This window comes from Agromyces sp. NSFZ, from assembly GCF_056156205.1.
The window spans coordinates 2589714-2646467 of record NZ_CM149585.1; the positions used below are offsets into that span (position 1 = coordinate 2589714).

The 56754-nt window shown below is 71.8% G+C and carries 54 protein-coding genes (2 of these 54 running past the window's edge); 16 read left to right on the forward strand and 38 right to left on the reverse strand.

Annotation, left to right across the window (positions count from 1 at the left end; all coding sequences use genetic code 11):
- The 8 genes from dprA to ACVFI9_RS12200 form a co-directional block, all read right to left on the reverse strand.
- Positions 1 to 94, reverse strand: the beginning of a protein-coding gene (dprA, locus tag ACVFI9_RS12165) for a DNA-processing protein DprA (protein WP_474762484.1). 1184 nt of this gene lie to the left of the window's left edge; the window shows 94 of its 1278 coding nt (coding positions 1-94); its start codon is at positions 92 to 94; its stop codon lies beyond the left edge, outside the window.
- Complete coding sequence (locus ACVFI9_RS12170) at positions 91 to 1632, reverse strand: YifB family Mg chelatase-like AAA ATPase (RefSeq protein WP_474762485.1); 1542 nt, start codon at positions 1630 to 1632, stop codon at positions 91 to 93. The genes dprA and ACVFI9_RS12170 overlap by 4 nt, the downstream gene beginning before the upstream one ends.
- A complete protein-coding gene (locus ACVFI9_RS12175; protein WP_474762486.1) occupies positions 1632 to 1988 on the reverse strand; it encodes a YraN family protein in 357 nt (118 codons plus the stop codon). The genes ACVFI9_RS12170 and ACVFI9_RS12175 overlap by 1 nt, the downstream gene beginning before the upstream one ends.
- Before the next feature lie 125 nt (positions 1989 to 2113).
- Complete coding sequence (locus ACVFI9_RS12180; protein WP_130352672.1) at positions 2114 to 2437, reverse strand: DUF2469 family protein; 324 nt, start codon at positions 2435 to 2437, stop codon at positions 2114 to 2116.
- 6 nt (positions 2438 to 2443) lie between these two features.
- Positions 2444 to 3130, reverse strand: coding sequence for a ribonuclease HII (locus ACVFI9_RS12185; protein WP_474762487.1), 687 nt, complete (start codon positions 3128 to 3130; stop codon positions 2444 to 2446).
- A 4-nt stretch (positions 3131 to 3134) separates the two neighbouring features.
- Positions 3135 to 3854, reverse strand: a complete 720-nt coding sequence (gene lepB / locus ACVFI9_RS12190; RefSeq protein WP_474762488.1) for a signal peptidase I — start codon at positions 3852 to 3854, stop codon at positions 3135 to 3137.
- Positions 3855 to 3970: 116 nt separating this feature from the next.
- On the reverse strand, positions 3971 to 4318 hold the full coding sequence (rplS, locus tag ACVFI9_RS12195; protein WP_136709401.1) for a 50S ribosomal protein L19: 348 nt from the start codon (positions 4316 to 4318) through the stop codon (positions 3971 to 3973).
- A 207-nt stretch (positions 4319 to 4525) separates the two neighbouring features.
- Complete coding sequence (locus ACVFI9_RS12200) at positions 4526 to 5056, reverse strand: hypothetical protein (RefSeq protein WP_474762489.1); 531 nt, start codon at positions 5054 to 5056, stop codon at positions 4526 to 4528.
- 86 nt (positions 5057 to 5142) lie between these two features.
- Between ACVFI9_RS12200 and map the strand changes: the two genes are divergently transcribed.
- Positions 5143 to 5910, forward strand: coding sequence for a type I methionyl aminopeptidase (gene map, locus ACVFI9_RS12205; RefSeq protein WP_474766248.1), 768 nt, complete (start codon positions 5143 to 5145; stop codon positions 5908 to 5910).
- Positions 5911 to 5950: 40 nt separating this feature from the next.
- Here the strand turns inward: map and nirD are convergent, their stop codons facing one another.
- Positions 5951 to 6301 carry a nitrite reductase small subunit NirD gene (nirD, locus tag ACVFI9_RS12210; RefSeq protein WP_474762490.1) on the reverse strand — a complete coding sequence of 117 codons (351 nt, stop codon included), beginning with the start codon at positions 6299 to 6301 and terminating at the stop codon, positions 5951 to 5953.
- A 204-nt stretch (positions 6302 to 6505) separates the two neighbouring features.
- Here nirD and nirB point away from each other — a divergent pair, with 204 nt between their 5' ends.
- From nirB to ACVFI9_RS12240, 6 genes are all read left to right on the forward strand, one after another.
- Positions 6506 to 9121: a nitrite reductase large subunit NirB gene (gene nirB, locus ACVFI9_RS12215; RefSeq protein ID WP_474762491.1), complete on the forward strand. Its 2616-nt coding sequence runs from the start codon at positions 6506 to 6508 to the stop codon at positions 9119 to 9121.
- Positions 9118 to 9909, forward strand: coding sequence for a uroporphyrinogen-III C-methyltransferase (gene cobA / locus ACVFI9_RS12220; protein ID WP_474762492.1), 792 nt, complete (start codon positions 9118 to 9120; stop codon positions 9907 to 9909). The genes nirB and cobA overlap by 4 nt, the downstream gene beginning before the upstream one ends.
- Positions 9906 to 11030 (forward strand): uroporphyrinogen-III synthase, encoded by a 1125-nt coding sequence (locus ACVFI9_RS12225; RefSeq protein WP_474762493.1) that lies wholly within the window; start codon positions 9906 to 9908, stop codon positions 11028 to 11030. Before cobA ends, ACVFI9_RS12225 begins: the two co-directional genes overlap by 4 nt.
- Positions 11031 to 11166: 136 nt before the next feature.
- Positions 11167 to 12579, forward strand: coding sequence for an MFS transporter (locus tag ACVFI9_RS12230; RefSeq protein ID WP_474762494.1), 1413 nt, complete (start codon positions 11167 to 11169; stop codon positions 12577 to 12579).
- A gap of 10 nt (positions 12580 to 12589) precedes the next feature.
- Entirely contained in the window at positions 12590 to 14755 is a 2166-nt protein-coding gene (locus ACVFI9_RS12235; RefSeq protein WP_474762495.1) for a molybdopterin oxidoreductase family protein, read from the forward strand.
- Positions 14752 to 16359, forward strand: coding sequence for an FAD-dependent oxidoreductase (locus tag ACVFI9_RS12240; RefSeq protein ID WP_474762496.1), 1608 nt, complete (start codon positions 14752 to 14754; stop codon positions 16357 to 16359). Before ACVFI9_RS12235 ends, ACVFI9_RS12240 begins: the two co-directional genes overlap by 4 nt.
- A gap of 57 nt (positions 16360 to 16416) precedes the next feature.
- Here the strand turns inward: ACVFI9_RS12240 and ACVFI9_RS12245 are convergent, their stop codons facing one another.
- From ACVFI9_RS12245 to rpsP, 5 genes are all read right to left on the reverse strand, one after another.
- Positions 16417 to 17178 (reverse strand): sirohydrochlorin chelatase, encoded by a 762-nt coding sequence (locus ACVFI9_RS12245; protein WP_474762497.1) that lies wholly within the window; start codon positions 17176 to 17178, stop codon positions 16417 to 16419.
- A gap of 110 nt (positions 17179 to 17288) precedes the next feature.
- Positions 17289 to 17999 carry a tRNA (guanosine(37)-N1)-methyltransferase TrmD gene (trmD, locus tag ACVFI9_RS12250; protein ID WP_474762498.1) on the reverse strand — a complete coding sequence of 237 codons (711 nt, stop codon included), beginning with the start codon at positions 17997 to 17999 and terminating at the stop codon, positions 17289 to 17291.
- A 9-nt stretch (positions 18000 to 18008) separates the two neighbouring features.
- Positions 18009 to 18626, reverse strand: a complete 618-nt coding sequence (rimM, locus tag ACVFI9_RS12255; RefSeq protein ID WP_474762499.1) for a ribosome maturation factor RimM — start codon at positions 18624 to 18626, stop codon at positions 18009 to 18011.
- 1 nt (position 18627) lies between these two features.
- Positions 18628 to 18864 (reverse strand): RNA-binding protein, encoded by a 237-nt coding sequence (locus ACVFI9_RS12260; RefSeq protein WP_136709415.1) that lies wholly within the window; start codon positions 18862 to 18864, stop codon positions 18628 to 18630.
- Between the two features lie 3 nt (positions 18865 to 18867).
- Positions 18868 to 19287, reverse strand: coding sequence for a 30S ribosomal protein S16 (rpsP, locus tag ACVFI9_RS12265; RefSeq protein WP_474762500.1), 420 nt, complete (start codon positions 19285 to 19287; stop codon positions 18868 to 18870).
- Between the two features lie 221 nt (positions 19288 to 19508).
- Between rpsP and ACVFI9_RS12270 the strand changes: the two genes are divergently transcribed.
- A complete protein-coding gene (locus tag ACVFI9_RS12270) occupies positions 19509 to 20669 on the forward strand; it encodes a glutamate--cysteine ligase (protein WP_474762501.1) in 1161 nt (386 codons plus the stop codon).
- Here the strand turns inward: ACVFI9_RS12270 and ACVFI9_RS12275 are convergent.
- Together ACVFI9_RS12275 and ACVFI9_RS12280 are read right to left on the reverse strand one after the other, a co-directional pair.
- Positions 20641 to 22074, reverse strand: coding sequence for a GH1 family beta-glucosidase (locus tag ACVFI9_RS12275; RefSeq protein ID WP_474762502.1), 1434 nt, complete (start codon positions 22072 to 22074; stop codon positions 20641 to 20643). The two genes, ACVFI9_RS12270 and ACVFI9_RS12275, sit on opposite strands and share 29 nt — an antisense overlap.
- 93 nt (positions 22075 to 22167) lie before the next feature.
- The gene (locus tag ACVFI9_RS12280) at positions 22168 to 23190 is read right to left on the reverse strand and encodes a lipid II:glycine glycyltransferase FemX (protein WP_474762503.1); all 1023 of its coding nucleotides are present in this window, start codon (positions 23188 to 23190) and stop codon (positions 22168 to 22170) included.
- 166 nt (positions 23191 to 23356) lie between these two features.
- Between ACVFI9_RS12280 and ACVFI9_RS12285 the strand changes: the two genes are divergently transcribed.
- From ACVFI9_RS12285 to ACVFI9_RS12295, 3 genes are read left to right on the forward strand one after another with little or no spacing between them, the layout of a single operon-like run.
- On the forward strand, positions 23357 to 24169 hold the full coding sequence (locus ACVFI9_RS12285) for a spermidine synthase (RefSeq protein ID WP_474762504.1): 813 nt from the start codon (positions 23357 to 23359) through the stop codon (positions 24167 to 24169).
- A gap of 4 nt (positions 24170 to 24173) precedes the next feature.
- Positions 24174 to 26039, forward strand: a complete 1866-nt coding sequence (locus tag ACVFI9_RS12290) for an LVIVD repeat-containing protein (RefSeq protein WP_474762505.1) — start codon at positions 24174 to 24176, stop codon at positions 26037 to 26039.
- On the forward strand, positions 26036 to 26713 hold the full coding sequence (locus ACVFI9_RS12295; RefSeq protein ID WP_474762506.1) for a DUF305 domain-containing protein: 678 nt from the start codon (positions 26036 to 26038) through the stop codon (positions 26711 to 26713). Before ACVFI9_RS12290 ends, ACVFI9_RS12295 begins: the two co-directional genes overlap by 4 nt.
- Here ACVFI9_RS12295 and ffh read toward each other — a convergent pair whose 3' ends face one another.
- From ffh to ftsY, 3 genes are read right to left on the reverse strand one after another with little or no spacing between them, the layout of a single operon-like run.
- Positions 26714 to 28297: a signal recognition particle protein gene (ffh, locus tag ACVFI9_RS12300; protein WP_474762507.1), complete on the reverse strand. Its 1584-nt coding sequence runs from the start codon at positions 28295 to 28297 to the stop codon at positions 26714 to 26716. It lies immediately after the preceding gene.
- 34 nt (positions 28298 to 28331) lie between these two features.
- Positions 28332 to 28814, reverse strand: coding sequence for a DUF2004 domain-containing protein (locus tag ACVFI9_RS12305; RefSeq protein ID WP_474762508.1), 483 nt, complete (start codon positions 28812 to 28814; stop codon positions 28332 to 28334).
- A 10-nt stretch (positions 28815 to 28824) separates the two neighbouring features.
- Positions 28825 to 29700 (reverse strand): signal recognition particle-docking protein FtsY, encoded by an 876-nt coding sequence (gene ftsY, locus ACVFI9_RS12310; RefSeq protein ID WP_474762509.1) that lies wholly within the window; start codon positions 29698 to 29700, stop codon positions 28825 to 28827.
- Positions 29701 to 29775: 75 nt separating this feature from the next.
- Between ftsY and ACVFI9_RS12315 the strand changes: the two genes are divergently transcribed.
- Complete coding sequence (locus tag ACVFI9_RS12315) at positions 29776 to 30744, forward strand: TIGR03885 family FMN-dependent LLM class oxidoreductase (RefSeq protein ID WP_474762510.1); 969 nt, start codon at positions 29776 to 29778, stop codon at positions 30742 to 30744.
- Positions 30741 to 32405 (forward strand): alpha-amylase family protein, encoded by a 1665-nt coding sequence (locus ACVFI9_RS12320; RefSeq protein ID WP_474762511.1) that lies wholly within the window; start codon positions 30741 to 30743, stop codon positions 32403 to 32405. The genes ACVFI9_RS12315 and ACVFI9_RS12320 overlap by 4 nt, the downstream gene beginning before the upstream one ends.
- A gap of 202 nt (positions 32406 to 32607) precedes the next feature.
- Here the strand turns inward: ACVFI9_RS12320 and smc are convergent, their stop codons facing one another.
- Positions 32608 to 36126: a chromosome segregation protein SMC gene (smc, locus tag ACVFI9_RS12325; RefSeq protein ID WP_474762512.1), complete on the reverse strand. Its 3519-nt coding sequence runs from the start codon at positions 36124 to 36126 to the stop codon at positions 32608 to 32610.
- Between the two features lie 166 nt (positions 36127 to 36292).
- Here smc and ACVFI9_RS12330 point away from each other — a divergent pair, with 166 nt between their 5' ends.
- Complete coding sequence (locus tag ACVFI9_RS12330; RefSeq protein WP_474762513.1) at positions 36293 to 37429, forward strand: GNAT family N-acetyltransferase; 1137 nt, start codon at positions 36293 to 36295, stop codon at positions 37427 to 37429.
- Here ACVFI9_RS12330 and mutM read toward each other — a convergent pair.
- Genes mutM through ACVFI9_RS12380 form a run of 10 tightly spaced genes read right to left on the reverse strand, consistent with a single transcriptional unit; the run spans position 37311 to position 48071 of the window.
- On the reverse strand, positions 37311 to 38288 hold the full coding sequence (gene mutM / locus ACVFI9_RS12335) for a bifunctional DNA-formamidopyrimidine glycosylase/DNA-(apurinic or apyrimidinic site) lyase (RefSeq protein ID WP_474766249.1): 978 nt from the start codon (positions 38286 to 38288) through the stop codon (positions 37311 to 37313). The two genes, ACVFI9_RS12330 and mutM, sit on opposite strands and share 119 nt — an antisense overlap.
- Positions 38289 to 38290: 2 nt before the next feature.
- Complete coding sequence (gene rnc / locus ACVFI9_RS12340) at positions 38291 to 39001, reverse strand: ribonuclease III (protein WP_474762514.1); 711 nt, start codon at positions 38999 to 39001, stop codon at positions 38291 to 38293.
- Positions 39002 to 39029: 28 nt separating this feature from the next.
- Positions 39030 to 39233, reverse strand: coding sequence for a 50S ribosomal protein L32 (gene rpmF, locus ACVFI9_RS12345; protein ID WP_022887809.1), 204 nt, complete (start codon positions 39231 to 39233; stop codon positions 39030 to 39032).
- Positions 39234 to 39242: 9 nt separating this feature from the next.
- Positions 39243 to 39806: a YceD family protein gene (locus tag ACVFI9_RS12350; RefSeq protein WP_474762515.1), complete on the reverse strand. Its 564-nt coding sequence runs from the start codon at positions 39804 to 39806 to the stop codon at positions 39243 to 39245.
- An 11-nt stretch (positions 39807 to 39817) separates the two neighbouring features.
- Positions 39818 to 42154 carry a transglutaminase TgpA family protein gene (locus ACVFI9_RS12355; RefSeq protein ID WP_474762516.1) on the reverse strand — a complete coding sequence of 779 codons (2337 nt, stop codon included), beginning with the start codon at positions 42152 to 42154 and terminating at the stop codon, positions 39818 to 39820.
- Positions 42144 to 43478, reverse strand: coding sequence for a DUF58 domain-containing protein (locus ACVFI9_RS12360; protein ID WP_474762517.1), 1335 nt, complete (start codon positions 43476 to 43478; stop codon positions 42144 to 42146). The genes ACVFI9_RS12355 and ACVFI9_RS12360 overlap by 11 nt, the downstream gene beginning before the upstream one ends.
- 2 nt (positions 43479 to 43480) lie before the next feature.
- Positions 43481 to 44515 (reverse strand): AAA family ATPase, encoded by a 1035-nt coding sequence (locus ACVFI9_RS12365; RefSeq protein WP_474762518.1) that lies wholly within the window; start codon positions 44513 to 44515, stop codon positions 43481 to 43483.
- Entirely contained in the window at positions 44512 to 45003 is a 492-nt protein-coding gene (coaD, locus tag ACVFI9_RS12370) for a pantetheine-phosphate adenylyltransferase (protein WP_474762519.1), read from the reverse strand. The genes ACVFI9_RS12365 and coaD overlap by 4 nt, the downstream gene beginning before the upstream one ends.
- 51 nt (positions 45004 to 45054) lie before the next feature.
- A complete protein-coding gene (locus tag ACVFI9_RS12375; RefSeq protein ID WP_474762520.1) occupies positions 45055 to 47262 on the reverse strand; it encodes an ATP-dependent DNA helicase RecG in 2208 nt (735 codons plus the stop codon).
- Positions 47259 to 48071, reverse strand: a complete 813-nt coding sequence (locus ACVFI9_RS12380) for a hypothetical protein (protein WP_474762521.1) — start codon at positions 48069 to 48071, stop codon at positions 47259 to 47261. Before ACVFI9_RS12380 ends, ACVFI9_RS12375 begins: the two co-directional genes overlap by 4 nt.
- A gap of 78 nt (positions 48072 to 48149) precedes the next feature.
- Between ACVFI9_RS12380 and rsmD the strand changes: the two genes are divergently transcribed.
- Positions 48150 to 48737: a 16S rRNA (guanine(966)-N(2))-methyltransferase RsmD gene (gene rsmD, locus ACVFI9_RS12385; protein WP_474762522.1), complete on the forward strand. Its 588-nt coding sequence runs from the start codon at positions 48150 to 48152 to the stop codon at positions 48735 to 48737.
- Here rsmD and thiL read toward each other — a convergent pair.
- The gene (gene thiL / locus ACVFI9_RS12390) at positions 48707 to 49705 is read right to left on the reverse strand and encodes a thiamine-phosphate kinase (protein ID WP_474762523.1); all 999 of its coding nucleotides are present in this window, start codon (positions 49703 to 49705) and stop codon (positions 48707 to 48709) included. The genes rsmD and thiL overlap by 31 nt on opposite strands.
- Positions 49706 to 49729: 24 nt before the next feature.
- Here thiL and ACVFI9_RS12395 point away from each other — a divergent pair, with 24 nt between their 5' ends.
- Positions 49730 to 50233: a DUF3515 domain-containing protein gene (locus tag ACVFI9_RS12395; RefSeq protein WP_474762524.1), complete on the forward strand. Its 504-nt coding sequence runs from the start codon at positions 49730 to 49732 to the stop codon at positions 50231 to 50233.
- A gap of 9 nt (positions 50234 to 50242) precedes the next feature.
- Here ACVFI9_RS12395 and ACVFI9_RS12400 read toward each other — a convergent pair whose 3' ends face one another.
- The 7 genes in view from ACVFI9_RS12400 to leuC are tightly spaced (at most 32 nt apart) and all read right to left on the reverse strand, a layout consistent with a single transcriptional unit that may run on beyond the window.
- On the reverse strand, positions 50243 to 50833 hold the full coding sequence (locus ACVFI9_RS12400; protein ID WP_474762525.1) for a hypothetical protein: 591 nt from the start codon (positions 50831 to 50833) through the stop codon (positions 50243 to 50245).
- A gap of 32 nt (positions 50834 to 50865) precedes the next feature.
- Entirely contained in the window at positions 50866 to 51957 is a 1092-nt protein-coding gene (locus ACVFI9_RS12405) for a D-alanine--D-alanine ligase family protein (protein WP_474762526.1), read from the reverse strand.
- A complete protein-coding gene (locus tag ACVFI9_RS12410) occupies positions 51857 to 52996 on the reverse strand; it encodes an NAD(P)H-dependent glycerol-3-phosphate dehydrogenase (RefSeq protein ID WP_474762527.1) in 1140 nt (379 codons plus the stop codon). The genes ACVFI9_RS12405 and ACVFI9_RS12410 overlap by 101 nt, the downstream gene beginning before the upstream one ends.
- Positions 52986 to 53762: a lysophospholipid acyltransferase family protein gene (locus tag ACVFI9_RS12415; RefSeq protein WP_474762528.1), complete on the reverse strand. Its 777-nt coding sequence runs from the start codon at positions 53760 to 53762 to the stop codon at positions 52986 to 52988. The genes ACVFI9_RS12410 and ACVFI9_RS12415 overlap by 11 nt, the downstream gene beginning before the upstream one ends.
- Positions 53763 to 53769: 7 nt before the next feature.
- On the reverse strand, positions 53770 to 55140 hold the full coding sequence (gene murA / locus ACVFI9_RS12420; RefSeq protein WP_474762529.1) for a UDP-N-acetylglucosamine 1-carboxyvinyltransferase: 1371 nt from the start codon (positions 55138 to 55140) through the stop codon (positions 53770 to 53772).
- Positions 55137 to 55757 carry a 3-isopropylmalate dehydratase small subunit gene (gene leuD, locus ACVFI9_RS12425; protein ID WP_474762530.1) on the reverse strand — a complete coding sequence of 207 codons (621 nt, stop codon included), beginning with the start codon at positions 55755 to 55757 and terminating at the stop codon, positions 55137 to 55139. The genes murA and leuD overlap by 4 nt, the downstream gene beginning before the upstream one ends.
- 1 nt (position 55758) lies before the next feature.
- On the reverse strand, positions 55759 to 56754 hold the 3' portion of the coding sequence (gene leuC, locus ACVFI9_RS12430; protein WP_474762531.1) for a 3-isopropylmalate dehydratase large subunit. Its footprint extends 453 nt past the window's final position; only the last 996 of its 1449 coding nucleotides appear in the window; its start codon lies off the right edge, out of view; it ends in the stop codon at positions 55759 to 55761.

The following is a 56754-nucleotide window of genomic DNA, read 5'->3' on the forward strand; positions in this document are numbered from 1 at the left end:
CATCGATCGCCCGGGTCCCGGGGGCCGGTCGTCGCCTTCGTACGGCGGCGAACTCGGCGCGCCACTGCTCGGCCGTCTTCTCGATCGCGTTCATTGCGTGATCCCCTTCCGGAAGAGCAGTGCGCGGCCGACGTGCGCGGCGTCGGGCGTGGGTGCACCGTCGAGGTCGGCGAGGGTCCACGCGGTCTTCAGTACGCGGTCGTAGCCGCGCATGGTGATACCCCCGCGTTCGAGGGCGTAGTCGAGCGCAGCCGTGGCTCGACCGCCGGGATGCAGCCTTCCGGCTCCTCGCAGCCACGGACCCGGCATCTCGGCGTTCGTGCGCCACGGGGTGCCATGGAGCCGCTCACCCGCGACCGCCCGCGCCTCGACGACCCTGCGCCGCGCCTCGGCGCTCGTCAGCCCCGGCTGCTCGCTCGCCATCCGCAGAGCGGCCGCCGTGATGCGGGGCACCGGAATCTGCAGGTCGATGCGGTCGAGGAGCGGGCCCGAGATGCGGGCGAGGTAGCGCCGCCGCATCACGGGCGTGCACGTGCAGGCGGAGTCCTTCACGCCGGCGTTGCCGCACGGGCACGGGTTCGCGGCGATCACGAGCTGGAACCGCGCCGGGAACGACGCGACCGCGTTCGCCCGGTGGATGGCGATCGATCCGGACTCGAGCGGCTGACGCAGCACGTCGAGCACCGACGAGGCGAACTCGGGGGCCTCGTCGAGGAACAGCACGCCGTGCGACGCGCGCACCGCCGCACCCGGTCGGATGACCCTGCTCCCGCCGCCGACCATCGCCGCCGCCGAGGCCGTGTGATGCGGCGCCTCGAACGGCGGACGATTCGACAGGGCGCCGCCGAGCGGGAGGCCCGAGAGCGACCTGATCGACGCAACCTCGAGGGCTGCGGCCGGGTCGAGGTCGGGCAGGATGCCGGGCAGCCGCGACGCGAGCATCGTCTTGCCCGCACCAGGCGGCCCGAGCAGGAAGAGGTGGTGTCCGCCGGCGGCGGCGGTCAGCAGGGCATCGATGGCCTCGTGGTTGCCCGCGACATCCGCGAGATCGCCGACGGGGACCTGACCCGGGTTGGCCCGCACGAGCGCCGGCACCGGATCCACCGGCCGCTTCTCGAACCGGCCGCCGTGACGGATGGCGGCCTCGAGGAGTGACGCGACGCCGATCACCTCGACGCCCGGCACGAGCGCCGCCTCGGCCGCGTTCGCCTCTGGCACCATGACGGTGTCGTGTCCGGCCCGCACCGCGGCGAGCACGGCAGGCAGGATGCCATCGATCGGGCGAAGCCGACCGTCGAGACCGAGCTCCCCGAGATGCACGACCCGGTCGATCGACTCCGCCGAGACGTCATCGGATGCCGCGAGGCAGGCGAGCGCGATGGCCAGGTCGAATCCCGAGCCGTGCTTGGGCAGTGCCGCCGGCGAGAGGTTCACCGTGAGCTTGCGCTGCGGCAGCGGGCATCCCGCGTTCATCGCGGCGGACCTGACGCGCTCACGCGCCTCGCCGAGCGCCGCGTCGGGCAGGCCGATGATCACGAACCCCGGCAACTGCGAGGACAGGTCGGCCTCGACCTCCACGATCGAGCCCGTGAGCCCCAGCAGGGCGACCGAGCGCGTACGGGCGACCGGCATCAGCTGATCCCCTCGAGGTGCTCGATGAGGGCGGGAGCCTCGGTGGGCGCGAGCACGGCCACGGCGTCGATCCGGATGCGTGCGACCGCCGCCTCGGTGGCCTCGCACCACGCGATCGCGAGGCGCCGCAGGCGTGCGAGCTTCACCGGCGTGATGGCCTCGAACGGATGCCCGTAGTCATGCGACGTGCGCGTCTTCACCTCGATGAAGACCGTGTCCCGACCGTCTTGCGCGACGATGTCGATCTCGCCGAGCCGGCACCGCCAGTTGCGGTCGAGCACCGTCATGCCGCGACCGATCAGGTGGTCGACGGCGAGCTGTTCGCCGTGCCGACCGAGTTCCGCGTTGTGCGTCATGCGCACCACCTCCGCGAACAGCGTGGCGGTGCACCGCGCCGCGGGACGACGAGATGCGGCGAAGCCCTACGGATCGGCCGTCAACAGTCGGCTCGCGGGGAAGTCAGCGGGCGAGCATGCCCGCGTCACTCGTCGAGCGCGAGCTCCTTGGGCAGCTCGAACTCGCGCGTCGCGAGCTCCTCGACATTGACGTCCTTGAAGGTGAGCACGCGCACGGACTTCACGAACCGGTCGGCGCGGTAGACGTCCCAGACCCAGACGTCCTTCATGTTGAGCTCGAAGTAGAAGTCGTGCTCGGTGTCGCGACGCACGAGTTCCACCTCGTTCGCGAGGTAGAAGCGACGCTCGGTCTCGACCACGTATTGGAACTGCGACACGATGTCGCGGTACTCGCGGTACAGGGCCAGCTCGACCTCGCGGTCGTAGTCTTCGAACTCGTCCTCATCCATCGGAACTCATCCTACGCCGAGGTCGAAGAGCGTCGGCGCCTCGGCCGGACGCTCGTGCAGCCAGGTGGCGCGATGCAGGGCGCTCGGACCGTGCTCGTCGAGGGCGGCGAAGTGGGCGGGGGTGGAGTAGCCCTTGTTCTCGTTCCAGCCGTAGACCGGGAAATCCTCGTGGGCCCGGCGCATGCCGCCGTCGCGGTGCACCTTGGCGATGACCGATGCCGCCGCGACCGACGCGCAGTCGCGGTCGGCCTTGATGCGCGTCGTGACCTGCACGCGGCGCTCGATCGAGGCGCTCAGCCAGTCGTAGTTGCCGTCGAGGAGGAGCGGCGCGTCGGCGGCGACCTCGACCGCGGCGGTGAGGGCCTGGAATGCGCGGGCTCCCGCGAGGCCGAGGCAGGCCATGATGCCGTGCTCGTCGATCTCGGCGGCGGATGCCTCGCCCACGGCCCAGGCGCTGACCCAGGAGGCCGCGCGAGGCGCCATCGCCTCGCGCCTCGGCTCGGGCATGAGCTTCGAGTCGCGCAGCCCGGCCGGCATGCGACGCACGGCCGGATCGATGAGCACGATGCCCACGCTGACCGGGCCGGCGAGCGCGCCGCGACCCACTTCGTCACAGGCGAGCACCATGGACGCCCCCGAGCCGAACAACTCGCGCTCGAGCTTCAACGAGGGAATCGGGACGGGCGGGGTCACCGGTTCAGCCCGTTCCCTCGTCGACCCCGGCGAACGTCTCGGGGTAGTTGCCGAGCCACGTCCAGTGGTCGATCGGCCAGCTCACCACGAAGGCCCGGCCGACCACGTTCTCCATGGGCACGAAGCCCTCGAGCGGTGTCGAGCCGTTGTACCGGGAGTCCTTGGAGTTGTACCGGTTGTCGCCCATGACCCAGAGCGCGTCCTCCGGCACGACCTCGTCGAAGTCGTCGCGGGAGACCTTGGTCTCGCCTGGCGGAAGCGCCACGTACGGCTCGTCGAGCGGCACGCCGTTGACGCTCAGCTGTCCGAGCGCGTTGCAGCACACCACGTGGTCGCCCGGCAGCCCGATCACGCGCTTCACGAGGTGGTCGTTCGAATCCGGCGCCGACAGACCCACGAACGCGAGGAACCAGTCGACCGCGGCGATGAGCGGCGGCTGCTCGGTCTCGGCGCGGGCAGGGAGCCATCCGCCGGGATCCTTGAAGACGACGACGTCTCCTCGTGAGACCGGGGTGACCTCGGGCACCAGCTGGTTCACGATGATGCGGTCATCCTGCACGAGCGTCTGCTCCATCGACTGCGATGGGATGAAGAACGACCTGATGAGGAAGGTCTTGATGAGGAACGAGACCAGCACCGCCACCATGAAGATGACGAGCAGGTCCCTGAGGAAGAGCAGCGTGCCCTTCTTCCGGCGTGCCGACGCCGAGCCCGCGCGATCCATCCGCGTGGTGCTTGATTCTTCTGTCATTTAACCGCCCGAGCTCCCCACCCAGTGTACGGGTGAGGAGCTCGTGACGATGACGTGCCGCTCGCGACGCGCGGGCGGAGGTCGGCGGATCAGCTCTCGCGCTTCTCCTTGATCTTCGCCTTCTTGCCGCGGAGCTTGCGCAGGTAGTAGAGCTTCGCGCGACGGACGTCACCGCGGGTGACGACCTCGATGTGGTCGATGACCGGCGAGTGCACCGGGAACTTGCGCTCGACGCCGACTTGGAAGCTGACCTTGCGGACCGTGAAGGTCTCGCGCACGCCCTCGCCCGAGCGGCCGATGACGACGCCCTGGAAGACCTGGATGCGCGAGCGCGTGCCTTCGACGATGTTGACGTGCACCTTGACGGTGTCGCCGGGGCGGAAGTCGGGGATGTCCGACCTCAGGCTCGCGGCGTCGACGTGGTCGAGGATGTGCATGATGGTTCGCTCTCTGCGCCCGCCACCGGTCGAACGCGGATCATTGATGGAAGTGTCTGGTGCCGCCTGCGCGATCACTCGCGCTGTGCGTGCTCCCCGGAGGCAGAGCCATGCGGCGGCACAATCGTCTATTGTGCCATGCCGCGGCCCGGCGCACCAAAGCGTCGAGGGTTCGGGCCGAGGGATGCCCCGTCGCGACGCCCGCGGTCACTCCTCGCGGTCGGCGCGCTCCGTGCGCTGCGTGCGCTCCTCGATGACGATGATCTCCTCATCGCGGCGGATGAACGGGCGGGACGAGGCATCCGGCCCGCTGCCCTGGCCGTTCTGCTGTGCGGCGAGCCGCTCGAACTCGACCATGGTGGCCTGCATGCGCTTCGCGCCGTCGGTGACGAGCTGCCACACCGAGACCCAGAACGCCGCCATCGCGAGGAGGATGGCCATGACGCCGAAGAACGCGCCGGTCTCGCGGTAGAAGCCGATGCCGATGACGGCGGCGTGCAGCGCGCCGACGACGCCGACGTCGATCCACGAGGCCGCGCGCTCGGCGCGCACGGTGGGCCGGATGCGGACGAGCAGGGCGATGGCACCGAGGGTGATGAACGCGATGGGCACCGTGACGAGCAGGCCCAGCGTGCCCCATCCGCCCTGCCCGAAGGCGATCCAGCCGACGCCGAGCCAGATCGGCAGCACGACGGCTGCGGCCATCAGCCACCACAGGAATCCGCGCCGGATGAGCATGGCCACAGCGTAACCCGGGCACGCTTCGTGCGGGCCGGGTGTTCACTCAGGGCGGAGCCGACAGAATGGAGGCGGAGAGGATGAGCGTGATCGAACTGAGGACCCCTGCCGAGATCGAGGAGATGCGGCCCGCCGGCCGATTCGTGGCGAGCGTGCTGGAGGCGACGTCGAAGGCCGCGGCCGTCGGCGTGAACCTGCTCGAGCTCGACGAGCTCGCGCACGAGATGATCCGCAAGGCCGGCGCGGAGAGCTGCTACATCGACTACCACCCGTCGTTCGGCGCGAGCCCCTTCGGCAAGGTCATCTGCACGTCGGTGAACGACGCCGTGCTGCACGGGCTCCCCCACGACTACCGGCTCCGCGACGGCGACCTGCTGAACCTCGACTTCGCGGCGTCGGTGAACGGCTGGGTCGCCGACTCGGCGATCACGGTGGTCGTCGGCACGCCGCGCCCCGAGGACCTGCGCCTCATCGCCACCACCGAGCGCGCCCTCCAGGCCGGCATCGCCGCGGCTCGTCCGGGCAACCGCATCGGCGACATCTCCAGGGCGATCGCGGATGTCGCGAAGGCCGAGGGCTACTCGATCAACACGGACTTCGGCGGGCACGGCGTGGGCCGCACGATGCACGGCGACCCGCACATCCCGAACAACGGCCGCCCGGGTCGCGGGCTCCCGTTGAAGCCCGGGCTCGTCGTCGCGATCGAGCCGTGGTTCCTCGAGACCACCGACCGCATCTTCACCGACCCCGACGGGTGGACGCTGCGCAGCGCCGACGGGTCGCGCGGCGCGCACTCCGAGCACACGATCGCCGTCACCGACGGCGATCCGATCGTGCTCACGCAGCGCGGCTGAGCGCGGCGCGGGCGCGCCGGGATCGGCCGACCCGCCCGGGTCATCCGTCGAGCTCGACCTCGATCATGCCGCCGACCACGCGCGTGCGATACGTGCGCAGGGCGAGCGACGCATCGCTGAAGCACTCGCCCGTGCCGAGGTCGTAGACCTCCTTGTGCAGCGGCGAGGCGATCGTGGGCCGGTCGCCGCGCGAGCCGACGATGCCCCGCGCCATGACGGGCGCGCCCGTGTGCGGGTCGTGATGGTCGACGGCGTACACCTCCTCGTCGCCGAGCCGCACGATCGCGACCTGGCGGTCGCCGAGCAGGGCGGCCTCGCCCCATCCGGGTTCGAGGTCGTCGAGTCGGCACGTGCGTTCCCAGGTGGTCGTCAGCTCCATCGTCGGCGTCATCCCGGCTCCTCTCGTCGTCGTGGCTGCGACGCTACGGGCGGTCTGTTACCGCGGCCGGCGGTCCCGTGTTTCACCGAGGTGAAACCGTGCTCACATCGCCGGACCGCTGCCGTGCGGTCGAGGGAGCACGAGGTTACGTCGTCGTAACAGCGCCGAAACCGCCCGGTCCTACGCTCGCCTCCAACCGAGCCCCCGGAGGCAGCCATGACCGAGATCCACCACGCCGCGACCCGCGTGCGCGACGTCGTCATCGTCGGCGGCGGGCCCGCGGCGCATCGACTCGCCGACAGCCTGCACGCCCGCGACACCGGACGGAGCCTGCGGGTCACCGTCGTCGGCGAGGAGGTGCACGAACCCTACGACCGGGTCGCCCTCAGCACGAGGCTCGCGGATGGCGCGGCCGACCTCACCCTGCAGCCCTCCTCGATGTGGGCCGACGGGCACATCCGGCTCCTCACGGGCGAGCGCGTCGTCGGCATCGACCGGGACGCCCGCACCGCGACGACCTCGACCGGCCGCGCGCTGCACTGGGACGAGCTCGTGCTCGCCACGGGGTCGAGTGCCCCGGTGCCGGACATCCCGGGCCGCGAGCACGCCCGCGTCTACCGCACCATCGACGACGTCGATGCGCTCGTCGCCGAGACCCGCGCACTGGCGACGCGCCTCGGCCGGCCGGCGCAGGTCGTGGTCGCGGGCGGCGGGCTCCTCGGTCTCGAGGCCGCCGGCGGGCTCGCGAAGCTCGGCGCGCACACCGCCGTGGTGCACTCGGGCGGCTGGCTCATGTCGGCACAGCTCGACGAGGGCGCGGGTCGCGCGCTCGGCCGCATCATCGCAGGGCAGGGCATCGGCCTGCACCTCGGCACCCGTCCGGCCGAGGTCGTCGTGGAGGACGACGCCGTCGTGGCCGTCCAGCTCACGAACGGCCGCCTCATCGCCTGCGATCTCATCGTCTTCGCGATCGGGATCTCACCACGCGACGAGCTCGCGCGCGACCTCGGGCTCGAGCTCGGCCCGCGCGGCGGCGTCGCCATCGACACGTCGTGCGCGGCATCCGCCCCGCACATCTGGGCCATCGGCGAGGTCGCGAGCTTCGAGGGCCGCTGCACGGGTCTCGTCGCGCCGGCCAATGCGATGGCCGAGGTCGTCGCCGACCGCCTGCTCGGCGGTGCGGCGGAGTTCACCACCGTCGACGACGCGACGAAGCTCAAGCTCTCGGGCGTCGACGTGGCGAGCTTCGGCGACGCGCTCGCGCGCACCGAGCAGGCGCTCGAGATCGTGTACGCCGACCCGGCGCGCGGCCTCTACCAGAAGCTCGTCGTCACCGACGACGCGACGACGCTGCTCGGCGGCATCTTCGTGGGCGACGCGTCGCCGTATGCGTCGCTGCGACCGCTCCTCGGCACGCAGCTCTCGGCCGAGCCCGCCGCCTACCTGTCGGCGTCGGGCATGGAGGCACCCGCTGGGGACGAGCTGCCCGCGGCGGCACTCGTCTGCGCGTGCAACAACGTGGCGGCCGGCACGATCCGCGACGCCGTGAACGGCCCGCACGGTGCGCACGACGAGGGCTGCACCGAACTCGGCGCGGTGAAGGCGTGCACGCGCGCCGGCACCCAGTGCGGCTCCTGTGTGCCGCTCGTGAAGAAGCTGCTCGAGTCCGAGCTGAAGAAGGCGGGCGTCACGCCGTCGCGGGCCCTCTGCGAGCACTTCGCCATCTCCCGGCAGGAGCTGTTCGAGTCGATCCGCGTGCTCGAGCTGACCTCCTTCGACGACATCATCGCCCGCCTCGGCACGGGTCGCGGCTGCGACGTGTGCAAGCCCGTCATCGGGTCGATCCTCGCGACCCAGCAGGGCTCCTACATCCTCGACGGCGGCCGCGGCGGCCTGCAGGACACCAACGACCGGGCCATGGCGAACATGCAGAAGGACGGCACCTACTCGGTCGTCCCGCGCATCCCGGCGGGCGAGATCACGCCGCAGAAGCTGGCGGTGATCGCCGAGGTCGCCACCGACTTCGGCCTGTACACGAAGATCACGGGCGGCCAGCGCATCGACCTGTTCGGCGCCCGCCTCGACCAGCTCCCCGAGATCTGGCGGCGGCTCGTCGAGGCCGGCTTCGAGTCGGGGCAGGCGTACGGCAAGGCCCTCCGCAACGTGAAGAGCTGCGTCGGCTCCACGTGGTGCCGGTACGGCGTGCAGGACTCGGTCGCGATGGCCGTGCAGCTCGAGCTGCGCTACCGGGGCCTGCGTTCGCCGCACAAGCTGAAGTTCGGCGTCTCGGGGTGCGCGCGCGAGTGCGCCGAGGCCCGCGGCAAGGACGTCGGCGTCATTGCGACCGAGCAGGGCTGGAACCTCTACGTCGGCGGCAACGGCGGCTTCCAGCCGGCGCACGCCCAACTCCTCGCGAGCGACCTCGACGACGAGACCCTGCTCCGCTACATCGACCGCTACCTCATGTACTACATCCGCACGGCCGACCGCCTGCAGCGCACCGCGCGCTGGATGGAGGATCTCGAGGGCGGCCTCGACCACGTGCGCGACGTCGTCGTGCACGACTCGCTCGGCCTCGCCGAGGAGCTCGAGCAGGCCGTGGCCCGGCACGTCGACACCTACGAGGACGAGTGGACGGCGACCCTCGCCGACCCCGAGCGACTGCGCCGCTTCCGATCGTTCGTGAACGCCCCGAACGCGCCCGACCCGTCGATCGCGCGAGTGCCCGACCGACGCGGGCAGTTCCGGCCGGCGACCCCCGAGGAACGCGCACGCGGCGAGGCGGTGCTCGTCGCCGGCCCGTCGATCCCCGTGCGGGGAGCCGACGCATGACGGGCCGGGCGAACCGGGGCCGGGTCGCACTCGTGGGCGGCGGCCCGGGCCGCGAGGACCTCCTGACGGTCGCCGCCGTGCGTGCGCTCGCCGAGGCCGACGTGGTGCTCTACGACCGCCTCGCCCCGCACGACCGGCTGGCCGAGCTCGCGCCCGGCGCCGAACTCGTCGACGTGGGCAAGCGCCCCGGCCACCACGCGGTGCCGCAGTCGGAGATCGAGGCGCTCCTCGTCGAGCACGCCCTCGCCGGGCGGCACGTCGTGCGCCTGAAGGGCGGCGACCCGTACGTGCTCGGCCGAGGCAGCGAGGAGGTGCTCGCCTGCCACGCCGCGGGCGTGCCGGTCGAGGTGATCCCCGGCGTCACGAGCGCGGTGGCCGTGCCTGGCGCCGCCGGCATCCCGCTCACGCATCGGGGTGTCAGCCACCTGTTCACGGTCGTCTCGGGCCACGCACCGCTCACCGAGGACGAGCTCGCGCACCTCGCCGGACTCGGCGGCACCATCGTCGTGCTCATGGGCGTGAACTCGCTCCCGCAGCTCACGGCGGGACTCGCCCGCCACGGCATGCGCGCCCACATGCCGGTCGCGATCGTCGAGCGCGGCTTCAGCGCGGGCCAGCGCACGACGGTCGGCGACCTCGCCGGCATCGTCGTCGTCGCCGGCCGCGCCCGCGTCTCCTCGCCCGCCGTCGTGGTGGTCGGCGAGGTCGTGCGACTCGCCCACGACGGTGACGCGAGCGCCGCCGACCTCATGGCGCGCGCCGCCGGATTCGCGGCGGTGACCACGTGACCGACGTGCTCGAGTGCCCGCCCGGCTTCCGCCCCGACCAGCTCGAGGGCTTCCGCATCGGGGTCACGAGCGACCGGCGCTCCGCCGACCTCATCGACGCGCTCGCCCGACGGGGCGCCCAGGTGCTGCACGCACCCACGCTGCGCATGGCGAACGCCGTCTCCGACGACCCGGTGATCGCCGACACCCGCGCCATCATCGAGGCACGTCCCGACGTGCTCCTCGCGACGACCGCCTACGGCGTCCGCCGGTGGTTCGAGGTGGCGGATGCCGCGGGGCTCGGCGAGGACCTCGTCGACGCGCTCGCCGACACCGCGATCCTCGTGCGCGGGCCGAAGGCCCGCGGAGGCATCCGCGCGGCCGGCCTCACCGACGTCGGCATGAGCGCCGAGGAGACGACCGAGTCGCTCATCGACGAGGTGCTCGCGAGCTACCCGCCCGGCCTCACCGTGGCCGTGCAGCTGCACGGCTTCCTGAACCCGTGGCAGCTCGACCGGCTGCACGAGGCGCACGCCAGGGTGCTCACGGTCGAACCGTACCGCTGGATCGAGACCGACGACGACCGGGTCGACCGGCTCATCGACGCCGCATGCTCCGGCGGCCTCGACGCCGTCACGTTCACGAGCGCCCCCGCCGTGCACGCGCTGTTCAGCGCGGCCGAGGCGCGGGGGCGCTACGACGACCTCGTCGACGCCATGTGCGGCCAGGTGGTCGCAGCGGCCGTGGGCCCCGTGACGGCGGCCCCGCTCCTCGCGGCCGGCATCGAGCCGATCCAGCCGGAGCGGTACCGCATGGGCGCGCTCATCCGCCTGGTGTGCGAGCACCTCGAGTCGACGCGGATCATCCGCCTCGACACCCGGCATGGCCCGCTCGCCCTGCGCGGTTCGGTGGTCGACGTCGACGACCGGCGGGTCGCGCTGGCACCAGTGGCCCTCACGATCCTGCGCACGCTCGTGCAGGCGCGGGGGTCGGTGGTCGGCCGCGACCGGCTCGCCGCCTCGCTCCCCGGCACGAACGACCAGCACGCCCTCGAGGTGGCGCTGAGCCGTCTGCGGCAGACGCTCGGCGTGCCCGGGCTCATCGCCACGGTCGTGAAGCGCGGCTACCGGATCGATGTCTGATCTCGACCTCACACGACGCATCGTGACGGGTGAGCAGGTGGAGACGCAGGGTTTACGACCGGCACGATCCGCGGAAACACCGGCCGCATAGCGTCGCCTGCACGAGCTCCACCCGCGACCGACCCCGGAGGCAACGATGACCGACACGACGAGCACCGCTCCCCCGCACCTCGCCCCCATCACCGTCGAGCCGGCGCCGGCCCTCGCCACGAGGCCCGGACGCTGGATCGACCACTGGAATCCCGAAGACCACGTGCAGTGGGAGGGCCAGGGCCGCGCCATCGCACGCAGGAACCTGCGCTGGTCGATCTTCGCCGAGTTCCTCGGCTTCGTCGTCTGGCAGCTCTGGTCGATCGTCGTCGTCTCGCTGCCGGCCGCCGGCTTCGCCTTCGACACGGGCCAGGTGTTCTGGCTCATCTCGATCCCGGCGCTCGTCGGTGCCACGCTCCGCATCCCGTACACCTTCATGGTGCCGCGGTTCGGCGGCCGGAACTGGACGATCGTCTCGGCGGGGCTGCTCCTCATCCCCGCGACCGGCCTCGGCATCGTGGTCTCGAACCCCGAGACGCCGTTCCCGGTGATGCTCGCGATCGCGGCCCTCGCCGGCTTCGGCGGCGGCAACTTCGCGAGCTCGATGGCGAACATCACGTTCTTCTATCCGCAGCGGGAGAAGGGCTGGGCGCTCGGCCTCAACGCGGCCGGCGGCAATCTCGGTGCCTCGGTGGCGCAGTTCGTGGTGCCCATCGTGATCACGGTCGGCGCGGCGGCGACCCTGAACCTCCCGCTCGCGGGCTGGGTCTGGATCCCGTTCATCCTGCTCGCGATGTTCGGCGCGTACCGGTACATGGACAACCTCTCGAGCGCGAAGGCGGATGTCGCGGCATCCCTCGCGGCACTGCGCGAGCCGCACCTCTGGGTGCTCGCCGTGCTCTACATCGGCACCTTCGGCTCGTTCATCGGGTTCGCAGGGGTGTTCCCGAAGCTCATCGCCGACCAGTTCCCCGACTTCTCCACGTTCGCGGTGGGCTCCGCCTCGATCTCGCTCGCGTTCATGGGTGCGCTCGTCGGCTCCCTGGCGCGGCCGTTCGGCGGGAGGCTCGCCGACCGCTTCGGGGGTGCGGCGATCACGATCGCCTCGTTCGCGGTCATGGCGATCGGCGCGCTCGCGGTCATCTGGACGCTCCCGATGGGCGACTTCTGGATCTTCCTCGGCCTGTTCCTGCTGCTCTTCACGGCCTCCGGCGTGGGCAACGGCTCGACCTACCGGATGATCCCGACCGTCTTCGCCCTCAAGGCCGGGGCGACCGATGCGCACCGCACCGCCGGTGACATCAGCTCGCAACGCAAGGCCGCCGCCGCCCTCGGCATCATCTCGGCGATCGGCGCGTACGGCGGCTTCGCGATCCCGCAGCTGCTCGGACTCTCGAAGACCACGTTCGGCGACTACACGACTGGCCTCGGCTGGTTCGTCTGGGCGTACGCCGGGATGCTCGTGCTCACGGCCGTCGTCTACGTCTTCGGCGCCCGCCGCGCCGGCACGCGGATCTGAGGAGCCGGGAGTGAGCGCCGTCAGCGAAACGCACTGCCCGTACTGCGCCCTCCAGTGCGCCATGACGCTGACGCCGACGGCGCTCCCGATCCCTGAGCCGGTCCCGGTCCCCGAGCTCGTCGAAGGGACTCCGGATGCCTCGACCGCTCCGGTCTCGGTCGGCGGTCGCGACTTCCCGACCAACCGCGGCGGACTGTGCAAGAAGGGCTGGACGTCGGCGGAGCTGCTCCGCGCGCCGTCGCGGCTGACCGCTCCCCTGGTGCGTGGCGCCGACGGCGTGTTGCACGAGACGAGCTGGGACGACGCGCTCGACCTCGTCGCGGCCCGGCTCCGCGGCATCCGCTCGCAGCACGGTGCCGACGCCGTCGGCGTCTTCGGCGGCGGGGGGCTCACGAACGAGAAGGCGTACCTGCTCGGCAAGTTCGCCCGGCTCGCCCTCGGCACGAGCCGCATCGACTACAACGGGCGGTACTGCATGTCGTCGGCCGCCGCGGCCGGCAACCGCGCGTTCGGCGTCGACCGTGGGCTGCCGTTCCCGCTCGAGGATCTCGACGGGGCGTCGACGATCCTCCTCCTCGGCAGCAACGTGGCCGAGACGATGCCGCCGTTCATCGGACACCTGACGGGCGCACAGGCCGCGGGCGGACTCGTGGTCGTCGACCCGCGACGCACGCCGACGGCGCGGCTCACCGACGACGGTCGCGGCCTGCACGTGCAGCCCGCGCCCGGCACCGACCTCGCACTCCTCCTCGGCCTCGCGCACGTGGTGATCGCCGAGCGGCTCCTCGACGCCGAGTACGTCGCCGAACGCACGATCGGGATCGATCCCCTGCGCCGGAGCGTCGCATCGTGGTGGCCGGAGCGCGTGCAGTCGGTCACGGGCGTGCCCGCGACGACCGTGCGGCGCCTCGCCCGCCGGCTCGCCGCCGGCGGCAACACGTTCATCCTCACCGGCCGCGGCGTGGAGCAGCACGTCGACGGCACCGACACCGCGACCGCCGCCATCAACCTCGCGCTGCTCCTCGGCCTGCCCGGGCGCCCCGGCAGCGGGTACGGCACCCTGACGGGCCAGGGCAACGGCCAGGGTGGCCGGGAGCACGGCCAGAAATGCGACCAGCTGCCCGGCTACCGCAAGATCACCGACCCCGATGCCCGCGCGCACGTCGCCCGGGTCTGGGGCGTCGAGCCCGCCGAGATCCCGGGTCCCGGCATCCCGGCCGTCGAGTTGCTGCAGTCGCTCGGCACGCCGGGCGGCGTGCGGGCCCTGCTCGTGCACGGCTCGAACCTCGTCGTGTCGTCGCCGAACGTCGCGGCCGTGCGCGCGGGTCTCTCGAGGCTCGAGCTCCTCGTGGTGTGCGACTTCCTCCCATCCGAGACGGCTGCGCTGGCCGATGTCGTGCTGCCCGTGACCCAGTGGGCCGAGGAGGAGGGCACCATGACGAACCTCGAGGGCAGGGTCATCCGTCGCCGGCGCGCGATCGCCCCGCCCCCTGGAGTCCGCGACGAACTGCGGGTGCTCGCCGATCTCGCTCGGCGCCTCGAGTGCACCGCCGCCTTCGACACCGACCCCGCGGCCGTCTTCGAGGAGCTTCGCCTCGCCTCCGAGGGCGGGATCGCCGATTACTCGGGCATCGACTACGCGCTGCTCGACCGCGGTGAGGCGGCCTACTGGCCGTATCCGCGAGGCAGCACGGGAACACCCAGGCTCTTCGCCGACCGCTTCGCCCACCCCGACGGCCGCGCACGGCTCGTCTCGGTGTCGGCGCGCGAGTCGTCACGGTCGCGCCAGGACCCGCCCGGCGACGGCGAGCTCACGCTGCTCACCGGACGGATCCTCGAGCACTACCAGAGCGGAGCCCAGACCCGACGCGTCCCCGAGCTCGACGCGGCACGGCCAGAGGCGGTCGCGTCGATGCATCCGTCGACGGCCGAGCGCCTCGGCATCGACGACGGCGAACGCATCGAGCTCGCCAATGCTCGGGGCACGGTGCACTGCCGGGTGCGGCTGACCGCCGACATCCGGCCCGACGCCGTGTTCCTCCCGTTCCACTACGGCGACCGGCAGGCCGCGAACCTCCTCACGAGCGACGCCGTGGACCCCTTGTCGTCGATGCCCGAGTTCAAGACCAACGTCGTGCGCGCCAGGCGCCTCGTGGAAGCCGGAGTCCTCGTATGAGCGCTGCCCTCAGGATCGTCCTCGTCGGCTACGGCCCAGTCGGCGCACGCTTCGTCGAGGAACTGCTGCCGTCGGTCGCGTCGGGGGCCGTCGCCCTGACCGTCGTCGCCGGCGAGGACGTCGAAGCCTACAACCGCGTGCTCGTGGCCGAGTACGCCGTGGGAAACACCGAGCGCGAGGCGATGCTCGTCGGCGACCGCGCCACCGCCGAGGCCGCCGGCGCGCGCGTCCTGCTCGGGGTCGCAGCGGTCGCGATCGACCGGGAGCGTCGCACCGTGCTCCTCAACACCGGTGAGGAGGTGCCGTACGACCGCCTGGTGCTGGCCACCGGTTCCCGTGCGAACGTGCCGACGCTCGAGGGCATCGAGCGGCACCGACGCGACCTCGCCGCGCTCGAGAAGTACGGCGACCGGCTGGTGGCACGCGACGACGCGTTGCCCGAGGGTGTCACGGCGCTCCGAGACCTCGCCGACGCCGAACGTGTGCTCGAGGCGGTGCGCGGGCGCCGTCGCATCATCGTGCTCGGCGCAGGCGTGCTCGGGCTCGAGCTCGCCCTGGCCGCGGCGCACGCGGGCGTGCAGGTGTGCGTCGTGCACCACGGACCGCATCCCATGCCACGCAACCTCGACCGCGGCGCGGGCCACGTGCTGCGCGCGGCGCTGCGGCGCACGGGCGTCACGGTCGTCGCGAACAGCCGGGCCGAGGCCGTCGGCTTCCGCACCGACGAGGGCGCCCGCCGATTCGACGTGCTCGTCACGGCCGACGGCAAGCAGTTGCGCGGCGACCTCCTCGTGCTCTCGTGCGGGGTGAGTCCGCGCAACGAGCTCGCCACCCTCGCGGGCCTCCGCACCGCGGTCGGCGTCGTCGTCGATCGGGGGCTGCGCAGCTGGAGCGACCCGAACGTGTACGCGATCGGCGACTGCGCGCAGGTCGTCGAGCGCACCGACGAGCTCGTCGGGCAGCGCGTGCTGCCCGGCGCGCCGTCCGGGCTCATCGGGCCCGGCTGGCGCCAGGCCGCCTGGCTCGCCGCGCGGTTCACGGCGGAGCCGGCCGGTACGACGACGGATGCCTCGGTGCCGCCCGAGCGGGATCCGATCGTGATGCTCAAGGCCGAGCACGTCGACGTCGTGGCGGTGGGCGACGTCTCGGCCGACCCGTTCACGGACGACGTCGTGGCGCCGGCGAGGCGTGTCTCGCAGTGGGCGGACCCCGAGCACCTCCGGTACGTGAAGATGGTCACCGAGGACGGCCGGCTCACTGGGTTCGTGAGCGTCGGCATGCCGCGCACGGCCGCCGAGCTGACCCTGCTCTTCGAGCGACGTGGCGAACTTCCCGCCGATCGCTCGCTCCTGCTGCGGTTCGACGGCCCCGACGACGACCCGAGCGAGCGCGCCGACGCGTTCTCGCCGTCGGCGACGGTCTGCTGGTGCAACGGCGTCACGGTCGGCCGCATCGAGGAGTCGGCCGCGGGCGGCAACACGACCATCGAGTGCATCGGCCGCGACACGCGAGCGGGCACCGGCTGCGGCGGCTGCAAGGGCCGCATCGCCGACGTGCTGGCGCGGGCGGCCGAGGCCGATGGGACGCCGAGCCTCACGGCCTGAGGCGTACCGCCGCACCGTACCGCGGCACGGCAGGCGCACCGCGGCACCGATCCGCGGTCAGGCCCGCTCTCGGCTGCCGGCGTCGGCGGTGTCGTACCGCTCGAGCACGAGCTCGACGAGCTCGGTCGCGGCGGGCTCGTCGGGCAGCAGCAGGGGGTCGGCGACGGCATCGGCGCCGGCGGCAGCCGCCGCGTCGTAGAAGGTGCCCGGCGCGAGCAGGTACGGCCCCACCACGACGCGTGACCCGGGGTGCACCTCGCGGATCATCTCGATCGCGTCGGGCAACCGCGGGATGGCGGCGGCGATGAAGCCGACGGTGACGGATCGACCCAGGCGCTGCCCGAGTCGCCTCGCGGTCTCGAAGCACTCCCGTACGGCCCGCGGGTCGTTGGAGCCTGCGGCGGCGAGGAGCACGGCGTCGCCGTCGACGAGGCCGAGGCGATCGAGTCGCGCCACGAGCACCTCGACGATCCGGTCGTCCGGCCCCAGCTCCGCCGCGAGCTGCGCGCCGCCGCCGAGGCGGTCGAGTCCGAGCGAGAGACCGGTGCGCACGTGGAATCCCGCCGAGAGCACGAGGGGCACGATGACCGCGTCGGGCTCGGAATCGGCGGCGAGGGCGGCCGCGACATCCGCGTTCGCGGCATCCACGAAGCTGATCGAGACGTCGAGGTCCGGGCGCTCGGACGCCACCCCGTCGACGAGGCGGATCACGGCCTCGCGGTTCGCCCCCGACGGAGCGCCGTGCGTGACGGCGACGAGACGGAGCGGATGGGCGCCGAGATGGTCCGCCGGGACGCCCGCACCACTCGACCCGACCATCTCCGAACCCGCGCTTTCCGGCGGAATCCGGTCTCACCCGCCGGGTTCGACGCTATGCACGGCGTGTTTCGCGAACCGCACCCGGGTGTTTCCGGCAGGTGAAGAGTGCCTCACGCGGAGGCGTCAGCGGGTGCGTCGCCGAGCAGTTCCGGCCGCACCTTGGCGGTGCGCTCGACCTGCTGCTCGTGGCGCCACGCGGCGACGTTGCCGTGGTGGCCCGAGAGCAGTACCGGTGGCACCTCGAGTCCGCGCCAGACGGCGGGCTTCGTGTAGCTCGGGTACTCGAGCAGTCCGTCCTCGTGGGATTCCTCGACGAGGCTCTCGGGGTTGCCGACCACGCCGGGCACGAGTCGCCCCGCGGCCTCGATCATGGCCATGACGGCGACCTCGCCGCCGTTCAGCACGTAGTCGCCGAGGCTGATGAGGCGGACGCGCATGCGCGTGGCGTAGTGGTCGACGACGCGCTGGTCGATGCCCTCGTATCGACCGCATGCGAACACGAGGTGCTCCTCGGCGGCGAGCTCGCGGGCGATGGCCTGCGTGAACGGCTCGCCGGCCGGCGAGGGCACGACGAGCAGGGCGTCGGATGCCCCGTCGCCGACGATCGAGTCGAGGGCCTCGCCCCACGGCTCGGGCTTCATGACCATGCCGGCGCCGCCCCCGTAGGGCGTGTCGTCGACGGTGCGGTGCCGGTCGTGGGTGAAGTCGCGGAGGTCGTGCGTGGCCACCTCGATGAGACCCGTCTGCCTGGCTCTGCCGAGCAGCGAGAGGTCGAGCACGTCGAAGAACGACGGGAAGATCGTGACGATGTCGATCCGCATGCGAGCGACCTACTCGGCGGCGTCGGACGGCTGCGCCGGCTCGCCCGCGGGTTCGGGCTCCGCCCCCGCCTCCTGCTCCGGCTCCGGCTCGGGCAGTTCCTCGAAGAGTCCGGCCGGGGGCGTGACGGTCACGGTGCCGGCGGCCAGGTCGACCTCGGGGACGATCGCCTGCACGAAGGGCACCATGACCTCGCCGGTGCGCGTCTTCACGATGAGGAGGTCCTGTGCGGGGAGGTGCTCGACGTGGCGGACCTCGCCGACCCTCTCGCCGTCGCGGAGCACGGCGAGGCCGATGAGCTGGTGGTCGTACCAGGCATCGGGTTCGGGTTCCTCCTGGTCGACGTGGTCGACCCAGAGGATCGCCTTCACGAGGCTCTCGGCCGCCGTGCGGTCGTCGACGCCCTCGAAGAACCCGACGGGGTGCCCGTTGTACCACCGGAGCTCGCGGAGCTTCAGGTGCTTGCCGTGCCACGGCGAATCGGCCGGCACCTGCAGCGAGAACTCGGCGCCCGGCACGAAGCGGCGCTCGGGGTCGTCGGTGTAGAGCTCGAGCTTGAGGGCGCCCTTCAGGCCGTGCGCCTTCGTGAGGCGGCCGACCCGGAGCTGCGTTCGGGCTGCGGCGCTCACGTCAGTCGTCGGTGTCGACGACGTCGACGCGGACGCGTCGGCCGTCGGCGAGTGCGGTCACGAGGGTGCGGAGGGCCTTGGCCGTGCGGCCGGCACGACCGATGACGCGACCGAGGTCCTCGGGGTTCACGTGAACCTCGAGGACCTCGCCGCGTGCGCTCGACGCTGCGACGACCTTCACGTCGTCAGGGTGATCGACGATCCCCTTGACGAGGTGTTCGAGCGCGGACTGGAGCAAGGCCTACGCCTCGTCCGTCGCGGTCTCGTCGGCAGTGGTCTCGTCGGCAGGCGCCTCGGTCTTCGCCGGCTTCTCGGCCTTGGGCTTCAGCACGGGCTTCTTCGCCTCGTCGGCGACGAACGCCGTCTTGGGCTCGGCGACCTGGACCTTCGAGGTGGCGTTCTTGTCGCCCTTGAACTTGCCCCAGTCACCCGTGAGCTTGAGGATCGCGGCGACCTGCTCGGTCGGCTGGGCGCCGACCGAGAGCCAGTACTGGGCGCGGTCGGAGTCGACCTCGATGAACGACGGGTTCTCGGTGGGGTGGTACTTGCCGATCTCCTCGATCACGCGACCGTCGCGCTTGGTGCGCGAGTCGGCGACGACGATGCGGTAGTACGGCGCACGGATCTTGCCGAGGCGCTTGAGACGGATCTTGACAGCCACAATTCTCCTGATGATGTGATGAGGTTGGCGAACTGACAGCCGTGAGCGTGGGGTGCACACTCGGCGGAAGCTCTACAGTGTTCTGCGCGCCGGATAGAGGGTCGGGCGGTACAGAACTCGACTGACCATTCTTGCAGATAACGCGTCGTAAGGATAATCGCCGGGGTCGCGTGCCAAGATGGGCCGACAACGATGCGTCCGCCGTCCGAGGGGGTTCTCGCATGGAGATCGAGTTCGCGAGGTCGCCGCGGTCCACGGTGGGCCTCGAGTGGGAGGTCGCGATCGTCGACCGGGCCACCGGGGAGCTCGCGTCGATCGGCGATCGGGTGCTCGAGGTGCTCGACGCGAGGAGCGAGGGCGGGCGGCATCCGTCGATCACCTCGGAGCTGCTGACCAACACGGTCGAGCTCGTGAGCGGGGTGCACGAGCACGTCGCGGGCGCCGTCGTCGACCTCGAGGGGCAGCTCGCCGAGGTACGGAGGGTGATCGACGAACTCGGCGAGTACGAACTCATCTGCAGCGGCTCCCACCCGTACAGCCAGTGGTACGACCAGCACCTCACCGACAAGCCCCGGTACCACAAGCTCATCGATCGCACCCGCTGGTGGGGGCGCAACATGATGATCTGGGGCGTGCACGTGCACGTCGGCATCGAGGACCGCGACAAGGCGCTGCCGATCGTCGACGGGCTGCTCGCCTACCTCCCCCACCTGCAGGCGCTCTCGGCGTCGAGCCCGTTCTGGGCGGGTGTCGAGACCGGCTACGCCTCGAATCGGGCGCTCATGTTCCAGCAGTTGCCGACGGCGGGCCTGCCGTACCCGCTCGCCGACTGGCCCGCGTACGAGCGCTTCGTCGACGACCTCGTGCGCACCGGGGTCATCGAGGACCACACCGAGGTGCGCTGGGACATCCGGCCGTCCCCGCGCTGGGGCACCGTCGAGGTGCGGGTCTGCGACGGCGTCTCGACGGCATGGGAGATCGCGGCGATCGGCGCGCTCGTGCAGTGCCTCGTGGAGTGGATGTCGACCAGGCTCGACGAGGGCGGCACGCTCACGGTGCTGCAGCCCTGGTACGTGCGCGAGAACAAGTGGCGGGCCGCGCGCTACGGCATGGACGCCGAGATCATCACGGATGTCGCGGGCACCGAGCGGCTCGTGACCGACGACCTGCACGACCTCATCACGACGCTCGTGCCGATCTCGCTCCGGCTCGGGTGCGCCGCCGAGCTGCAGCAGCTGCGCACGATGCTCGACGGCGGCGCGAGCTACCAGCGCCAGCTGCGGGTCGCCGAGGCGGCCGGCGGCGACCTCACGGCCGTCGTCGCGCACCTCTCGCGTGAGCTGCGCGAGGGACTCAGCCCGGGATCGCCCGGGCCCGGATGAGCCGCGAGTACCACTTGGCGCTGTCTTTCGGCAGCCGCTCGAACGTGTCGTAGTCGACGCGCACGATGCCGAACCGCTTGGAGTAGCCGAAGCTCCACTCGAAGTTGTCGAGCAGCGACCACACTTGGTAACCGCGCAGGTCGACGCCGCGCGCCATCGCGCGGTGGGCGGCCGTGAAGTGCCGCTGGAGGTAGTCGATGCGGTCGAGGTCGTGCACCGCCGGGCCATCGGGCTCCTGCGTGACCACGTCGTCGAAGGCCGCCCCGTTCTCGGTCACCATGAGCGGGAGCGTCGGGTACGCCTCGTGCAGGTGCACGAGGAGGTCCTCGAGTCCCGACGGGTCGATGTTCCAGCCCATCGCGGTGTACGGCCCGGGCTGCAGGAGGAACTCGACGTCCTCCGATCCGGGCCACGGCGTGCCGCCCCGGTCCTGGTGCCCGTCTGCGCGGACGCGAGGTGACACGCCGTCCCACATCTCGACCGTCACCGTCGAGTAGTAGTTCACGCCGAGCAGGTCGATGGGCTGCCGGATGAGCTCGGTGTCACCCGGCCGCACGAACGACCAGTCGGTGATCTTCGCCGTGTCCTGGATGACATCGACCGGGTACTCGCCCTCGAGCAGGGGACCGAGGAAGACGCGGTTCGCGAGCCCGTCGATGCGACGCGCCGCCTCGGGGCCGGTGGGACCCGACGGGCGGATGACGTGCAGGTTGAGCGTGATCGAGTATTCGGGGTCGTTCGTGACGACCTCGCGCAGCGCCGAGATCGCCAGCCCGTGCGCGAGATTCAGGTGATGCACCGCGGCGAGCGCCTTCGCGCCGTCGAGGAGGCCCGGCGCGTGCGCGCCCGAGCCGTAGCCGAGGTAGGCGCTGCACCACGGCTCGTTGAGGGTCGTCCAGAGGGCGACACGATCACCGAGGCGCTCGCCCACGATGCGGGCGTAGTCGGCGAACGCCTCGGCCGTCGCGCGGTTCGTCCAGCCGCCCTCGTCCTCGAGGGCCTGCGGCAGATCCCAATGGTAGAGCGTCGCGATGGGCCGGATGCCGCGGGCGATGAGTCCGTCGACGAGGCGCTCGTAGAACGCCAGGCCCGCCTCGTTGGCCGGCCCCCGTCCGGTGGGCTGGATGCGTGGCCAGGCGATCGAGAACCGGTACGCCTCGAGCCCGAGCTCGACCATGAGGTCGAGGTCCGACTCCATCCGGTGATAGTGGTCGCAGGCCCGGTCGCCGTTGTCGTCGTTCCAGACCATGCCGGGCGTGTGGCTGAAGGTGTCCCAGATCGACGGCCCGCGCCCGTCCTCGTGCACCGCGCCCTCGATCTGGTACGACGCGGTCGCCGAACCGAACAGGAAGTCAGCGGGGAACGCCAGGCCGGAATCGCGGTAGTCGGCGTTGCCGGTCGTCATGGTCGTGCTCCAAGTCGTCGGTGGCGACATCCGCTGCCGCACCGCCTCACTGTAGCGCGCGGGCATGACCGGGCCCGCGGCGCCTGACGCGGCTCAGTACCAGTAGTCTCCGGTGCGTGCGCGGTGTGCGGCGATGAACTCGCCCTCGCCGCGACGCCACGCCTCCGCGCACTCCGCGTGCGAGAGCTGGAAGGCGGGCATGTACTCGAGCACGTCCCGGGCGAAGGCGCTCTTGAAGGTCAGCACGCCCTGGCCCGGTGCGTCCGGCTCGTTCACGGGCGGCACGTGACCGAGGTCGTATCGTGCGATGCCGGCCGTCGCGAGCTCGCGCATGATGGCCCACTGCAGGTACCGCGATGCCATGAGCTGCGGAAGGTCGCGTCGCGAGCCGCCGTCCTTGTACCATGCGCCGTCGCCGAAGAGCGCGACGAACGCCCCCGAGACCACCCGGCCCTCGTGCCGGGCGAAGTACAACCGCCCGCGACCGTCGGCATCGAACGCGCTCCAGACCCGCTCGAGGTACTCGGCGCCACGGAAGAACGCGCCCGAGCGCTCCTCGGTCTCGCGCACGAGCTCGAGCATGCACCGGCGGTTCTCCGCAGTGAGCTCCACGCGCTCGGCGATCACGCCGTGGCGTTCGGCGATGCGGATCTCCGCGCGTGCCCGCTTCTTCATGCCCGCGAGCAGTTCCTCCTCGCCCCGGGAGGTGTCCACGACGACGGCGTGACGGTACTGGGACGCCCGCGTCGGCTGCCAGCCGTTCGCGGCGAAGGCCGCGACGAGCCGCTCGTCGCGGGGCTGGTGCACTTCGATCTTCGTCGCGAACGCCGAGCCGCCGTCGGCACGCAGGCGCTCGGTGATGCGGGCGACTTCGTCGGGGTCGATGCCGCTCACCCGCGGCAGGTGCCGCAACGTGCCGAATCCCTCGGCGTCGCGCTCGTACGACAGCACGGGATGGCTCCGCTCGAGCCCGAGGTCTCGCTCGGAGACCCTCCAGGGCCCGCTCGCGCGGAACCGCGCCCACGTGCTCGACTGCATGAAGTGCGGGAGCGTGTGCGCACCGAGCACCCGGTCGTCCCAACCGACCGCCGTCTGCTGTGCCTGCGCGTTCTGCACCGTTGCCTCCCACCCCGGCATCGTGCGATCTGCCCCCGACGTCGGAAGCGAGCCCTTGGCGCACATCATAGGCGCTGCCCGCGTCGATTCGGGAACCCCCGCCCCGAGACCTGCGACATCGCCGCGCCGTCTGGTCAGCCGGTTGCGGTCGACCTAGGGTGGTCGCATGGGCGATCCGCGACTCGAACTCGATGGCGAGCACGTGCGTGCGCAACTGCTGCCGGGCCGTGGCACGAAGGGGGGCTACTCGCTCCTCGTCGAGGGCATCACGCAGTCGCACGTGAATCCGCGCGACCCCAACGACCTGCAGCTCGAGTACACGCGCATGATCGCGGCGGTGATCGACGGATGCCGCGAGCTCGGCGCTCCGATCAGGGCGCTGCACCTCGGAGCGGGCGCGCTCACGATCCCGCGGTACCTCGGGGCGACCCGGCCGGGGTCCTCGCAGCACGTGGTCGAGCTCCACCGCGAACTGCTCGAGTTCGTGCTCGGAACGCTGCCGCTCGACGACGCCCTCGACCTCACCGTCGAGTACGACGACGGACGCGCGGCGGTCGAGCGTTCGATCCGCGCCGGCGACGGCTACGACCTCGCCGTCGTCGACGTGTTCTCGGGCAGCGTCTCCCCGCGGCACATGTCGACCGCGGAATTCTTCGCGGCGCTCCGCGGGCTCCTCGCGCCCGGCGGGCTCGTCGTCGTCAACACGCTCGCCACGAGCGGCCTCTCGATGAGCCGGGAGGTCGCCGCCACACTCGCCTCCGTCTTCCCCGAGACCGTGGCGCTCGCCGCGCCGCCGGTCGTGGCCGATGAGAGCCTCGGCAACGTCGTGTTCGTGGCATCCGACACTCCCTTCGATGCCGACGCCATGGCACGAGGAGCGAGCGACGGCCCACGCCCGATCGCCCTGCTCCGCGGCACGTCCTACGACGATTTCGTCGCGGGCGCGCAGGCCCGCCACGACGGCGACGCCGCAGCCTGACGCCATGCGTGATGGCGGCCCGCGGCGTCGGTGGCCGGCAGCGGCGGCAACGGCCGTCGCGCTCGGCGCCGCGGTGCTGGTGCCCCCCGCAGCGGCGCAGCCGAACGATCGCGAGCCCTCGATCGGCCCCGGGCTGGAATGGGTGGCGCACCGCGACAACCCGTTCCGGCAGGGCGACGACCCCGACTTCATCAACTCCGACCTCGCGTTCACCGGCGATCACCTCGTGCAGGGCAACTACGCGGGGTTCTCGGTGTGGGACATCGCGGATCCGACGGCTCCCGAACTGCTCAGCGCCGTCTCCTGTCCCGGCGGGCAGGGCGACATCAGCGCGGTCGGGAACCTCGTCATCGTCTCCATCGACGAGACCATGTCCGACGACTCGTGCCAGGCGGGTCGCGTGCCCGAGACCGAGCCGAACTGGGAGGGTCTCCGCGTCTTCGACCTCGCCGACCCGCGCGATCCCCAGTACGTGGCGGCCGTGCGCACGCGGTGCGGGTCGCATACGCACACGATCGTGCCCGACCCGGCCGGTGCCGACCGCGTCTTCGTCTACGTCAACGCGTACAGCCGCGGTGCCTCCCTCAACTGCACGGGCCGCAATCCGCTGCAGGTCGTCGAGATCCCGTTCGACGATCCGCAGCGCGCGGGCGTCGTGGCCGAGCTCGACCTGTTCGACGACACGACCGCCTTCGGACCCGAGGACCGGGTGGCCGGCGGGGCCGAGACGAGGTCGACGACCGGATGCCACGACATCACCGCGTATCCCGCGAAGGGCCTCGCCGTGGCGGCGTGCCGCGGCGACGGGCTGCTGCTCTCGATCGCCGACCCCCTCGCTCCCGCGGTGCTGCAGCGCGTGCGGGATCCGGCGGTCGCGTTCTGGCACTCGGGCATCTTCGACCACGACGCCACGCGCATCGTGTTCCAGGACGAGCTCGGCGACGGGTTCATCAACACGTGCTCGCCCGCGTTCGGTGCGGACCGCGGCGCCGACGCGGTGTGGCTCGTCGGGCCCGACGGGTTGACCAAGGCCGGCACGTACAAGCTGCCGCGCACACAGTCCGACCTCGAGAAGTGCGTGGCCCACTCGGGTGGCCTCGTGCCGGTCCCCGACCGGTTCATCGTGGCGCAGGCCTGGCTCGAGGGCGGCGTCTCGGTGATCGACTTCAGCGATCCCGCCGCGCCCGTCGAGCTCACGTGGTTCGACCGTCCAGACTACGGCTACTCGATGGACTACACGGCGGGCATCTGGTCGGTGTATCCGTATCGCGGGTACCTCTTCGCCAGCGACATGTACGAGGGCCTCGAGGTCCTGCGCCTCACCGACCCGATGTTCGCCGACGCCGCGCGCTACGACGACAGCGGTCTCAACCCGCAGACGCAGCCCGGCTATGCGTGGGTGTGGCGCGAGGCGCCTGTGGTACCGACGACGGAAGCCGACCGGGCACCGCTCGAGACCCTCACGGTGTCGCCGTCGACCGTCGAGCCGGCCGACACCGCCACGGTGACCGTCGCGCTGCCGCCCGGGTCGCTCGAGCCGGGCGAGACGGCCGATGTCTGGTGGATGCCGGGCCAGGCCGTGCTCGCGACGGTCGCAGCCGGCGCCGACGGGTCGTTGGCCGCGACCGAGGTCACGCTCCCGGGCCCGCTCGAAGCCGGGCGCTACGACCTCGCGGTGCGGGGCGACCGGTCCGCGCCGCGGATCGCGATCGGCACCCTGGAGGTGGCCGATCCCGCCCGAGCGCCGCGCCCGGCATCTGCCGACGGTCGACTGCCGTGGTGGCCGTTCGCCGCGACCGCCGGGCTGCTCCTCGCCGTCGTCGCTGTCGCCGCCGCGGTCCTCGTGCGTCGCCGCCGGGGCGTGTCGTGACCGAGCGGATGCCGCGACCGCCGCGGTCGCGCCGGATCGGGTTCGGCACCGCGGCCTCGGCTGTCTCGACGCTCCTCGCGCTCTCGGCCTGCACCGCCGGATCCGTCGAGCCCACCGCGGCGACCGTGTTCGTCACACCGGCTCCGCCGGGCGGGTCGCCGTCCACCCGCAGCAACGACGCCCCGACCTCCGGCGAGGAGGCCACCGCGGCCGACGTCGCGTTCCTCGAGGCGATGGTCGTGCATCATGAGCAGGCGGTGGAGCTCACGGAACTCGCGGCGTCCCGCGCCGGCGATGAGGAGCTCGCCGACCTCGCGAGTCGCATGCTCGTCACCCAGGCCGCCGAGGCGGCGTCCATGCGCTCCTGGCTCGAGCGGCGTCGAAGCGACGACCTCGGCGGCATCGACCACGACCACGACGTGGCCATGCGCGGCGAGATCAGCCGCTCGACGCTCGACCGCGCCGCGGAACTCGACGGCCGGGCGTTCGACGAGCTCTTCCTCGCCGCCATGGTGCCGCACCATCTCGGGGCCGTCGAGATGGCCGAGGCACGGCTCGCCGAGACCGGCGATCCGGCCGTCGCACGCTGGGCGCGTGCGATCGCGCAGGCTCAGGCGATCGAGGTCGACCGGATGCGCGAGATCGAGGCCCGTCTCACCGAGACCGACGGCTGATCAGCGGCCGAGCATCTTCTGCAGGGCGGCGAGCTCCTCCTCGCTCGGCGCGCCCTTGGCGCGGCCGCCGCCGAGGCCGAAGCCCGACCCTGCCGGTGCCGAAGCCTGGCCGACCGGCGCACCCGACGCGATCGCCGCGTTCTCAGCGGCCCGCTTCGCGGGGTTGCCCGATCGCGAACCCGAACCCGACTTCTTCTTGCCCTTCGCGGCCTGGCGCTTGCCGCCGCCGTAGCCGCCCGCGCCCGGGATGGGACCCATGCCGGGGATCTGCGGAACCCCGCCGCGCGCGACGGTCTTCATCATCTTGGCGGCCTGCTCGAACCGCTGCACGAGCTGGTTCACGTCGGTGACCGTCATGCCGGAGCCCCTCGCGATGCGCAGGCGTCGCGAACCGTTCAGGAGCTTGGGGTTCCGCCGCTCGGACGGGGTCATCGACTGGATGATCGCCTCGGTGCGCACGATCTCGCGCTCGTCGAAGTTCTCGAGCTGCTGCTTCATGCCGCCGGCACCCGGCAGCATGCCGAGCATCTTCTTGATCGAGCCGGCACCGCGGAGCTGCTGCATCTGGGCGAGGAAATCCTCGAGCGTGAACTGCTCGGTCGCGAGCTTCTCGGCGACCTTCAGCGCCTCCTCCTCGTCGAAGGCCTGCTGGGCCTGCTCGATGAGGGTGAGGATGTCGCCGAGGTCGAGGATGCGGCTCGCCATGCGGTCGGGGTGGAACGGTTCGAAGTCGTCGAGGCCCTCACCCGTCGAGGCGAAGATGATCGGCCGGCCGGTGACGGAGGCCACGCTGAGCGCGGCGCCGCCGCGGGCGTCGCCGTCGAGCTTCGACAGCACGACGCCCGTGAAGTCGACGCCGTCCTGGAAGGCCTTCGCGGTGGTGACGGCGTCCTGGCCGATCATCGCGTCGATGACGAACAGCACCTCGTCGGGGTTCGTGGCCCTGCGGATGTCGGCGGCCTGCTTCATCATCTCGGCGTCGACGCCGAGCCGGCCGGCGGTGTCGATGATGACCACATCGTGCTGGGCGCGCGTCGCCTGCTGCATGGCGTCCTTCGCGACCTTCACGGGGTCGCCCACGCCATTGCCGGGTTCGGGCGCGAAGACGGCGACGCCGGCCTGGCCGCCCACGACCTGCAGCTGGTTCACGGCGTTCGGCCGCTGGAGGTCGGCGGCGACGAGCATGGGGGTGTGGCCGTCCTTCACGAGCCACTTCGCGAGCTTGCCCGCGAGGGTCGTCTTACCGGCACCCTGCAGGCCCGCGAGCATGATGACGGTGGGCGGGTTCTTCGCGAACTGCAGGCGGCGCTGCTCACCGCCGAGGATGCCCACGAGCTCCTCGTTCACGATCTGCACGACCTGCTGCGCGGGGTTCAGCGCGCGGTTGACCTCATCGCCGAGCGCACGTTCGCGCACGTGCGCCGTGAACTGCTTGACCACCTCGAGCGCGACGTCGGCGTCGAGCAGCGCGCGGCGGATCTCACGCACGGTGCCGTCGACGTCGGCCGCCGACAGCTTGCCCTTGGTGCGGAGGTTCTTGAAGGTCTCGGCGAGGCGGTCAGACAGGTTTCCGAAGGTAGCCATGGTGCTGACCAGTCTAAGCGGACCCGCCGGGCGGTCAGCCGTCGAAGCGCACGTCCACGATCTCGCGGCCGATGTCGAGCGAGACGACGAGGCGGGCATCGAGGTCCTCGGGCGCGAGGCCGTACTCGAACTCCGCGAACACCTCGCCGTCGCCGTCGGCATCGGGGCGCAGGTCGACGCGCACGAGGCTCAGGGAGCGCAGCGCGTCGATGTCGCGGTCGCCCGAGTCGCGCGAGATCGCCGCCTCCGCGGCATCCGCCCCCTCGCCCTCGAGTACGGCACGCAGGAATCGCGACACCGTGCTCGAGCCCGAGTCGAGCTGCGTCACGAACGCCGTGCGCAACTCGTCGTCGATGAGCTCGAGTTCGCCGACCATGACGGCCGCGGCGTCGAGCGCGGCCGAGGAGACCGTGTCGGCATCGGCGTCGAGCACGACCTCGACGTCTTGATCGCCGTACTCCTTGCGCTCCGACCAGTAGTCGCCGATGAGGCCGAAGTAGTCGTGTTCGATGGCCATTGGTCTCCCCCTATCCGACGAGCTTCTGCGCGAAGACGTGCGGCGTGAACCCCGTGAGGTCGCCGATGCCCTCGCCCTGGCCGATGAGCTTGATCGGGAGCCCGGTCTTCTCCTGCACGGCGAGCACGAAGCCGCCCTTGGCGCTGCCGTCGAGCTTCGTGAGCACGAGGCCGGTCACGCCGCCGTGCTCGATGAACGCCTCCGCCTGGGCCAGCCCGTTCTGCCCGGTCGTCGCGTCGAGCACGAGCAGCACCTCGCTGATCGGCGCCTGCTTCTCGACGACGCGCTTGACCTTGCCGAGCTCGTCCATGAGCCCGCCCTTGGTGTGCAGGCGGCCGGCCGTGTCGATGATGACGATCTCGATGCCGTCGCGCTTGGCCTGCTCGACCGTCTGGAAGGCGACGGATGCGGGGTCCTGGCCCTCGCGCTCGGGACGCACGATGTCTGCCCCGGCGCGCTCGGCCCACGTCGCCAGCTGGTCGACGGCCGCGGCGCGGAACGTGTCGGCGGCACCGACGAGCACCGTGCGGTCGTAGTTGCGCAGGAACTTCGCGAACTTGCCGATCGTCGTGGTCTTGCCGACTCCGTTGACGCCCACCACGAGCACGACGGCCGGGCGCTCGGTGAGCTTCAGCGTCGGGTCGTACTTCGCGAGGCGCTCCTCGATGTGCTCGCGCAGCATCCGCTGGACATCGCGGGGGTCGGTCGTGCGATACCGCTCCACCTGCGCCTTGATGTCGTCGACGATCTCCTCGGTGATCGCGGGGCCGAAGTCGGCGCGGATGAGGGCCGACTCGAGGTCGTCCCACGTGTCCTCGTCGATCGTCCTCGCTCCGAAGACCCCGCGGAGGGCCGCGCCGAGCGACCAGGATGCGCGTTCTGCCATGCCCACGAGCCTATTGCAAGGGGTTGTCGCCCCCGCCGGTCCACGGGACCCTCGACTCGAATGGAAGGACTCCGCATGACGATCGTGGGATTCCACGCCTCGCACGAACAACTCCCGCCCAGCCGCCTCCTGCACGCCGTCCGGCAGGCCGAGGAAGCGGGCTTCGACGCGGCCATGTGCAGCGACCACCTCGAGCCGTGGAGCGTGCGCCAGGGTCACTCCGGCTACGCGTGGAGCTGGCTCGGCGCCGCGCTCGAAGCCACCCGCTTCTCGCTGGGCGTGGTGACCGCGCCCGGGCAGCGGTACCACCCGGCCATCGCCGCGCAGAAGATCGCCACCCTCGGGGAGATGTTCCCCGGTCGGTTCTGGGCCGCGATCGGCAGCGGCGAGGCGGTGAACGAGCACGTCACCGGAGACCCCTGGCCCGAGAAGGAGGTGCGCGACGCGCGCCTCGTCGAGACCATCGACGTGATGCGTCGCCTGCTCGCGGGCGAGGAGGTCTCCGCCGACGGCCTGGTTCGCGTCGACCGGGCTCGCATCTGGAGCCTGCCGGACATGACGCCGCCGCTCCTCGCGGCCGCGGTGAGCACCGAGACCGCCGCAGAGGCCGCCGCCTGGGCCGACGGCATCATCACCATCGACCAGTCTCCCGACGTGCTCCGCCAGGTGATGGACACGTACCGGGACGCCGGCGGCCGCGGACCCATCGCCGTGCAGGTGCACCTGAGCTGGGCACCGTCCGATGACGAGGCGGTCGCGATCGCGCACGACCAGTGGCGGCAGAGCCTCGTGCCCGCGCACCTCGCCTGGGAACTCGCCAAGCCCGAGGAGTTCGACGAGCGGACGCAGGATGCCACGCCCGAGCAGGTCGCCGAGACCCTGGTCGCCTCGGCCGACACGTCACGACATCTCGACCACCTGGCGGGCATCGCCGAACTCGGCGTCGACCGCATCTACCTGCACCACGTCGGCACCGAGCAGGATGCGTTCATCCATGCGTTCGGCGAACGCGTGCTGCCCCAGCTGAAGGCGGTGCGGGCATGAAGATCACCGATCGCAGCGACCTCTGGTGGAAGAACGCCGTCGTCTACTGTCTCGACATCGAGACGTTCATGGACTGGAACGACGACGGCTACGGCGACTTCGAGGGACTCGCCCACCGACTCGACCACCTCGCCGAACTCGGCGTCACCTGCATCTGGCTGATGCCGTTCCAGCCGACGCCCGATCGGGACGATGGATACGACATCACCGACTTCTTCGGCGTCGATCCACGCCTCGGCTCGCTCGGCGACGTGGCCGAGCTCACCCGCACGGCGCGGGACCGCGGCATGCGGGTGATCATCGACTTCGTGATGAACCACACCTCCGACCGGCATCCGTGGTTCAAGTCCGCGAGGCGAAGTCGCACGGCGCCGTTCCGGGACTACTACGTGTGGGTCGACGAGCCGCCGAAGCAGCAGGCGCAGACCGTGTTCCCCGGCGAGGAGCAGAGCGTGTGGGAGCTCGACGAACGCACCGGGCAGTACTACCTGCACAGCTTCTACCGCCACCAGCCCGACCTCAACATCGCCAACCCGGCGGTGCGCGACGAGATCGCGAAGACGATCGGGTTCTGGCTGCAACTCGGCATCTCCGGCTTCCGGGTGGATGCCGTGCCGTTCCTGATCGAGCCGCCGCAGGGCGTCGACCTCGGCGACCCGCACGAGATCCTGCGCGACCTCCGCCGCTTCCTGCAGCGGCGCTCGAGCGAGGCGGTGCTGCTCGGCGAGGTGAACCTGCCGTTCGACCAGCAGCTCGACTACTTCGGGCGGCCCGGCCAGGCGCCCGAGCTCACCATGCAGTTCGACTTCCTGGGCATGCAGGCGCTCTACCTCTCACTGGCCAGGGAGGACGCCCGTCCGCTCGCCGCGTCGCTCGCGAAGCGTCCGCAGCTCGAACCCGAGGCGCAGTGGGCGAACTTCGTGCGCAACCACGACGAGCTCACCCTCGACAAGCTCTCGGAGTCCGAGCGCGATGAGGTGTTCGAGGCGTTCGCGCCGGAGGACTGGATGCGCGTCTACGGGCGCGGCATCGTGCGGCGACTTCCTCCGATGCTCGACGGGGACCCGCGTCGGGTCCGCATGGTCTACAGCCTCCTCTTCTCGCTGCCCGGAACCCCGGTGCTGTTCTACGGCGAGGAGATCGGCATGGGCGAGAACGGCGAGCAGCCGGGGCGGCAGGCCGTGCGCACCCCGATGCAGTGGACCGACGAGGCGAACGGCGGATTCTCGCGCGCCCCGCTGCGCAGGCTCACGGCCAAGCCGCCGACCGACGGCTATGCGCCCCAGCACATCAACGTCGAGGCGCAGATGCACGACCCCGACTCGCTGCTCGCGTTCATCCGCGAGCTGGCGGTGCGGTACCGCGGCTCGCCCGAGATCGGCTGGGGCGTCCCCGAGGTGCTCGAGACCGGCCAGGACGCCGTGCTGGCGCACCGCATCACGGCTGATGTCGGTCGCTTCGTCGCGGTGCACAACTTCGCCCCGAGGCCCACCGTCGTGCCGCTGGCGCTCGGCGCCGTGGCATCCGGCACCGTGCTCTCGGACCTGTTCGCGATCGACACCTTCCCGCTCGAGGAGAGCGGACGCATCGACGTGCACCTCGACGCCTACGGCTATCGGTGGTTCCGCGTCGTCGAGCCCGACGACCGGCGGCTCACCTGACGGGTGGCCGCCCACCGGGTCGCGCATGACCCACCCCCGTTCGGAATTCAGGAACGGGGCGGGCGTGCAGCTGCGGCATCCGCAGATCCTGCGATACTGCGCGGGAGCATCACGGATGCCGCGGCTGCACGCCACTTCATCGCAGCATCCGTGGCGAGGTCGCAGACGTTCCTGAATTCTGCCCAGCCAACCAGGGGGCGGGTCAGCTCGCCTTCGGCTCGCGCTCCTCGCGAACCCGCTGGCCCACGACGGCCGAAACGCCGTCCTGGCGCATCGAGACGCCGTAGAGCGCATCGGCGATCTCCATCGTGCGCTTCTGGTGCGTGATGACGATGAGCTGGCTCGACTCCCGGAGGTCCTCGAGCGTGGTGAGGAGCCGGCCCAGGTTGGCGTCGTCGAGCGCCGCCTCGACCTCGTCCATGATGTAGAACGGGCTCGGCCGCGCCTTGAAGATCGCAATGAGCAGGGCCACCGCGGCGAGCGAGCGCTCGCCGCCAGAGAGCAGCGACAGGCGCTCGATCTTCTTGCCGGCGGGCTTCACGCTCACCTCGATGCCCGTGGTGAGCATGTTGTCGGGATCCGTGAGCGAGATGCTGCCGGTGCCGCCCGGGAAGAGCACGGGGAACACCTCGCTGAACGCCTCCCGCGTGTCCTCGAAGGCTCCGCGGAAGATCGCCTCCATCTTCCCGTCGATCTCCTCGATGATGGTCAGCAGGTCCCGGCGCGTGTTCGCGAGGTCGGTGAGCTGCTCGGTGAGGAACTGGTGGCGCTGCTCGAGCGCCGCGAACTCCTCGAGTGCGAGCGGGTTCACCCGCCCGAGCTGGGCGAGCTTCCGCTCGGCGGCCTGCAGTCGGCGCTGCTGTTCGTCGCGCACGAACGGGCGCGGCTCGTCGTCCTCCCGCTCGGCGGGCACCGGCACCTCGGGCCCGTACTCGGCGATGAGCACGCCCTCGGTGAGCCCGAGCTCGGATTCGGCGCGTTCGACGAGTCCGGCCACGTGCAGCTTCTTCTCGTAGATGCGCAGCTCGAGGCCGTGCACGTCCTCGGTGACGGCGTGCAGGCGCTCGCGCACGGCGGCCTCCTGCCGGCGCACCCGCTGCAGTTCCTCGTTGCGGCTCGCCCGCTCGGCCTCGGCGCGGCCGAGGGCGACGCGGGCCTCCGCGACCGAGGCGTCGACGGACGCGAGTGCCGCGGGCAGCGACTCCGCGACGCCCGTGGCCGCCGCGAGCTGCGCCCGGCGTACCACCGCCCGGCGCGCGGCATCCGCTGCAGCCTGCTGCTCCGCCTCGAACTGGCGCTCCATGGCGCGCACGCGTGCCTCCTCGGCGCGCACGCGCTCCTTGGCCGTCTCGAGCCGGAGCCTCGCCTCGACCTCGCGCTCGCGGGCCTGCTCGAGCGCGGCGAGCGCGCCATCGCGTGCCGACGCGTCGAGCACGGGGCGTGCGACCGACTTCGCGGCGTCGAGCGCCGACTTCGCCGCCTCGGCGACCTGCTCGGCCGCGTCGACCCGCTCCTGGGCTCCGGCCGCGGCCTGCTGGAGCCGCTCGGTCTCGGCGTCGACCGCCTCGGCCTGCACACGGGCCCGGTTCAGCTGCTCGGTGCGCTGCGCGAGCCTCGCGTCGAACTCGCGAAGCGCGGCGAGCGCGGCCTTCGCCTGTTCCTTCGAATGTTCGAGGATCGTGCGCTGCTCGCCGAGCTCGAACCGGGAGCGCTCGATGCCGGCGCGCACCTCGTCGAGCCGGGCGACGGCACGGTCGCGCTCGGCGAGCAGCTCGATACGGCTCTGCTCGCGGCCTGTACCGCCGCGGATGACGTAGCGGCCGACGACCGTGCCGTCCCTCGTGATGACGGTCACCGGCCCATCGAGGCGACCGAGCGCCGATTCGGCGGCGCGGGCTGCGGCGAGGTCGTCGGCGATGAGCACCTCGGCGAGGAGCGCCAGCACACCGTCGGGCGCCGTGACCACGTCGGCCGCCGGCACGAGCCCGTCGGCGGCCGGCGGGCGCTGCGACGCCCGGCCTGGGTCGGCAACGGCGAGCGCGACGCGGCCCAGTTCGGCGTGCTCGGCGTGCTCGAGTGCCCGGAACGCGGCGGCCCGATCGTCGACGAGGACGGCGTCGGCGAGCGATCCGAGCGCGGCCGCGATCGCCGGTTCGTACCCGGGCTCGACCTGCAGCGACTCGGCGAGCAGCCCGCGCACGCCGTCGACGCGCGCCTCGACGAGGGCGGCCGAACCGTCCTTCTGATCGAGGGCGAGCGACAACGCGGCGGAGCGGGCGGCGAGCGCGCCCTGCTCCCGCTCCCCCGTGTGCAGCTCCTCCCGGATCCGCTCGATCTCGGCCTCGGCCTCGAAGACCGCGGCCTGCGCGAGTTCGTACGCCTCGTCGAGGTCGGTCTCGGCGCCGTCACCCGCCTCCGCCTCCGCCTCGGCCCTGGCGAGCTCGGTCGCGGCGGCGGCTCGCCGACCGGCAGCCGCCTCGAGCGCGTTCGCGTGCCGCAGCACCTCGCCGCGCACCGCGGCGACCTTCGAGGCGGCGCTGTCGGCCTGTCCGGCGAGCTTCGAGAGCTCGAGGTCGTACGCCGTCACGCGCGCACTCTGCACGGCGATCTCCTCGTCGATGACGTCGAGCCCCTCACGTGCGGCGCGAGTCGCGGCGACGGCGGCCTCCAAGCCGGATGCCGCGTCGGCGACGGCTCGGGTGAACGCGTCGAGCCCGCCCGTCGCCTCCTCGATCATGGTGCGGGTCACGGTCGGCGCCACGTCGCTGGGCTGCGCCTCGGCGCTGAGCAGGGCGATCCGCTGCCGGGCGAGGGCATCGAGGGCGCGCAGGCGTTCCTGGGCGGATTCGAGCGCGTGGCTCGTCGATCGTGCCGCGTCGACGTCGTCGCCCAGGTAGGTGGCCTCGAGCCGGTCGACCCGCGCCTGGTGCTGTTCGAGCTCGTCTTGCAGCACGAGGCGTTCGCTGTGGCGTTCGTGCTCGCTGCGGCCGTGCTCGTCGAGCGCGCGACGCAGGCCGACGACCTCGTCGGCGAGCAGGCGCGCCCTGGCGTCGCGCACGACGGCGGCGATGGTGGCCGCCTCGCGTGCGACCTCGGCCTGACGGCCGAGGGGCTTCAACTGGCGGCGGAGTTCGCCGGCGAGATCGGAGAGGCGGGTGAGGTTCGCCTGCATGGCGTCGAGCTTGCGGAGCGTCTTCTCCTTGCGCCGACGGTGCTTCAGGATGCCGGCGGCCTCCTCGATGAAGCCGCGGCGATCCTCGGCGCTCGCATGCAGCACCGCATCGAGCTGGCCCTGCCCGACGATCACGTGCATCTCGCGCCCGAGCCCCGAGTCGCTCAGCAGTTCCTGCACGTCGAGCAACCGGCACGTCTCGCCGTTGATGGCGTACTCGCTCGCGCCGTTGCGGAAGAGCGTGCGCGAGATGGTCACCTCGCTGTACTCGATGGGGAGTGCGCCGTCGGCATTGTCGATCGTGAGGCTCACCTCGGCGCGTCCCAGCGGACCCCGCGTGGCGGTGCCCGCGAAGATGACGTCCTCCATCTTGCCGCCGCGCAGCGTCTTCGCGCCCTGCTCCCCCATGACCCACGCGAGCGCGTCGACGACGTTGGACTTGCCCGAGCCGTTGGGGCCGACGATGCAGGTGACGCCCGGTTCGAACGCGAACGTCGTCGGCTGCGCGAAGGACTTGAATCCCTTCAGCGTCAGGCTCTTGAGGTACATGCTCCCCCGGGTTCGGCTCGATGGTGCGGATGCCTCGCAGCAGCGTACCCGAGTCGGCGTGCCGCGCCCGGCCGCGCGCGCCGTCGACGGCCCGATCCGCCCCTTGCCGGCGACGTCGCGCCGGCGTTAGTCTGGGCGGCTGCGTCGAGGACGGAGAGGGGGACGCATGAGCGTCGACATCCGTCCGATCCGTCTCCCCCGGCACGTCGGCGCACCCGGTGACGGCGAGCTGGCCGCCTACGTGGCGCTCCTGCGACGTCTCGACGAGGAGACCCTCGGCACGCCCGACCTGACCCGCAGGCCGCTGCAGGTGCTGCACGACCTGCGCCGCACCGAGTTCACGCGGTACACCGCGATCGGCGCCTTCGACGACGGCCGGCTGGTCGGCCTCGCCGAGGTGCAGTGGGAGCTCGACGAGGACGCGGTCACGGCGTACATCGAGGCGCTGGGCGTCGAACCCGACCGCCGCCGCGAGGGCATCGGCTCGAGGCTGCTCGCCGCCGCCGAGGAGGCCGCGCACGCGGCCGGACGTCCCACCACCGTGCTCTCGGCCGACCACCCGATCGAGGCCGGCGAGACGAGCGGGCCACGGCTCCGTGCGCCGCAGGGCGACGCGGACATCGCGGCCGATGCGCCGGCGGCCCGCCTCGCGCTCGCGCACGGATACGCCCTCGGCCAGCTGTACCGGGTGAGCGCCATGGACGTCGCCGGGCGGGGCGACGAGTTCCGGCGGCTGCTCGACGCCCTGCTCGAGCAGGCATCCGACGACTACCGACTCGTGGCCTGGCAGGATGCCGCCCCCGATGAGCTCCTCGATTCGCTCGCGATCGCGCACGAGCGCATGTCGACCGACCCGCCGGCGGGGGCGATCGCCTGGGGGCTCGAGCGGTGGGACGCGTCGCGCATCCGCGACGGCGAGCGCCGCGCGCGGGAGGTGGGCCGCACGCACCTGAACGTCGTCGCACTGGCCCCCGGCGGCGAGGTCGCCGGCTTCACCGAACTGTCGTTGTTGCCCGACTCTCCGGCGGTCGAGCAGTGGGACACGATCGTCGTCGCTCCGCACCGCGGGCACCGGCTGGGGATGCGGTTGAAGCTCGCCAACCTGGTCGCACTCGCCGAGGTCGATCCGTCGCGCGATCGCATCTACACGTGGAACGCCGACGAGAACGAGCACATGCTCGCGATCAACGTGGCGCTGGGCTTCCGTCCGTTCGCACTGGAGTCGACGTGGCAGCGCCTCGAGGCGACCTCGGCCGCCGCAGCGGCTGGCAGCGCGGGCACCGATGCGACGACCGGTTCATGAACGCCTCGCGCACCATGGGCGTGCCGCAGCGCGGGCACGGCAGGCCGGCTCGGCCGTAGGCGTTCAGCGAGTGCGCGAAGTAGCCCGATGCGCCGTTGACGTTGACGTACTGCGCGTCGAAGCTCGTGCCGCCCTCGGCGAGCGCCTTGCCGAGCACGTCCCGCACGGCGGCGAGGAGCTCTCGGGCACGCCGACGCGAGATGGACGCGGCGGGTTGCTCGCCGTGCAGCCGGGCCGCCCAGAGCGCTTCGTCGGCGTAGATGTTGCCGATGCCGCTCACCAGGTTCTGGTCGAGCAGCACGCGCTTCACCCCGGAGGAGCGTCGACCGAACGCGTCGAGGAAGGCGCGGTCGTCGAACGCGGGGTCGAGCGGATCACGCGCGATGTGCGCGACCTGCGTCGGGATCGACCGCGCCCACGATCCGGTGACGTCGCCCGAGAAGCCGGCCACCTCGCCGTCGTCGGTCGGCACGAGCCGGTCGACCGCGAGCGAGCCGAACGTGCGCTGGTCGACGAAGTCGACGCGCAGCTCCCCCTGCTCGGGATGCTCGAGGTGCAGGCGGATGCGGGCGTGCCGGTCGTCGCCCGGGTGGTCGGCGGTGCGCAGCAGCAGCTGCCCGCTCATGCCGAGATGGCCGACGATCGCGCGACCGTCGCCGAACGGCAGCCAGAGGAACTTGCCACGGCGGACGGCGGCCTCGAGGCGCGCACCGGTAACGAGTCGTTCGAAGTCGCCGGATGCCGCGTCGTGCCGGGTGAGCGCACGGGAGTCGAGCACCTCGACCGAGGTCACCAGCGCCCCGGTGACCGCCGGCGCGAGCCCGGCGCGGACGACCTCGACCTCTGGCAGCTCGGGCACGGTCAGTTCGAGTTGAGCCGCGACCACGCCTCGAGGGCGGCGGCCATCTCGGCCTGCTTCTTGCTCGACCCCTCGCCCGCGGCCTGCACGAGCTCGCCGACGACGACGGTGGCGACGAAGTGCTTGTTGTGGTCGGGACCCGACTCGGTGATCGTGTAGACGGGCGGCGGGGCGCCGCGTCGGGCGGCGATCTCCTGCAGGCTCGTCTTCGGGTCCATCGCGGCGCCGAAGCGGTCGGGGTCGCCGAGCAGGGGTTCGATGAGCCGCATCACGAGCCGGGTGGCGGCGTCGCCGCCCGAGTCGAGGTAGACGGCTCCGATGATCGCCTCGACGGTGTCGGCGAGGATCGACGGCTTGTCGGCGCCACCCGTCATGGTCTCGCCCCGACCGAGCCGGATGTACGGCCCGAGACCGATCGAGCGGGCGACCTCGGCGAGTGCCGCGCTCGAGACGAGGCTCGCCCGCCGCTTCGCGAGCTCGCCCTCGTCGAGGTCGGGGTGGTCGCGGAAGAGCTTGACGGTGACGGCCTGACCGAGGATCGAGTCGCCGAGGAACTCGAGGCGCTCGTTGGTCGGGATGCCGCCGTTCTCGTACGCGAACGACCGGTGCGTGAGCGCGAGCAGGAGCAGGTCGGGATCCACACCGACCCGCAGCGTGCGCTGCAGGTCGTCGAGCGTGTGCTCCGCGGCTGCCGTGTGCTCCGTTCGCGTCACGACCGGTCGATCGACTGGCGCGGGCCGACTAGACGTCGGCGACCTTGCGGCCCTTGTACTCGAGGAAGAGCGGGGTGCCCGCCGAGTCCTCGACGACCTTCGCGCGGTGCGGGAGGCTGTAGGTGACCTTGCCGTTCTCCACGGTCTTGACGAGCGTGGGGACCTCGGCCTTCCACTGCGAACGGCGTGCGTGGGTGTTCGCGCGTGACTTCTTCCGCTTGGGAACAGCCATGATCTTCTCTCAATCTCTCTGCTGGTCGGCCTCGGATGCAGCATCCGTGCCCTGGTCTTCGGAAGCCTGGAACCCCGCAAGCGCGGCCCATCGCGGGTCACGTTGCTCATGGGTGACGAGTTCCGGATGATCGGCCAGTCGGACCCCGGTCACGGGGTCGAGACCCGGGCAGTCCGGCCGGCACACCGGCTGGAACGGCAGTGACAACACCACCGCATCTCGGATGAGCGGTTCAAGATCCACGTGGTCGTCTTGAACCTCTACCTCGAAAGCTTCTCCAGAATGATACGCGAAAAGCTCTTGGAACTCGACTTGGACGGGCAGCGCGATGTCGATGAGACACCGGCCGCACTCGCCCTCTGCGACCGCGTCGATCTCGGCCGTGACGAGGATTCCCTCGTGCACGGACTCGAGTCGGAGGTCGAGATCGAGCTCCGCGCCCTCGCGCACCGCGACGAGGCCCTCGCCCATCTGCTCGCGCACGGGCACCGAGCGGCGCTCTTCGCGCATCTCGCCCGGACGGTTCACGAGGTCGCGCACGTTCACCCGGAACGGCGATTGCTGAATGGCCACGATCGACGATTCTACGCCCCGGCGGCGGGCCGGCCGCCGAGCAGTCCGCGCATGCCGTCGAGCAGCGAGTGCGGTGTGAAGACGGCGCGCGCCCGCTCGGCTCCGGTGGCATCCGCGGCGAGGGCGGTGCGTGCACAGGCGAGGTCCTCGATGAGCGAATCGGATGCCGCGTCGACGAGTGGCGGAGCGACGCGACCGTAGCGCTCGCGCTCCACCGCGTCGCGAAGGCGCATCATCGCGGCGCGCACACGTGCGTCGTCGAACTCGTCGCGCGTCGCCAACCGGGCGGCGAACTCGCGCGGGGTCTCGCCACCCGTGCCGCCGGCGCCGAGATCGAGCGCCGTCGCGGCGAGCTCGTCCCACGCGGCATCGGCTGGCCGTTCACCACGGCGGATGCGCCGGATGCGCGTGCGACGCTGCCACACACGGACCCCGGCAGGCACGAGGAGCAGCAGCGCGACACCGAGACCGACGACGCCGACGCGGAGCCACGACTGGGCGGCGTTGGCGAGCGGGTTCCCCGCCGATCCGGCGAGCCCGCGGTCGGGGTCGAGGTCGGGGCGACCGGTCGAGCCCGGGTTGGCGGGCGCGGAGCTCGCGAGCGGCGGCGCGCCCTCATCGCCCGCGCCGGGCCGCGAGTAGCCGGGCACCGTGCCTCGGCCCGGGGTCGGCTCGAACGGCACCCAGCCGACGCCCTCGAAGTAGAGCTCGGGCCACGCGTGCAGGTCGTGCGAGTCGACCTCCATGCGCAGCACGCCTTCGACCCGCTCGTCGGTGGGCGTGCCCTGCGTGTACCCGATCGAGATGCGCGACGGGATGCCCGACTCGCGCGCGAGCACCGCCATGGTGGAGGCGAAGTGCACGCAGTAGCCGGCCTTCGTCTCGAGGAACTTCGCGATGACGTCGAACCCGCCGCCGTCGTAGCCGTCTTCGACGGGCGCCTCGGTCGAGTAGTCGAACTCGGAGCCGCGCAGGAACGCCTGGATCGCGACGGCCGCGTCGTACGGCGACGGCGCGGAGGCCGTGACCGCCGCCGCGGTGTCGGTGATGATGGCGGGCATCTCCTCGGGGAGTTCGAGGAACGCCGACAGCTCGTCGTCGAGGTCGCGGTCGGCACTGCGCAGCTGCTGCGGCGTCGGTGCGACGTCGAGCCGGGTGACGCGGTAGCTCTGGCCGCCGGTGTTCGCGTCGACGCTGCGCACCGTCAGCGCGCCGTCGTCCCAGAACCAGGAGCCCTGGAGCCCTTCGATCCTCGTCGTCGGGTAGGGCACGGGGAGCCACGTCGTGCGCACCTCGTCGACCGCGACGTCGATCGGATGCTCCGAGGCCTCCACCGCGTTCGAGAGCCCGTCGGGGCGCGGCATCTGGTCCACCGTGTTGTCGCCATCGACGGCCCGCTCGGTGGGCGACCAGACCTGGCCCTCGAACCGGTCGAGTGTGAGCAGGGTGAAGTACGGACGATCGCCGTCCTGCGACAGGTAGTGGAAGGCCGGCATCGGATCGGGCCGGCGGAGGTCGCGTCCGAGGTCGATGAACGGGCTCACGCCGCGCGCGAACAGCGAGCCCTGGGTCGGGCTTCCGAGGAGGAGGCTCGTGGAGACGCTCGGCGTCGATGCGGCGAGCACGGAGGCCGCGAGCAGGCCGACCGCGGCGAGGCCGAGGGACGCGCCGAGGGTGGACACGATCGGCACGCGCTTCGGTGCGACCACCGTGGCGGCCTGGTCGCCCTCCTCCCCCGCATCGAGGCGGGCACGCCGGCGGACGCGCACGTCGACCCGCAGCAGCAGCAGGTACGCGGCGGCCGTGAGCACGAGGGTCGGGATCTCGGCGCCGGCCTCGATGATGAACCCGGGAATGAGGATCGGCACGAGCGCAGGAGCCGCGGCGAGCGCGGGCATGCGAGCCGTCTGCACGAGGATGTCCATGACGACCGCGAGCAGCCCGATGCCGAGCGCGAGCGCGAAGGTGAGCGGCGGCACGGGGATCGCCGGCACCGCCTGCTGCTGGATCGTGCGCTGCGCGCCGACGATCAGCTGGTTGAACGTCTCGAACGTGCCGCCCGTGGGCACGATGAGGGCGATGCTCGTTCCGCCGCCGAAGAACAGGGTGAGCAGGAGCAGCACGACGACGAGCTCGAGCACGGGCACGAGCGACGGCGGGGTGCGCAGGGCGCGCAGGCCGAAGCCCGCGAAGAGCGTGCCCGCCGCGACGAACGCGCAGAGCCACCACCACCCGCTCCCCGAGATGAGCGGACCGAGCGACATCGTCGCGATGACGAGCAGCAGGAACGACGCGGCCGTCAGCGCGAGGCGCTGCGCACGGGAGAGGGCGACGGGGTCAGGGCGCATGCGACGCCCCCTCGCGCGGCGGCGCGACGCCCGACCACGCGTCGCCGATGTCGGCGGGGCGGCGGACCCGCATGACGCGCCAGTCGGCCTCCTCGAGGAGGTCGAGCACCCGGCGCGAGACGGCGTCGGTCGCGAAGGCGACGGCCGGCTCGAACGACGGGCGGAGGGCGACCAGGGCGCGCGCGTCCTGCTCGTCGGGATCCACGAGCACCGCGAAGCCCGGGCAGCGTGCGTCGCGGGTGCCCGGATGCGAATCGGAGCCTCCGACGGCGCCCGCATGCCGTGATGCGCCACCCGGGTGATCGAGCCGCGCCAGGTCTTCGAGGAGCATCCGGTCGCCGCCCGGGGCGCGGTAGATGCCGCCGTACGCGGCGCCGGGGATCACGCCGCGCTCGGGGTCGGCGACCTGCGTGCAGCGCACCCGGAACCCCTGCTCGAGCAGGTGCACGCCGATGGAGGCCGCGATCTCGATGCCGAGCTCGAACCCGAAGTGCGCCCGCTCGTCGTCGTCGCGACGGGCCGACGAGGCCTGTGGGCGACCCGACAGCGTCGTGTCGAGGAGGATCCGGGCCTCGGGGTCGCCGCGCTGCTCCTCCTCGCGCACCATGAGCTCGCCACGCCGTGCCGTCGCCGCCCAGTTCACGCGTCGCAGCGGGTCGCCGTACCGGTACTCGCGGGCGATGAGCTCGTCGGAGTTCGGATGCAGACGCCGCCGGAGCCCGTGCACCACGCCGTCGATCGACGCAGCGCTGCCGAGGGCGGTGTCGAGCGGGGTGATCCTCGGCGTGACCACGACCTCGTGCGCCGATCCGACCTCGCGGTCGATGCGGGCGAGGCCGAACGGGTCGGCCACGCCGATGCGAAGCGGTCCGATGGGGAACACGCCGCGCCGGGGCATCCGGAGCCGGTACTCGAGCCGCACCGTGTCGTCGCCGGAGGGGAGGACGCCCTCGTAGGGGCCGATCGCGGGGAGGATGGCCTCGGCCGGGCCCATCAGCCCGTCGGGCACGGTGTCGCGCCAGTGCGCGCCGTCGAACGTGCGACGCCCCCGGTTCTTCACGACGATGCCGACACGCGTCCACGCGCCTGCCGCGACCACCGCGGGCGCGAACGCGCGGGTCACGGCGAGCTTCGGGGCGCGCACGAGCACGAAGACCCCTGCCGCGACCGGCATCGCGATGCCCACGAAGGCGAGCAGGAGGATGTCGCGCAGGTCGAACCACAGGGAGACGGCGAGCAGCAGCACGCCCACGATCATGAGCGAGCCCCCACGCCGGGTCAGTCGCGGCCAGGCCGTGACGCGAACGGGGCGCGGGCGGAACATGGTCAGAACCTTCGAGCGCTGCCGACCGGAACCGGCGTCTCGCCGACGATGCGACGCACGATGGCGTCGATGAGTGGTCCGCTGTCGCGGTCATGGGCGCCCACGGCGCGGCTGGTGGGCACCAGCCGGTGCGCCAGCACGGGCACGGCGAGCGCGTCGACGTCGTCGGGCAGGACGAAGTCGCGACCGTGCATGGCCGCGTGCGCCTTCGCCGCGCGGATGAGCTGCAGCGTCGCGCGCGGGCTCGCCCCCAGCCGCAACTGTCGGTCGTCGCGGGTCGCTCGCGCCAGCTCGACCGCGTACTCCTTCACCGGCTGCGAGGTGAACACGTGGTGCACGGCGGCGATCATGCCGCGCAGCTCGGCCAGCGTCACGACGGTGGCGAGGTCATCGAGCGGGCTCGAGGTCTCGCGCGTGGAGAGCATGTCGAGTTCGTCGGCGGGCGACGGATAGCCCATCGAGATGCGCGCCATGAACCGGTCGCGCTGGGCCTCGGGCAACGGGTACGTGCCCTCCATCTCGACGGGGTTCTGCGTCGCGACCACCGTGAACGGCTGATCGAGCACGTAGGTGGTGCCGTCGGCGGTGACCTGACGCTCCTCCATGCACTCGAGCAGCGCCGACTGGGTCTTGGGGCTCGCCCGGTTGATCTCGTCGCCGATCACGATGTTCGCGAACACCGGTCCGCGCTTGAACTCGAACCGGCGGATCGCCTGGTCGAAGACGGAGACGCCGGTGACGTCGCTCGGCAGCAGGTCGGGCGTGAACTGGATGCGACTCACGCTGCAGTCGACCGACCGGGCGAGCGCCTTGGCGAGCATGGTCTTGCCGACGCCCGGCACGTCTTCGATGAGCAGGTGCCCCTCGGCGAGCAGCACGGTGAGTGCCGCCGTGACGGCGTCGCGCTTGCCGGCGATGACGGTCTCGACGTTCTGCACGATGGCGGCGGCACGGGAACCCACCTCGTCGATGCCCATCTGGCCGACTGGTGCGTCGTGGCCGCCCGCGTCGCCGACCGTGACCGCTGCCTCGCTCATGGGGTCATCGCCGCCTGGAGGAACTCGGACACCACCTGCGGGACGTACGGCGAGACGTCGCCGCCGAGGGCGGAGACCTGTCTCACGAGCGAACTCGACACGTGCGCGTTGGCGGGGTCGGTGAGCATGAACACCGTCTCGACGCCGGCGAGGTGCCGGTTCACGATGGCCATGGGCGTCTCGTAGGCGACATCGACCTGCGAGCGGATGCCCTTCACGAGCACCGAGGCGCCGACGTCGGTGCAGTAGTCGACGAGGAGACCCATGCTCCACGACGCGACGACGATGCGGCCCTGGATGCCCGCGTCGACGATCGACCGCTCGATGAGCGACACGCGCTCGGCGATGGGGAGCAGCGCCGACTTGTCGGGGTTGTGCACGACGACGACGTGCACCTCGTCGTAGAGCCCCGCCGCCCTGCCGATGACATCGAGATGGCCGAGCGTGACGGGGTCGAACGAGCCTGGGACGACGGCGATCCGCTGCATATCCTCCAGCGTAGTGCCCGTGCAGGGCACCGGGAGTACTGCCCGAGAGTCTCAGCCCTTGCTCAGGAATCCGCTCGTTTCCGCGTCGACACGCCGCCGGACCTCCCCGGCGAGCGCCGGGTGCCGCGCGAGCGCCGGATCGGCCTCCAGCACCCCGGCGGCGAGCTCCCTGGCGTCGGCGATGAGGTCGCCGTCGCGTGCCACCCGCAGGAGCTTGAGCGACGATCGGCCGCCGGACTGCGTCGCCCCGAGCACGTCGCCCTCCTGCCGCAGCTCGAGGTCGACGCGGGCCAGCTCGAACCCGTCGAGCGTTGCGGCGACGGCCTCGACGCGCTGCAGTGCGACGGACCCCTGCTCGGCCGCGGTCACGAGCAGGCAGAGCCCCGGAACCGAGCCGCGGCCCACGCGTCCGCGCAGCTGGTGCAGCTGCGACACGCCGAACCGGTCGGCGTCGGCGACCACCATGACGCTCGCGTTCGGCACGTCGACGCCCACCTCGATCACCGTGGTGGCGACGAGCACGTCGAGTTCGCCCGCCGCGAAGGCGCGCATCACGGCGTCCTTCTCCTCGGAGCCCATACGACCGTGCAGGGGTGCGACGCGCTTGCCCGAGAACCGGGGGTGCGCCTCGAGTTCGGCGAGGATCGCGGTGACGGATGCCGCGGGCCCGGTGCTCCTGCCGTCGGCCGCCTCGGGCTCCAGCGCGTCGGGGTCGTCCTCTACGACGCGCGCGTCGATGGCGGGGCAGACGACGAAGCCCTGGCGACCCTGCTCGACCTCCTCGGCCAGCCGCTCCCACACCCGGGCGCGCCAGGCGGGGCGCTCGGCGAGGGGCACGACGAACGACTCGATGCCCGCTCGCCCGGCGGGCAGCTCGCGGATCGTCGACACGTCGAGGTCGCCGAACACGGTCATGGCGACGGTGCGCGGGATCGGTGTCGCGGTGAGCACGAGGACGTGCGGCGGGTGCTGACCCTTGAGCCGGAGCGCCTCGCGCTGGTCGACGCCGAACCGGTGCTGCTCGTCGACCACGACGAGCCCGAGGTCGGCGAACGAGACGGTCTCGCCGATGAGCACGTGCGTGCCCACGACGATGCGCGCCTGCCCGGCGGCGGCGCGCAGCAGCGCCTTGCGGCGTTCGGCGGCGGGCAGCTGCCCCGTGATGAGGGTCGGCACGAGCGCGGCCGAGAGCTCGGGGCCGAGCATGCGTGCGATCGAGCGCAGGTGCTGCGCCGCGAGCACCTCGGTGGGCGCGAGGAGCGCGGACTGCCCGCCGGAGTCGGCGACCGCCAGCATCGCCCGCAGCGCGACGACGGTCTTGCCGGACCCGACCTCGCCCTGCACGAGCCGGTTCATGGGCACCGGATGCTCCAGGTCGGAGGCGATCTCGGCACCGACGGCGCGCTGGTCGACGGTCAGGGAGAACGGCAGCGACGCATCGAACCGCTCGAGGAGGCCCCCGGGCGACGGATGCCGCGCCGTCGTCGTGTGCGCCCGGAGCTCGACCCGGCGTTGGAGGAGCGCCGTCTGGAGCACGAACGCCTCGGTGAAGCGCAGGGTGCGCCGAGCCGCCTTCCAGTCGGCCTCCACCTCGGGCCGGTGGATGGCCTCGAGGGCCGCTCGGTGGTCGAGGAGGCCCTTGGCTGCCCGCACCTCGGCGGGCAGTGGGTCGTCGACCGGGCCGAGGCCGTCGAGGACCAGCGTGACCGATTTCTGCAGGTCCCAGCTCGAGAGCGCGCTCGTCGCGGGGTAGATCGGGATCGGCGCCTCGGCCCAGCGCTTCACGGCCGGGTCATCCGTCGAGAGCGCCACCTCGTCGTCGAAGAGCTGATAGGCCGGATGCGCGAGCTGCCGGTTGCCCTTGTAGTCGCCGACCTTGCCCGAGAACACGCCGCGTCGGCCCGGCCGCAGCTCGTTCTCGCGCCATTTCTGGTTGAAGAACGTCAGGGTGAGGATGCCGGTGCCGTCGGAGATCTTGGCCTCCACGATCGAGCCCCTGCGCTGCCGCATGTCCCGAACACGCACCTCGAGCACCTCGGCCACGATGGTGACGTGCTCGTCGAGCGGCAGGCTCGCGAGGGCCGTGAGCTCACCGCGCATCGCGTACCGCCGCGGATAGTGCGAGAGGAACTCGCCGACCGTGCGATGGCCGAACGCGCGCTCGACGGCCTGCGCCGTGCGCCCGCCGAGCGGCACCGAGAGGCGCGTGTCGAGCGTGTACCGGCCGGCGCCCGGGGCATCCGCTCCTTGGGCACTCATGCCTCGATCGTAGGCTCCGCCTCCGTCAGGGCGGCGAGCTCGGCCTGCACGTAGGGGTCGTCGGGCCGGGCCCGCGCGAGTTCGCGCTGCAGTTCGAGGGCCTCATCGCGCCGGTCGAGCGTGCGCAGTGCCCGGCCGACCGACCAGCGCGCGACGTGCTGCTGCTCGGCCGTGCCGTAGCGATCGGCCGCCTCGACGGCCTTCTCGAAGTGGTGCAGCGCGGCGACGGCGTCTCCGGCGTCGTGCTTCGTCCAGCCGAGGTTGTTGTGCAGGGCCACGCCCCAGCGCAGCACCCGCGGGTCACGGGAGCCGGCGAGCACGTCGAAGCCCTCGGCGGCCCATTCCTCCTCGTGACCGGCATCGTTGAGGGCGAGCATGTGCAGGGCGTCGAGCACGAGGAAGGGCGAGCCTGCGAGCGCCGCCTCGCGCACCCCACGGGTGAGCACGGGGATCGCCTCGGCACGACGCTCCCGATCGGCGGCGAGGATGCGCCCGCGCTCGATCGCGACCCGGGCGCGCACCTCGGCGGCGTCGCGTTCGGTGTCGTCGGCGGGGGTCGCGGCGGCCGCGACCTGGTCGAGCACGTCGAGCGCCTCGGCGGCCCGGCCCTGGATGCCGATGGCACGCGCCAGCTGGGTCGTCATCACGGCACGGACGTGCGAGGTGTGCGTGTCGTCGTCGGCGGCTTCGCGGAACCGCTCCTCGCTCGCCGCGGGATCGCTGAAATCCCACAGGCGGTCGATCATCTGCTGTTCGTCACCCCGGTGACGGGACGGTTCGGCGGGCACCTGGTCGGTCGAGTCATCCACCCCTCCATCATTGCAGCGGATGCGACCGCGCCGCGCGGGCATGACAGCCCGCGACGTCGTCGCTAGGCTTCCGGGGACATGACCCGCATCATCGCCGGCGCCGCCGGCTCGCTCACCCTCGCCGTGCCGCGCTCGGGCACGCGCCCCACGAGCGACCGCGTGCGCGAGGCCATCTTCTCGGCGCTCGATGCGCGCGACGTCGTCGAGGGCGCGGCCGTGCTCGACCTGTACGCGGGTTCGGGTGCGCTCGGTCTCGAGGCGGCGAGCCGCGGCGCAGCCGACGTCGTGCTCGTCGAACGCGCCAAGGGCGCCGCCGACGTGTGCCGCCGCAACGCCGAGGCGGTCGGCCGTGCCCTGCGCGGGCGCGACACGCGCGTGACGGTCGCCGCGCGCTCGGTCTCGAGCTACCTCGAATCGGCCGTGGGACCCTTCGACCTCGTCTTCATCGACCCGCCCTACGAGCTCGGCGAGGCGTCGCTCACGGTCGACCTCGCACTGCTCGCACCGCTGCTCGCCGCAGACGCGGTCGTCGTCGTGGAGCGCAGCTCGCGCTCCCCCGAGCCGACCTGGCCGACGGGCATCGTCCCCGACCGCCGTCGCGACTACGGCGAGACGACGCTGTGGTGGGCGTCGGCTCAGCCCGAGCGTCCGTCCCAGCCGGCGTAGGGGTCCCAGCCGTCGGCGCCGACCCGCCGGCCGTCGACGAGCACGTGCCCGGGGTCGTCGACGACCATGCCGACCACCTCGAACGGCTCGGGCACGCGCGTGCCGGGTGGGAAGGTGGCGAGCAGGCCGTGGTCCTCGGCGCCCGCGAGCGCGACGCGCAGGTCGGGGCCCAGCGCCGCGGACTCGAAGTCGAGGCCGACGCGGCTCGCCTCGGCGATCCGGCGCGCGTCGCGGGCGAGGCCGTCGGAGACGTCGAGCATCGCCGTGGCTCCCGCGACCGCCGCGACGACGCCCGCGCCGACGGGCGGTTCGGGGGCGAGCTGGGCGCGCACGAGCTCCGGATGCCGCAGCCGCACCTCACGGGCCGCCTCGGCATCCGGCTCCGCCGTGTCGTCGGTGCCCTCGGCGAACAGCAGCGCGAGCCCGCGCGCGGCGTCGCCCCGGGCGCCCGCATGCGCCAGGAGATCGCCGACCCGGGCGCCGGAACGCAGCACCGGCGCGCGTCCTTCGAGATCGCCGAACGCGGTCACCGCGATGGTGAGCACCGAGGACGCCGACAGGTCGCCCCCGACGACACCCGCGCCGGGGGCCAGCGCGGCCAGTCCCTCGCGCAGGCCGTCGGCGAACGCCTCGAGCACGCCGACCGGCGTCGCGGGCGGCGCCGCCACGGCGACGACCAGCGCCGTGGGGCGGGCGCCCATGGCGGCGACATCCGTGAGGTTCGTGGCCGCGGCCTTCCAGCCGAGGTCGAACGGCGTCGACCAGGCCAGGCGGAAGTCGGGGCCGTGCACGAGCATGTCGGTGGTCACGACGAAGCGTCCGTCGGGGGCGGCCACCACCGCGGCGTCGTCACCGGCGGGGAGGAGTGTCGAATCGCCCGGTGTCAGCCGGGGCAGGATGCGTGCGAGCACCGCGCTCTCGCCGAGCTCCGCGATCGTGGGTCCGCCCGGGCGCGCAGCTCGTTCCATGCCACTCACGGTAGCCTGAGATGGATGCCCCACCCAGCCGCCCGTCGCCCCCGCGGGCTCCCCCGAGCCGTGTCCGCCGCGGCCGTGGCCGTCGTCGGCGTCGGCGTGCTGGCCGGCTGCACCCAGGCCGTGACCTTCGACCCCGCGCCCGACGCGACCGACCCCGACTGCGCCGCCGTGGTCGTGCGCCTGCCCGACACCGTCGCCGGTCTGTCCGAACGCGAGACCAACGCGCAGGGCACCGGCGCCTGGGGCTCCCCTGCCGCCGTGCTGCTCCGGTGCGGCGTCGAGCCGCCCGGACCCACGACCGACCGCTGCGTGAGCGTCGACGGCGTCGACTGGATCATCGACGAATCGGATGCCCCGCGGTTCCTGTTCACGACCTACGGCCGCACCCCCGCGGTCGAGGTGCTCGTCGACAACGACGTGGTGTCGGGCTCGACCGCGATCGCCGACCTCTCGCAGGCGGTCGCCGCGATCCCCGCCGAGGGCGGCTGCGTGTCGCTCGACGACGGCGCCGGCGGCTGACGCGACGATTCAGCGACGCCGCAGCATCAGCACGCCGAGCGCCCCGAACCACGCCATGAGCAGCACGTACCCCACGGCGACGAGCACCGCGACGGGCGGCTGCACGACGCCCAGCGCGAAGTCCGCCACGAGCAGCGCGCCGTTGGCCACGATGCCGAGCGCGGCGATGAGCCATGCGCGTCCCACCGCGAAGAGGACCGCGACGATGATGCCCGCGGCCATCACCGCCGAGCGGCCGGCCTGTCCGGTCACGAGGAACACGACGATGCCCGCGAACGGCAGGACCGCCGCAACGACCATCCAGACGGGATGCGGCCGGAACGGGCCCGGCCACATTCCCGAGTAGGCCACGCCGACGGCGACGAGGATGGCGATGTCGAGCGGATTCAGCAGGCGCAGCGGGTCGTCGGGGAGCTGCCCGACACCGCTGCTCGACTGGAAGAACACGACGAGCCAGTTCCGCATGCCGAGCCCGGGTGCTGGCACGACGAGGCCGAACAGACCGACGACGAGCAACGCCACCACCAGGAACGCCGCGACGGCGCCGGGGAACGCGAGCCACGGTGCGGTTCGTTCCTCGACCCGCCGGTCCCCTCTCATCGCGCCTCCGGCCTTCGGCGGAAGCCTATCGCCTAGCGCACGCCGCGCGCGTGCCCGACCTCGATGAGCTCGGTGATGAGCTCGGGATAGCTCAGTCCCGACTTCAGCCAGCAGGTCGGGAACATCGAGATGGGCGTGAACCCCGGCATGGTGTTGATCTCGTTGACCACGAAGCCCTCGTCGCCGAGGAAGACGTCGACACGGGCAAGGCCCTCGGCGCCGATGGCCTCGAACGCGTGGCGCGCGATGCGCTGCAGCTCGAAGAGCTCGCCGTCGCCGAGGTCGGCGGGGCAGATGAGCTCGACGCCGGGAGCGTCGAGGTACTTCGCCTCGAAGTCGTAGAACTCCCGCCCGGTCACCACGACCTCGCCCGCGACGCTCACGCGCGCCGGGGCGCCGTCGCGGCCCTCGAGCACCGCGCACTCGATCTCGCGACCGCTGATCGCGGCCTCGATGAGCGCGGCGCGGTCCTCGGCGAACGCGACGTCGAGGGCGGCGTCGAGCTCCGACCAGTCGGCGACCCTCGTGACGCCCACCGACGATCCGGCCCGTGCGGGCTTCACGAACACCGGCAGCCCCAGCCCGCGCGCCCGGCGCTCCCAGAGCTCCCGGTCGTCGTCCCACGACCGCCGCGTCACCGACACCCACGGGGCGACCGTGATGCCGGCGCCCTCGAGCACCGTCTTCGTGACGTGCTTGTCCATGCCGATCGCCGAGGCGAGCACCCCGTTGCCGACGTAGGGCAGGCCGACGAGCTCGAGCAGGCCCTGGATCGTGCCGTCCTCGCCGAACCGTCCGTGCAGGATCGGGAAGACGAGGTCGACCTCGCCGAGCGAACGCTCGCCCGTGGCATCCGTCACGGTCAGCTCTCGCGACGCCGAGCTCTCTGGCCAGCGCACGCGCGTGCCGTTGTCGACGACCTCGGGGAGGTGCTGCGGATCGAGCCCGAAGCGGGACGCGTCGTCGGACTCGAGCACGTACGCGCCGTCGCGGGTGATCCCGACGGGGATCACCTCGAACCGGTCACGGTCGATCGCGCCCAGGACTCCGCCCGCCGTCGCGCAGCTGATCGAATGCTCGCTTGAGCGCCCGCCGAACAGCAGAACCACCCTGAGCTTGTCCATCCTTCGTCCTTTCGCCCTGCGGCTCGTCGTCGGTCGTGAGGTGCGGTGCGATGTCCTTCGGGGCCAGCGTGCCCGCGAGCACCTGGCGGACCTGCTCGACGATGGGCATCTCCACGCTCTTCGCCCGCGCGAGCTCGAGGATGGGCCCGACGGACGCGAGTCCCTCGGTGGTCTGCTGCATCTGGTTCACGACGTCGCTCAGGTGGTAGCCCTGCCCGAGCAGTCGCCCCGCGGTGTTGTTGCGCGACAGCGGCGACTGACAGGTCGCGATGAGGTCGCCGAGGCCGGCCAGCCCCGCGAGCGTCTCGGGGTGCGCCCCGAACGCCACGGCGAAGTCGGTCATCTCGACGAGGCCCCTGGTGATGATCGACGCCTTCGTGTTCTCGCCGTAGCCGGCGCCGTCGACGATGCCGATCGCGAGGGCGATGAGGTTCTTCAGCACTCCACCGAACTCGGTGCCGATGACGTCGGTGTTCACGAAGGAGTGGAAGTAGCGGTTGCGGGCGACGGATGCCACGGCCTGCGCCGTCTCGAGGCTCGTCGACGAGACGACGGCCGCGGTCGGCTGCTCCTTGGCGATCTCGAGCGCGAGGTTCGGACCCGAGATGACCGCGATCTGCGACTGGTCGATCCGGAGTCCCTCGGCGATGACCTCGCTCATCCGGAGCCCCGTCGACTTCTCGATCCCCTTCATGAGCGAGATCACGCTGGACTCGGCGTGCAGGTGGGGAGCGGCGATCTTGAGGTGCTCGCGGAGCGCCTGGCTCGGCACCGAGACGTACACCTGCTCGGCGCCCGCGAGCGCGAGATCGAGCCGGCTCGTGGCGCGGAGGCCGAGCGGCAGGTTCACGCCGGCCAGGTAGTCGCTGTTGCGCTTGGCCTCCTGGATCTCGCGCGCGAGCTCGGGCCGACGCGCCCAGACGACGACGTCGGCGCCGCCGTCGGCGAGGATCTTCGCGAAGGTCGTGCCCCAGCTGCCGGCGCCGAGCACCGCCACGCGCTTGCCGTGCGGCTTCGGGGGCTGGTTCCTACCCTTCAAGGCGACCGGTCTCCTTCTGTCCGTGCGCCGCGGGATCCCAGCGCTCGGCGGGCGCGGGCTCGCCGCGGAGCTCGGCGAGGAGCGCCGCGATCGCGTTCATGAGCTCGCCCGTCGCCTTCAGCAACGTGGCCTGGTCGAGCGGCTTGCCCCGGTAGGCGCTGAGGTCGAGGGGCTCACCGACCGCCACGTCGATCGTCTTGCGCGGGAAGAGGCTCAGCTTCTTGCCGTATCGGGGCAGGAGCGCCTGCGTGCCCCAGTGGGCGATGGGGACGATCGGGATGTCGCGTTCGAGCGCGATCCGCACGGCACCGGTCTTGCCGCGCATCGGCCACATGTCGGGATCCCGGGTGAGCGAGCCCTCGGGATAGACGACGACCATGCGGCCCTTCTCGACCAGTTCCTCCGCGGCGCGGAGCGCGGCATGGCTCTGGCTGCCGGCGCGCTCGACGGGGATCTGCCCCGACATCCGGAGGAACCACGCGAGCACGGGGTTCTTGAAGAGCGAGGCCTTCGCGAGGAACCTGGGCGCTCGCCCGAGCTTCCAGCTCGCCATGCCGATCACGACGGGGTCGATCTCGCTGTAGTGGTTCGGCGCGAGCACGAAGGCGCCGGTCTGCGGCATCCGTTCGGCGTGCCGGAACCGGAAGCGTATCGCCAGGTTCATCACCGGGAGGATGATCACGGCGAGGACCCAGAAGAACGACGGACGTCGGGTCTCTGAACGCGGCTTCACGGCAGCGTCGGATGAGGGGTTCGCGGGTGGCACTCCCCCATTATCCTTCGAGTTCGAAGTCCGCCCCGAGGAGCTCGAGCTTCGTGAGGAAATCCTCGTAGCCGCGCGCGATGATGCCCACGTTCGACACGGTCGAACGCCCCTCGGCCGTGAGCGCCGCGATGAGGTGGCTGAAGCCGCCGCGCAGGTCGGGCACCTCGATGTCGGCGCCGTGCAGCCGCGACGGGCCGGAGATCACGGCCGAGTGCTTGAAGTTGCGCTGGCCGAAGCGGCATGGCCCCGCTCCGAGGCACTCCTTGTGCACCTCGATGGACGCGCCCATCTCGACGAGCGCGTCGACGAAGCCGAACCGCTGCTCGTACACGGTCTCGTGCACGATCGAGACGCCCTTTGCCTTGGTGAGCGCGACCACGAGCGGCTGCTGCCAGTCGGTCATGAATCCCGGGTGCACGTCGGTCTCGATGATGACGGGCTTCAGCTCGCCGCCGGGGTGGTAGAAGCGGATGCCGTCGTCGTGGATCTCGAAGGCGCCGCCGACCTTGCGGAACACGTTGAGGAAGGTGAGCAGGTCGGCCTGCCTGGCGCCGCCCACGAAGATGTCGCCCTCGGTCGCGAGCGCGGCGGCGGCCCAGCTGGCGGCCTCGTTGCGATCGGGGATCGCCCGGTGCGTGTACCCCGACAGCTTCTCGACGCCCTCGATGCGGATGACCCGGTCGGTGTCGACCGTGATGATCGCGCCCATCTTCTGCAGGATGTTGACGAGGTCCATGATCTCGGGCTCGATGGCTGCGCCGGAGAGCTCGGTGATGCCGTCGGCGAGCACCGCCGTGAGCAGCACCTGCTCGGTGGCGCCGACGCTCGGGTACTCGAGCGACACCTTCGCCCCGTGCAGCCCGTTCGGCGCCGACATCCGGATGCCGCTCGGCAGCTTCTCGATGATCGCGCCGAAGTTGCGCAGCACCTCGAGGTGGAAGTTGATGGGGCGGTCGCCGATGCGGCAACCGCCGAGGTCTGGGATGAACGCCTCGCCGAGCCGGTGCAGCAGCGGACCGCAGAACAGTATGGGGATGCGGCTCGAACCCGCGTGCGCATCGATGTCGGCCATGTGCGCCGATTCCACGGCAGAGGGGTCGAGGATGAGCTCGCCCTCGTCGACGCCGTGCGTGACGCTGACACCGTGCACCTCGAGGAGGCCGCGCACGATGCGCACGTCGCTGATGTTCGGCACGTCCTTCAGCACGCTCGGAGTGTCGCCGAGGATCGCCGCGACCATGGCCTTCGTGACGAGGTTCTTCGCACCCTTCAACTCGATGCGGCCGTGCAACGGCTTGCCGCCGTTGATCGTGATCCGGTCGACGTTCAGTCCGACGGCGGTTGCGTGGTTCTTGGCGTCCTGCCCGAGTGTGTTCACAGACTCCCTGATTCTGCCGGCTCCCTGATGGGGAGCGTCTTCGGCCGCCAAGACTCTCGACGTGACTCGAACTCGGCGATCGACTCCTCGTCCCGGAGGGTGAGCCCGATGTCGTCGAGCCCTTCGAGAAGCCTCCACCGAGTGTAGTCGTCGATGTCGAACGAGACCGAGAGCGCGCCCGCGCTCACCGTACGCTCAACGAGATCGACCGTGACGGGTATTCCCGGATCGGCTTCGACGACCTCCCAGAGCCGCTCGACGTCCTCGTAGGCGACCTGTGCCGCCAGGAGGCCCTGCTTACCGGAATTGCCGCGGAAGATGTCGCCGAAACGGCTGGAGACCACGACGTCGAAGCCGTAGTCGCGCAGCGCCCACACGGCGTGCTCACGGCTCGAACCGGTGCCGAAGTCGGGACCGGCGATGAGGATGCGGGCGCCCTGGTACTCGGGTCGGTTCAGGATGAACTCGGGGTCCTGCCGCCACGCGTGGAACAGGGCGTCCTCGAAGCCGGTCTTCGTGACGCGCTTGAGGAACACGGCCGGGATGATCTGGTCGGTGTCGACGTTCGATCGGCGCAGCGGAACCGCGATGCCCGTGACGGTGCTGAACTTCTGCATGTCAGCGCCCCTCCCCTTCGGTCTGCAGATCCCAGGGGCTCGAGAGCGTCCCCCGGATCGCGGTCGCCGCGGCAACGAGCGGCGAGACGAGGTGCGTGCGGCCGCCCTTGCCCTGGCGGCCCTCGAAGTTGCGGTTCGACGTCGACGCGCAACGCTCCCCGGGCGCCAGCTGGTCGGGATTCATGCCGAGGCACATCGAGCAGCCCGCGAAGCGCCATTCGGCGCCGAACTCCTCGATCACCCGGTCGAGGCCCTCGGCCTCGGCCTCGAGTCGCACCCGCGCCGAGCCCGGCACGACCATGACGCGCACGCCGTCGGCCTTCTTCCTGCCCTTGATGATCGACGCGAACGCCCGCAGGTCCTCGATGCGGCTGTTCGTGCACGAGCCCATGAAGACCGCGTCGACCTTGATCTGCTTCAGCGGCGTGCCGGGCTCGAGCGCCATGTACTCGAGGGCGCGCTCGGCGGCGGCGCGCTCGTGCTGGTCGTCGATCGATGCGGGATCGGGCACGGCGTCGGAGAGCGAGACCCCCTGGCCGGGGTTCGTGCCCCAGGTCACGAACGGCTCGAGCGCGTCGGCGTCGATGGACACCTCGGCGTCGAAGCGCGCACCCTCGTCGGTGGGAAGGGTCCTCCAGTACTCGACCGCGGCATCCCAGTCGGCGCCCTGGGGCGCGTGCGGGCGGCCCCGCAGGTAGGCGAACGTCGTCTCGTCGGGTGCGACCATGCCGGCGCGTGCGCCGGCCTCGATCGACATGTTGCAGATCGTCATGCGCCCGTCCATCGACAGCGAGCGGATGGCGCTGCCACGGTACTCGAGCACGTAGCCCTGCCCGCCGCCGGTGCCGATCTTCGCGATCACGGCGAGGATGATGTCCTTCGCGGTGACGCCCGGACGGAGCGTGCCCTCGACGTTGATCGCCATGGTCTTGAAGGGCTTCAGGGGCAGCGTCTGCGTGGCGAGCACGTGCTCGACCTCGCTCGTGCCGATGCCGAA

Coding starts and splice junctions, on each gene's coding strand:
- ACVFI9_RS12170 (WP_474762485.1), bottom strand. CDS start 1,632: ATGCCGGTCGCCCGTACGCGCTCGGTCGCCCTGCTGGGGCTCACGGGC.
- ACVFI9_RS12175 (WP_474762486.1), bottom strand. CDS start 1,988: ATGACGCACAACGCGGAACTCGGTCGGCACGGCGAACAGCTCGCCGTC.
- ACVFI9_RS12180 (WP_130352672.1), bottom strand. CDS start 2,437: ATGGATGAGGACGAGTTCGAAGACTACGACCGCGAGGTCGAGCTGGCC.
- lepB (WP_474762488.1), bottom strand. CDS start 3,854: ATGGATCGCGCGGGCTCGGCGTCGGCACGCCGGAAGAAGGGCACGCTG.
- rplS (WP_136709401.1), bottom strand. CDS start 4,318: ATGCACATCCTCGACCACGTCGACGCCGCGAGCCTGAGGTCGGACATC.
- ACVFI9_RS12200 (WP_474762489.1), bottom strand. CDS start 5,056: ATGCTCATCCGGCGCGGATTCCTGTGGTGGCTGATGGCCGCAGCCGTC.
- nirD (WP_474762490.1), bottom strand. CDS start 6,301: ATGACGCCGACGATGGAGCTGACGACCACCTGGGAACGCACGTGCCGA.
- nirB (WP_474762491.1), top strand. CDS start 6,506: ATGACCGAGATCCACCACGCCGCGACCCGCGTGCGCGACGTCGTCATC.
- cobA (WP_474762492.1), top strand. CDS start 9,118: ATGACGGGCCGGGCGAACCGGGGCCGGGTCGCACTCGTGGGCGGCGGC.
- ACVFI9_RS12230 (WP_474762494.1), top strand. CDS start 11,167: ATGACCGACACGACGAGCACCGCTCCCCCGCACCTCGCCCCCATCACC.
- ACVFI9_RS12240 (WP_474762496.1), top strand. CDS start 14,752: ATGAGCGCTGCCCTCAGGATCGTCCTCGTCGGCTACGGCCCAGTCGGC.
- ACVFI9_RS12245 (WP_474762497.1), bottom strand. CDS start 17,178: ATGGTCGGGTCGAGTGGTGCGGGCGTCCCGGCGGACCATCTCGGCGCC.
- trmD (WP_474762498.1), bottom strand. CDS start 17,999: ATGCGGATCGACATCGTCACGATCTTCCCGTCGTTCTTCGACGTGCTC.
- ACVFI9_RS12270 (WP_474762501.1), top strand. CDS start 19,509: ATGGAGATCGAGTTCGCGAGGTCGCCGCGGTCCACGGTGGGCCTCGAG.
- ACVFI9_RS12275 (WP_474762502.1), bottom strand. CDS start 22,074: ATGACGACCGGCAACGCCGACTACCGCGATTCCGGCCTGGCGTTCCCC.
- ACVFI9_RS12285 (WP_474762504.1), top strand. CDS start 23,357: ATGGGCGATCCGCGACTCGAACTCGATGGCGAGCACGTGCGTGCGCAA.
- ACVFI9_RS12290 (WP_474762505.1), top strand. CDS start 24,174: ATGCGTGATGGCGGCCCGCGGCGTCGGTGGCCGGCAGCGGCGGCAACG.
- ffh (WP_474762507.1), bottom strand. CDS start 28,297: ATGGCTACCTTCGGAAACCTGTCTGACCGCCTCGCCGAGACCTTCAAG.
- ACVFI9_RS12305 (WP_474762508.1), bottom strand. CDS start 28,814: ATGGCCATCGAACACGACTACTTCGGCCTCATCGGCGACTACTGGTCG.
- ftsY (WP_474762509.1), bottom strand. CDS start 29,700: ATGGCAGAACGCGCATCCTGGTCGCTCGGCGCGGCCCTCCGCGGGGTC.
- ACVFI9_RS12315 (WP_474762510.1), top strand. CDS start 29,776: ATGACGATCGTGGGATTCCACGCCTCGCACGAACAACTCCCGCCCAGC.
- ACVFI9_RS12320 (WP_474762511.1), top strand. CDS start 30,741: ATGAAGATCACCGATCGCAGCGACCTCTGGTGGAAGAACGCCGTCGTC.
- smc (WP_474762512.1), bottom strand. CDS start 36,126: ATGTACCTCAAGAGCCTGACGCTGAAGGGATTCAAGTCCTTCGCGCAG.
- ACVFI9_RS12330 (WP_474762513.1), top strand. CDS start 36,293: ATGAGCGTCGACATCCGTCCGATCCGTCTCCCCCGGCACGTCGGCGCA.
- rpmF (WP_022887809.1), bottom strand. CDS start 39,233: ATGGCTGTTCCCAAGCGGAAGAAGTCACGCGCGAACACCCACGCACGC.
- ACVFI9_RS12355 (WP_474762516.1), bottom strand. CDS start 42,154: ATGCGCCCTGACCCCGTCGCCCTCTCCCGTGCGCAGCGCCTCGCGCTG.
- ACVFI9_RS12360 (WP_474762517.1), bottom strand. CDS start 43,478: ATGTTCCGCCCGCGCCCCGTTCGCGTCACGGCCTGGCCGCGACTGACC.
- ACVFI9_RS12365 (WP_474762518.1), bottom strand. CDS start 44,515: ATGAGCGAGGCAGCGGTCACGGTCGGCGACGCGGGCGGCCACGACGCA.
- coaD (WP_474762519.1), bottom strand. CDS start 45,003: ATGCAGCGGATCGCCGTCGTCCCAGGCTCGTTCGACCCCGTCACGCTC.
- ACVFI9_RS12375 (WP_474762520.1), bottom strand. CDS start 47,262: ATGAGTGCCCAAGGAGCGGATGCCCCGGGCGCCGGCCGGTACACGCTC.
- rsmD (WP_474762522.1), top strand. CDS start 48,150: ATGACCCGCATCATCGCCGGCGCCGCCGGCTCGCTCACCCTCGCCGTG.
- thiL (WP_474762523.1), bottom strand. CDS start 49,705: ATGGAACGAGCTGCGCGCCCGGGCGGACCCACGATCGCGGAGCTCGGC.
- ACVFI9_RS12395 (WP_474762524.1), top strand. CDS start 49,730: ATGCCCCACCCAGCCGCCCGTCGCCCCCGCGGGCTCCCCCGAGCCGTG.
- ACVFI9_RS12400 (WP_474762525.1), bottom strand. CDS start 50,833: ATGAGAGGGGACCGGCGGGTCGAGGAACGAACCGCACCGTGGCTCGCG.
- ACVFI9_RS12405 (WP_474762526.1), bottom strand. CDS start 51,957: ATGGACAAGCTCAGGGTGGTTCTGCTGTTCGGCGGGCGCTCAAGCGAG.
- leuD (WP_474762530.1), bottom strand. CDS start 55,757: ATGCAGAAGTTCAGCACCGTCACGGGCATCGCGGTTCCGCTGCGCCGA.